This window comes from Bacillus sp. JJ1609, assembly GCF_036967045.1.
Taxonomy (GTDB): Bacteria; Bacillota; Bacilli; order Bacillales; family Cytobacillaceae; genus Mesobacillus.
The window spans coordinates 1-57,015 of the sequence record NZ_JBALSS010000016.1; the positions used below are offsets into that span (position 1 = coordinate 1).

Sequence of the window (57,015 nt, forward strand, 5' to 3'; positions counted from 1 at the left end):
ACAATGGAGGTGCAGTTCAATATTGGCGAGTTTAATTAAAGGTATTTTCTGAAACCTTAATAAACTATAGACCGCGTTGCTGAGCCACTAGATATTTTTCCTAACTTAATTTAATAAGACAAAATAAGACCAGCTTAACACGTAATAACGGGTATTTACGCCGCTTTCCTAGTTACTCTTTTAGGCTGGAAATCAAAAATAAGGAAAATGCTGCTTAATATAACGATAAGACCTGCGATCATCCCTAAACTAATTTGTTCATTCAGGAATAGTACACCCCATAGCATACCGAAAAACGGAATCAAAAATGTCACACTTAAGGTTTTCGTCGGACCTACACTTTCGATCAGGTAGAAATACAGTAAGTATGCAATGGCGGTGCAAAGAAGAGCAAGACCCACAACTGAAAATGCTGCGATTGGGGTAATGATTGCAGTTGATTCTGGCAAATGGAATAAGGTGAATGGAATGAGTAGCAAGCTTGCACCCAATTGTTGACCAAAAGCAACTGACAAAGGAGGGACTCCTCCAAAATTCTTCTTAGCATACACACCTGCAATGCCATAGGATACTGTGGAAAGAACAGATAGGATGATCGCAATTAGCACTTCTATTGTTAAGGGGATCGGGCTCCACCCTACGAGAATAATGACCCCACTCGTACCTGTTAAAATCCCCAGCCATTTTCTCATAGTTAACTTTTCCTTCATCCATACCCAAACGACAAGCGCTGTAAATAGTGGTGTCATGGAATTGATAATTGCCGACATGGATGCATTTAAATGAAGGGCAGCGATAGCAATCAAGGTAAATGGCAATGCTGCATTCAATGCACCAATAATTAGATATTGTTTCCAAAGTCGTTTAAATTGTGTTGATTGCCCGATCATAAATATGTAAAACAACAACGCTATTGCTGCAATTGTTACACGGCCTTGAATCGTGAAAATTGGGCCAATTACTGGTGAAGCGATCCGAATAAATAGGAATGAGGCTCCCCACAAGGCAGCAAGCGCAAACATCGCTCCAATATCTTTTGCTTTCATCGATTTACTCCTCTTGTTTTTCTAACGTCAGTAAGCTATATATCAGAAACTTTGCAAAAAGAAATATGAATTCTCTTACATTAGTTTTACCATATATCTGCTCAAAGTTTAATTCGAAATCTTGCTCTTCCATTCTGTTGGTTGTTATTTGTATGTTCTGTCATTTCTTATATGAACTATTAAAAAAAATTTAAAATTGGACTAGCATTCACGTGAAAAATAAGTGACACAGCCATGAACTGATGATAATATATAAATCCCTAATAGGAAATAAATGTATAAAAATAGATTGATAGGAGAAAACGAAATGAGAATAGAACCAAAAGAGTTTCATGTTCGTGAATTGCACTATTATATCAGGTCTGCAGAGGAGAAAGATGCGAAAGTATTGTCCGAAGTCCGTTTGCAAATTGATGGAGAAACGGAAAATATGGATCGGGAACGCGGCGAAGCATACATAGATGAAGCTGGATTTATCCAAATCATAAAAAACGATACCGAAAGTGAACATAATCTATTTTTAGTTGCTGAAGTGAATGGGAGAATTGCTGGTTTTTCAAGATGTGCAGGCAACAATTTGAAAAGAAGCTCTCATCGAGTGGAATTTGGGATCGGAGTTCTTAAAGAATTTTGGGGATATGGGATTGGAAAAAAACTTTTAGAAGAGTCGATTAAATGGGCAGACTCAAATGGAATTAAGAAAATTTGCTTACATGTTCTCGAAACGAATGAGAAAGCGTGCGAGCTATATAAAAGATACGGATTTGAAGTAGAAGGGGTGTTGAAAAAAGACAAGCTGCTTTCCGATGGCAACTACTATGACACGATTGTTATGGGCAGGCTTAACTTATAAGTGCTGCCAAAATCAGCTGACCTTAACAAATAACTGACGACATTAAATTTATCATATATTAAAAACGCTTTTAGTGCTCTATAATAATAATTAACGTGTCTATATAGTAATCTCTTATGGAAGTGCTAATATGATAAATACAAAACTCACGAAAAAACGTTATTTTTTAAAAAGAAAAGCAGATCATACACTTCAATTGGAGAGTATGAGCTGGTTGGCTGAGCATTATAAAATAATCATGAATTTTGCCAAGGAATGCAGTAAAACGGTAAATGAAGAAGCTCTGTTGAAAAAGGCCTATGAAATGGTCTCAGAAGTCATTCCAACCGACTCTTTTTATTTGGCTGTTCCTAATGAAGCGGAAAATAACATAGATTTCTTAATATTAATGGAAGATGGTCAACCCTTGCCAAAGTTTTCAATAGAATATGGGGAAAACAATACGACTCGAGTAATCAAGAGCCGCAAAATCATTCATCATCGTATTCAAGAAGATGATGATATGAAGACAATGGTCGGAAGAGTGGACACGATCTCGCATTTGTTTGTTCCGATCATAATCGATGATCATGTAAAAGCTGTCATATCAGCTCAAAGTTTCAAAGAGTTTGCCTATCGAAAAGAACATGAGGAACTTTTGCAGCTGATCGGAGCCCAGGTGATGACTTCGATCGAAACGGCAAGACTTTATGAAGAAATACATACCCTTTCTAATACGGATGAATTAACCGGGTTGAAAAACCAAAGAGCGTTCAATTCTCATATCACGAAACGACTAGAAGTGAATAGTTCCTTTTCGTTAATTATGCTGGACTTGGACAACTTGAAGGGCATTAACGATTTGTATGGTCATGAAACTGGGGATCTATATCTGAAAACCTTTGCAGAGGGATTAAAGAGCATTTGCTGCACGGATATAGAAGGGTTTCGATATGCCGGTGATGAATTTATGTTAATCGTGGATACCCAAGACACTGCTGTTACAACTGATATTTACTCTAGATTAAATGATTATTTAACTTTAAACCCCATTTTTGCCTCTGGCAATAAAATTTCTATTACCTATAGTTCCGGTCTCTCGATTTATCCGGATCACGGTTCAAGTATTGAAAAGCTGAAGAAGACCGCGGATCAGGCACTCTATTCGGCTAAGCAAAATGGGAAAAATCAGAATGTGATTTTCAGTAATGCATTAAATTAAAAGGAAATTTTTTAATAACTGGTAAAAGGGTTGCTCTGGCAGCCCTTTTTAAATTGAGCAGAAAATTTAAAGTAAGAAATAAACTCGCCATAAGGATCAAATCACTCTTCTTTATGAATTCTTTTTTTTGAATCTCGGTTGAATCCTTCAATTAAGTTAGGCGCTTCAAGAATCTTACTTTGTTTTTCATCCGTTCTTGTATCCCAAATGCTGTATTTAATTTTGTTTTGACTTTCATTTTTTTCACTCGTCAATGTATTCACCTCCACTTTTATATAGTTTCATTTGAACAGGAGAACTATACAGAACGGATTTATACTCGATTTCTCCATTTTATTAAGGTAGTAGTTTTTACCTTAATAAAAAGAACATCAATGTTCATGATATAGGGGTAGTCAAAAATAAAAGGAGAGATACTCATGCCGCAAATTGATGTGAATCAACTAAATCAAGCAAAAGCAAATGTAACACTAACCCAGGATTTATTAACAAAAGCGATCGAAAAAGCAAATGCCGATCCGATACTTGCTCAGGAAGCAATTAAACAGGCATCGAACGAAATTTCGTCAGCACTAAGTGCCGTAAATCTAGCACAAAAAGCTTCTCAAGCTCAGCCAACAGAATGACGAAGTAAAGGTAAATAAATCCCCTTGGCAATACCCAGGGGATTTATTATTTGTTTTTTAAGGATTTAGACTGGCGTTTCTTTTTCTATCTAACAGACGAATCCATTCAATGAACACCTTGACTAACAAAAAAGTAAAAGAGAGAACAGAAAAGGTATAAAAGCCGTTCCAGCCTTTTCGATATCTCACTAATCTGGTTTTCTTTTCAAGCCAATTTTCAATGAGTGTCATTGGACCGCTAAAAAGGAAAACACTTAAAATTGCTTTTAAGGGCTTCATTTTAAAGGTGAATTGATTGTACATGACACACGATAAAGGAAACAAAATATATAGAAATACAATATTTGAGTCAAATAAATGCGGGAAATACCGGAGCGGATACTGCAAATATTTTTTCTTTATTACTGGTCCATCTAATAACGTTGAAATTAACGTTTTAAATAAATAAATGAGAAACCAGTCTTTTAATGCACCTTTTTTTCTCAATAAAAAAAATACGCTTCCGATTATTCCGAAGGTGGTTATTAAATTTAATAATGTCTTATCCTTCACGTTCTCACTCCTCATAAATAACATGTTCCTTTTCGGAAAAATTATGAGGATAATATGAAACGTTAGAATGTTTAATAACATTTTGTAGTAACAGGGGAGTTTAGAAGGTACAAAAAAGGAAAGATTAAGCAAACAATATTGCCTAATCTATCTTTTAATCTTAAGTTGGCCTTTATATAGAAATTCCATTTTTGCTGCTATATTTCCCATAACAATCATTTATTCTGGCCGGTATAAATATGAACAGCATCTCTCAGGAATTTCGCTGCGCCAGGATGCTTTTTATCGTAGTACTTTGCAAATCGCTCGTCATCTACATACATTTGTGCGACACCTGCATGTGCTTCTTTTGAGTAGTTTCCCCAATAAATAGTCAGCCATTTGCGGTGCAAATCGGCTGTTTTTTGGCCAAGTTCGCCTGCCGGATCACCAGTCAGGAATGCTTTGTTTAGGGTTTCCAGAACATCTTCCCCAAGCTTTTCCGCTTCTGCAAATTGAGACTTTGACATATTTTTCAGCTGTTGGTTGGATTTTTCGACTTGTTCTTCCCCATATTTAGCCCTTATTTCATCCCCATATTTCTTTTCATTTTCTTCAATCATATTTTCTTTAAAAGCTTCAAACTTGTCATCGTTACTCATATGAATTCTCCCTTCTCTATAAGCTAATGTTTTCTCAACATTGGCAATCAATTGATCCAATTGTTCTCTTTTTGTCAGAAGTTTTTCGCGATGTTCTTCAAGTGCTTTTGTTTCATTGAAGGACGGAGAGGTAATAATCTTCTTAATGCTTTCTAAATCAACATCAAGCTCTCGGTAAAAAAGGATTTGCTGCAGTCGATCAACCTCTGCCTCTCCGTAAATGCGGTATCCGGACGAATTGATTCTTGCCGGCTTAAGAATCCCAATTTCGTCGTAATATCGCAATGTCCTGCTTGTGATTCCTGCCATCTTTGCTAGATTCTGAATCGTGTATTCCATGCTGTCACCTCCTGACACCCTTTACTTTACACCTTGACGCTGCGTCAATGTAAATAGGTGTTTTGAAAAATATTTATAATATGGAAAGAATATCGTCAAGAGCGGAACAGTCGTGTGTTAGGACTCTTCGATTACGGTCATTAAAAAAAGCAATGGAAGTCCATTGCTTTCTAAGTTGATATTCTTATTAATTACTGCTCAATCCTCTTCTAAAAGCCTGCAAATGATTTTTTGAAGCATCGCCGAGCTGCGTGAAGACCAACTTTACGTCCTGCGGAAGGGCAGGGGTGGCAGCAAGCTTATTGTACATGGCAATGTTGTCGATTTCGCCATCGACTCCCTGCTGGAAGGCTTCTTTTAAAGTAGCCGGAGCTGAAACGTATTGTTTGGCTGTATCCGCCGGTATTTTCACATTGTATTTTTGGAATAAACTGAGCAAAGCTGTGATATGCCGCTGTTCCGCTGCCTTAATATTGCTAAATGGTCTGATGGAACCGAATTTGCTGATTATGGCGTCATATCTTGCCTGGGCAAGGTATTCATCCTGGATCGCATAAACAAGAGCCTCTTCCATTGTTATGGAAGTATCCTGAAGTGCTCCCTTGGCACCAAAATCAGCTGGAACTGTAGTTTGAGCTTGTACGTTTCCGGATAAAAGCGAAAATAGGATCAAGCTCGTTAAAAATAGGCCAATCGAATATTTCTGTATCATTCTATTCACTCCTTTAATGGTAAAATGCTCTAGTTCAATTTTTTCCAAACCATCTAGATAATGCGAAGAAATAAGATATGGGTTCATTTTTAAAAGATTATTCGCTATAATGGACATATCTTTTAATTAGGAGACGATAGCATGCTTTCAAATATAGGATTTCCAGGATTAATCCTCATACTCGTCATCGCGCTGATCATCTTTGGGCCAAACAAGCTACCTGAAATTGGACGTGCAGTAGGGAAGTCAATGAGAGAGTTCAAGAAGGCTACCGAAGGAATCACGGATGATATCAAGAAGGAAATCAATGAAGATATTAACAAGGATACGAAGCATTAAATTTTAAGCTGCCAATGATATTGGCAGTTTTTTTGTGCAATGAATGGTTATTGGGTAAATTCTTCAACCATTTATAAAATTAGTCGAACTTGTATTAAAATCGGTCCAACTGGTATTATATTGATTCCAACCGGTATTAAAATCGGTTCAACTGGTATTAAGTCGATTCTAACTGGTATTAAAATAAGTCCAACCAATGATATGATAAATATATTTAATCAAACTTAGGTAAAACGCTGCGAACGGGGATATTAATTCCTTTTTTAAAAGGGTGGCTATCATTAGAAATAAAAAAAGGACCCAAATAGGCCCAAGAACAATTATTTGCGGTATTTTATTCGATAAATACTTGAAGCAAGAACATTAGCTAGAAAAAATAGTCCGTTCCCTTGGACATTTTCATGTAAAACTAATTGGCCAGCATCCAATTTGTCATACATGTCGCTTGCTTCTTGCCATTCGATCTTAATTTGTTCTCCTCGGCCTTAATGGCTTTGATAAATCGATATTGAATTGGCAAAATCAAAATGGATAGTAAAATATCATCAGTATTCCTGAATAGATATAGAGTGTCATTTTTGCGTCAGCCATCTGAAAAAACTGTAAATTATTTTACGAAGAAGGTTGGAAAAAGTTTCCTTTACCTAGGTTTGTTAAAATAAATATGAATGGATGATAGCAGCATGATTATTCCATTCAAAATATAAATACCTGTAAAAATGACTGCCAATATGCCAGCACCCCAACCACCTTCATCCCAGATCCCAACGAAAAAAAGCGTGCCGAAAAAGATAATAGGGGTTAGCAGGAGGAATATGATTCCTCCCCAGATCCGTTTTTTTACATTTCTCAATGAAAGTTTTACCGTGTAGTAATTGATTAAGCCAAATAGAATAATCTCCAAGATAAACGTCAATGCCATTCCTAAACCATCGGACATTTTTCTATCTCCTCTCGTTAAGCTTTTTTTCTATAAAATTTGATCCCGAAAGCAAGCAGAAACGATGCAAGCGTGCAGAGCCCAATTCCAACTGACATCATTCCGACGCCGATGCCCATCCACGGATCAACCATTCCTGCCACAATAAAGCTGGCAATGATTGAAAGAACAGCTATTGCCAGGCTAATGAATGATGGTAAAAATACTTTCTTAGGCTGAATATACAATGTTAACAGGAAGAGTATGATGGTATACAGCAAACCAATTGTCCAGCTGTTTATGGTATAATCGACTGCCTGCATCATTATATTGCTAGCATTCGAGGCAGGTAGTTCCAGCGGAATCTCAGAAATTTCTTTAGAATCCAGATTGACAGTCATCAGCTTGAAATGATTCGGGTCGTTCGGCCAATTTGTATGCTCTAGGAACAGGATTTTGTCATTCGAATGAAAAAACACAGGAGAAACAACCGCTTTTTTCAGGTTAGTCAATCTAGTATTCTCACCATTTTCCAAGTTCTTAAGAAACAACTCATACTCATAGAGGGAAGAGTTTGTAGATTCCTTTGAGACTGCTGTATAGGCGACTACGTTTCTCTTAGGGGAAAGCGTGAGATAGAATGGCTCTGACGGCATCATCTTCGTAAACTCAGAAAAGGAAATTTCTTCTTTTTCGATGTTGTACATATAAAGGTCCGTATAATCCTTAAAGAGAAGTTCTTTGCCATCAGGAGAAAGGGCTATGCTCTCCATCGATAGTCGTTTATCATCCGTTAGCTGTTTTAGGTTCTTACCGTCATTATTGACTGAAAATAAATCAAATCCTACGTCTGTACTGGATTCCCAATCTTTAAAGTCCTTAGCGGGCATACCGGAAAAAAAGATTTGACTTCCATCCTTTGAAAAAATGGCTTCAGAAACATGCAGCTCATCATTAGATAGTTTCTTTGGATTAACGCCATCCTGGTTGGCGATAAATAGTGATTGAATCTTATCGGCATTTCTTGATAAATATAGAAGCTTGCTGCCATCTGGTGAAAACTCAGGATCAAGGTGCTGCTCAGTTGTTGGATGGGTAACTTTTTTGGGGTTCTTACCGTCAGACTCAGCAATATAGATCGCTTCGCGGCCGTCTTGGTAATAGGAAAAAGCCAGACGCTGATCATCATCGGATATAGCAAGACCGCTACCGAGCCCAGTGTAATACTTATAGCTGTCCCGGTCACTTAATAAAAGATAGCTTATACTCGCAACAAGCATCAGAGTTGTAACCGTGATACTAATCAAAAGTTGCTTCTTATTTTTCATGTAAAAACCTCCTCCAAGATTACGGAAATCCACCTGTTTATTTACCTAATAACTAATATAGTGTAAAATTACACCTATTAAAAGGGTTTTTTAGGAAAAAAAGAAAAAATTTTCTGGACAAGCTAAAGTTGGTTAATAAATGAAACCTTTTTACAGCTAAAACGTTAATAACCCTATAAGGAATTAAGAGGAGATGAGGCGGATGAACGAGATGAAATGTGTAAAATGCGATGGAACCGAATTTACTGAGGGAACGGACTTTATGGCAATTAGACCTCTGGATAAAAAATTTTCAACAGGGTCTAATAAGATTTATACATTTTGTTTAAACTGTGGGGAAGTTCGTTCGATCCGAATAGAAAATCCGGAAAAATTCAGGAAATAAATAAGTTTACATAATGATTATTATAGTTAATAAGGGTGGTAACCGATGAACAATGAACGCATTTTAGCTATATACATTGCCACAAGCTTGGATGGATACATCGCCAGAGAGGATGACACTTTGGATTGGCTTTTCAAGGTTGAAGGTGAAGGGGATAATGGCTATTCAAACTTTTATGAAACAGTCGATACGATTTTAATTGGAAAACGGACATATGATTGGGTGATGGAACATGAAAATGGTGATTTTCCCTACAAGAACAAAGAATGTTACGTATTCTCGAGGACATCGCATGAAGATACTGAGTTCGTAAAATTTATCAGCGGAAATGTCGTTGATTTTACGAATAAGCTGAAAAGGGAAGAAGGAAAACGAATCTGGCTTGTCGGTGGAGGCGAGCTGATTCATTCGTTTTTAAAGGAAAAACTAGTTGATGAACTGATTATGACAGTAGCTCCAGTTTCAATCGGAAAAGGCATTCCTTTATTTAAAGAGCTTGATTTTGACCTGGAATTGTCCCTGAAAGGGATGAAGCAATTTAACCAATTTGCGGAGCTGCATTATGAGGTAAAAAAATAAATGTGAATTTCTCCATGAAGAAAAGGCAGGGCAGCTATGGATCAGCAATTTGAATTAAAAATCGTTAATCAGCATTGGATTGGCTCGCCAAGAAAGGATTTATGTTCACATGGTGAAATTCACTTGAAGGTTAATGATACCATCATCACTCATTCTGGAATCGAAGAGGTATGGGGACTAAGTGAGTCTGCTTTGTCTTTGTTAAGGACAATTGAAAAAGAATATATTTCAGATCCAATGAATGGAGAGGGACTGATTTTGCACGGCTGTGGTTTATTGTTGATGGTAAGCTGCCCAATATCAATACACTGGACCGTCAAACACATTGGGGATCAAGTGGAATTATCTGATTTTGTAAAGGTGGAAACGACCAATCCGGAAACGGGATCTATATATTATCCAGGACTCATAGTTACATTAAATCATGCTGACTATAAGAATAAAATTCTTTATTTTGCCAGACAAGCTAAGAACTTTTTTGAGGAATCTGATACAAAAATAATTGTTGATGACTATGATAAAGAGATGTATCAAGAATTTTGGGATGAATTCAATCGCAGATTAATGGAGCCGTAACCATAGGACTATATGCATAAAAGCCCTTCAAAATTGGAAGGGCTTTTTCATATCAATTAATTCACGTTAACCGTTTTCTCTGTATGATCGTGGATATTACCTTTCTCTACGTGAATTTTTACGTTGTATGTTCCAGATGAAGGGAAAGTATTGGTTAATGAATAAGCTCCATTGGCATCTTCGACAGCTGGGATAAAGTCATGCTTGCTTTGGTTTTCACCCCAAATTTCAAATCTTACTGATGCACCGGTAATCTGCTCGCTGCCTTGTTTCAGGTGAACAGTTAGTTCCGTTTTCTGATTGCTCTTGATTGGTTCGTGCACATGGAAATCAAAATCAACCTCGCTGTTATGGTGATCACCATGTTCATGCTCTGACCCTTCGGATGGATGATCATCAGGCGAATGTTCCGTACCTTCTGCTTTTTGTTCACCTTCGACAGCTTCAACGGTAATCTCTTTTTTTGGCATGCTGTGCATACGTCTGGCCGTTGTATGAGCTACTATATAATAGTTCCCGCCCTCGGTGAAAGTCTTTTTTATAGAGTAAATACCATCCTTTTGGTGCTTGGCTTCGACCATTTCATGGTCATCCATGCCGGCTTTCCAAATTTCAAACTTTACCTCATCCGCATCAGTGACCTTTTCTTTACCTTGAACGACGGACGCTTCGATTGTGGTTTCCTCTTGAACTTTAATTTTTTCTGGGGTTGTAATGGTCACTTCTATAAGTTCTGGTGCCTGTTCCTGCTGTTTTGTTTCTTCATTCGAACATGCTGACAAGAACAGCAATGTGATTAACAATATCATCATCTTCTTCATTAGCGTTAGCTCCATTCATTGTAAATTGCATTTTTATCTATCTTAAGATGGAAATGTGATAAATGTATGAAATAGCAGGAAATAAACTATAACATGATGGAAATTTAAAGGAAACTAGATCAGAGAAAGTGACGTCTTTTATAGATACAAAAATTATTTTTAATGAGGTAGCTACGTGAAGAGGATCTTTTTTTTAGTTTTAGTGACTGGATGCATAAGTGCAATACTTGCTTTACACTTTGAGGTCATGCAGGATTTGACGTGACGATTAAAAATGAAACAGAAGTGGATGTTGAAGGTTTATACCTGACTTACGATAATATTTATTCTGACATACAAATTCCTCCGGTTGGGGCAGGAGATAAAATCACCATAAATGTTCATCCAACAGAAGAATTCGGCGAGAATTCTATGATTCTTTATTACGAAGATATTAATGGGAAGATTCATAAAGAAACCGTCTTTGGATATTTTGAACAAGGATATTTTGGTGAGGTGATCATTACCTTTGAGGAAATCGATGAGGAAGGTTTAATCACCATGGAAATAGTAGAAAAAGTGTTTGAATGAATAGCAAATGCACAACACATGATTAGTCATAACAAAATAATGGTTTTGGAGATGGGATGAATGGAACACAATGTGTTGATTGGTGATATGTTGCAGGAGGACTGGGAACAAGTCAGAGCTATTTACCTCGAGGGGATTGCGACTGGACAAGCAACCTTTCAAAAGGAGGCCCCTTCATGGGAAGAGTGGGATCGTGGCCATGTTTCTGAATGTCGTATTGTTGCCAGATACAGCGGTAAAGTAGTTGGCTGGGCAGCTTTGACAGCTGTCTCAAGTCGCTGTGTCTACGCTGGTGTGGCTGAAGTCAGTGTTTATGTCAGTCAACGCATGATTGGTAAAGGGGTAGGCAGTAATCTTCTAGACAATTTAATCCGAAGAAGTGAAGAACAAGGCTTTTGGACGCTGCAGTCTTCAATTTTCCCTAAGAATGCTGCCAGCATTAAAATACATATAAAAAACGGATTCAGGGAGCTTGGAAGGCGGGAACGAATCGGTAAAATGGACGGAGTATGGCGTGATACAGTTTTATTGGAAAGACGAAGCGATAAGGTCGGGGTTAATTAATAATATACAGATCCTTAGAGTGATCAGTTCTCCCAAAAAGGGTAAGGAACCATTCCTTTGCCTCTTTGATTAAGGCTCTTTTCGTAAACTTTGTTGCTTTCTCAACGAAAGTAAAACCTGGCACCTGAGTTTTTACGAGTTTTAATGTAAATTTAGTTCAGAAGTTTCCTCGAAAAGAGCCCCGATACCTTTAAAAAGGCGGATACAAGTACTTGTTCGAAAAGCAACAATCAATGCGAAAACAGCCTTGATAAAAGATATTACATGCCCTGCCAATACGATCGTCTAACTGGACAATTTATTTTTAGAATGAATGCATTTACGATAGCATATATTTAATATGTATATATTCTTTAAGTAATTGGTAAAAGAGGAGCGTTTGTATGAATAATACAGATTCAAACTCAAAACAAAATGACCAGCAAACACTACCTGCCAGCCTTAGGCTTGCACTAACCGCATCCATTCTTACTACAATTGCAGACGGTCTTGCTGTCCTATCCGCATTATCAGCTATTGATGAATTAAAAATTGCGGAAGAAAAAGAGAAGCAAGATGCCAAAGATTTAGATGAAAAGTTTCAAAAAATACAGCTGCAAATAAATAAATTAACAAAAGAATTATCAAAAATGAAATCTCAGAGTTATAGATAAAAGAAATTATCGACCGCTGTATTCACATCGTACCCTAAAGCTATGATTGGTGCCTTAAAAATTAGGCTGTATTATGAATTTTAAATCTTTATTGACTGGAACGGCAGGCACTCGAATGCTCTAAAAAATGCTATTGGCTTATATTAAAGAATATATTCACCTAGTATATCGTAACACTATTTCAAATGAGGAACTTAGTTATCTTGCAGTTCATATTCATAGGCTAATTCCCTATAGTCAGCTCAGTTGCTGTTAGTAGGTGGTATGGCTCTTTACTTGGTTCAGTTTGTTTATAATGGGGGGATGGTCGCTGGCCTTTGCTGCTGACCTCAATATCCTTCCCTTTTATCAGCTATGGGTTAGTCCCAACACTTTTAAATACTTTTATCATGGGAGTTGTGCTTAGCGTGTATAGAAGGAAGGATTTAACAACCAGCCGAGCTGCTTGTTGAGCAATAATTAATATATGAGTTCCCAAGGGTGCATTAATCCAGGTAGGATTAGATCACTTTTTTTAAGTCCATATTAAACATACGACAAGGTTTGTACAGTTTGGATATGAAATTTTGAAAATGAATAACAAGGTAAAATTTCCTGACAACAAAGGTGTCAAAATAAATTGAAAATTTTAAGGTGAAAAAGTATTGACAAACAAAATGGATATATGATAAATTTATCTTGAAATAAAGATAATCAATTTCGAGATAACTATTAGGACTTTATTTTTTTTATCCAATTATCTCGAATTCGAGATGAAATTTACTAATATTCTGGGGGAATTGTAAAATGGCAAAATGGACAGTAGACCAAGCGCACTCAGCAGTAGGCTTTGAAGTGAAACACATGATGGTATCAAAAGTAAAAGGTCAATTCGATTCTTATACAGCTGACGTTGAAGCAGCAGATCTAACAGATTTAACAACAGCATCAATCGCATTCAAAATTGACGTAGCAAGTGTTAACACGCGTAATGAGGATCGCGATAATCATTTAAAATCAGCTGACTTCTTTGATGCAGAAAATAATCAATCAATTGATTTTAAATCTACCAGCATTACCAAAGATGGGGAAGACTATAAAGTAGCTGGCGATTTAACAATCAAGGATGTAACAAAACCAGTTACATTTAATGTTGAATTTGGCGGCAAAGGTACGAACCCATGGGGAGTAGAAGTTTACGGTTTCGAAGCTGAAGCAAAAATCAACAGAGAAGAATTTGGTCTTACATGGAATGCAGCACTAGAAACAGGCGGCGTGCTAGTAGGAAAAGACATCAAAATTAAAGTTGAATTAGAAGTAAATCCAGCAGCTTAAATCCTTTAGCGTACTGGACGGTTTCAAAAAAGAAAAAAAGATACATGAAGAACTAATCGGGGCATATCCGGTTAGTTTTTTTTTTGTGGTTCTAGTAGAGTTTCTGATCTTAAACCAATTCTTTTCCAATTTTTGCTGTTTTAGGTAGTCAAGTAAAGTTACAGGTTACTTGTTTTTCCAATTATTGTTCATTTAAATAGCTAAGAGGCGTTATTGGTGACCCGTTTTTCCAATTATTATATTTTTAGATATCCAAGAGGCATATTGGTGACTTATTTTTCCAATTTTTAGTATTTTCAGGTTGCCAAGAGGCCTAATTGGTGACCTGTTTTTAAAATTTCTGTTCTTTTAGGTAACCAAGAAGCGTTATTGGTGGACGAAGTGATACTTTTGTAGAATGCACATATACCTTTAAGTAATAAGCGTTACATGAAGGGAGTTTTATGGTCATGCAGCGGATAAAATTTATGATTACCCATTTCCTAAAAGAGCCTTTATGGTTTAGAATACTAATTTTGACAACTTTGGTTATGTCAATTGTTTTTAGCAGTTCATTTTTTGCGAATACTGCTTATTTTCAAACCTGTTCCAAATTAGCAGCAGCAATCTTCTTTTGTGCTTATGGTTTTAAATTTAGGAGGAATTTAAAAACAGCTGTAATCTTTTTTGCTTGTTCCATTATCTGTATTTACCTATCCCTCATGACTTTATATTAGTACTATCTAGTCATTTAAATAAAATTAGATTAGCTTTAAAAAAGATGAAAATTTAAGTTTATAATATTACGAGAGCGTTGATCCAGGAAGGATTAACGCTCTTTTTATAGAATTATTTATTGTGCTGCTGGAGCAGGTTGGTACTCGAAGAAGTTGCTGATACTTCATCGAATACAAAAGTCCAGCTTTGTTCTTAATGTTAAGTGAAAAAGAGGGGAAGGACGGAGCTTGGATTATCAAGCTCCTTATTTTATTGCACTATAAGGGCGTTAATTTAGGTGTTTAACCAAATATAGAAAAAATGTAAATAATATTTGTATAAAGTGAAATAAATGGTGCACGGATTCGACTAATTTATGAGTTTGAAAAATCGGAGGGAAAATGGAGTTGACCAGCTGATGATGAGCAACAAAATTTCGGAATGGTTTTACTTGTACAACAAAGACATATACCATTTTTTAGTTTATTACATCGGGTCAACTGATGTAGAAGATCTGGTGCAGGAAGTTTTTATCCGAGCCATTAAAGGCTTTGATACTTATCAGAAAAAATCAAGTCCTAAAACCTGGCTTTTTTCGATTGCGCGCAATGTGGGAATAGATGAAATTAGAAAAAGAAAGCGTTCAAGGGTGAAGCAAATGATTTGGTTCTGGGATGAGCAAACGAATAAGGAAACACCGGAGAAAATTCTCCAACTAAATGAAGATAACAAGTTGCTTTATCAAGCTATCCAATCTTTAAAAGCAAATTATCGAGATGTAATCATCCTTAGAGGGATTAAAGAACTCTCTGTATCTGAGACAGCATCCATTTTAAATTGGAATGAAAATAAGGTTCGAACAACTTATCATCGCGCGTTAAAATCATTGCAGAAAGGAAGGGAGGAATTTCTCTATGAAAAAGAATGAGGGATTTTATGATTTAGAGAGAGAAATTCGATCATTACCAGAACCTGATTATGATAAAAAGTTTATTAGCGATACCCAGGATTTCATTCATGAGAACCTGCTGCAATATGCAAGGTCATATGAAAAGAAGAAAAGAAGATCTGCAATAATGAAAAAGATTTCAGTAGGTTTAGCGAGTGTTGCTGCCCTAGTGTTATTCGCTATTCTTTCTCTTCCGATAAATGAAGACCCTCCATTAAGTTTTGATTCAAATGATCAAGGGCAACAAAGTAATACAAAGGATGAAAACAAAGTCGACGATGATAAAGATCCAGTTAACCAGAACGAAACTGATGATAAATTAACAGATACCATTCTTTATGAGAATACAGAATATGGATTTACCTTTGCGCTGCCAAAAAGTTGGCAAGATTACCAGATTGTATCGGATTCCTGGGAAGGTATCTCTAATGATCAACAACAAAATAATATAATTGAAAATGGTCCAATCTTTTCAATTAGACATCCACAATGGACGGAGGATAAACCTAGACAAGATATTCCGATAATGGTATTCACTCTTAATCAATGGTCCTCCCTTGAAAAAGAGGAATTCCATATTGGTGCAGCACCTATTGGTCCAAGAATACTGGGACAAAATAATCAATATGTTTTCGCGCTTCCAGCTAGATATAACTTTGCGTTTCTAGAGGGATATGAAGAAGTAGAAAAAATTTTAGAGAATGATCCACTTCAGCCGAAAAATGTAGAATAAGACCATCCAAGATTGGTGAAGGAACACCAGAACAATTAAAACCCAGTCCAACGAAATGTCATCAGAATTTGGAGTTTACAATTACTAACTCACATTAAATGATCCTCTTATACACAGATTGGATGCTATTAATAACAATTGCATTTTAAAGTTTATATAGAAACATATTTGGGGCGTTGATCCAATGGATTAGCGCTTTTTTGTTGAAGTTCTCAAACAGGGTTGTAGTAGAACTGAGAGAATGATTTTTTAAGTGTTACATGATTTACACAGAATTTGGAAAGATAATGAATAAGGAGGTGTAAAATGTCTAATCCTTTCGAAGCGATTTGGAACATGCTTAAAATATCAATTGATACAACCAACGAACCTAAATCCCCGTTACATATCATTGAAGCTGGTGACTGTTGGACATATTTAACCTTGATGGTAGAGTTCATTCGTTATGAGGAAGCCGGATTAAACACGACGACCGATGATGAGGTCAGAGAAATGTTAAACGATGTCATTCAATTATGTGAATCACAAGTACAAAAGTTAAATGAATTTATGAAAAAAGAAGGAATTCCTCTACCGGATGCAACATCAGCAAAACCAAACTCAGATCCAAATGATATTCCTTTAGGCGTAAAGTTAACCGATGATGAACTTGCAAATGGTGTTGCTTTTAAGTTAGTTACATGTTTGCAGGCGTGTTCAAAAGGACAAGCGGATGCTATCAGAGATGACATCGGGATCATGTGGTTACAATTCTATCTTGAATGGGCAATGTTTGGATCAACATTAAAAACGCTCATGCGTAAAAGAGGATGGCTTAAGGTTCCACCATATTATTATTCTCCTGGTTCCCCAAAATAACAAAAACCAACTCACAACTTGGAGTTGGTTTTTGTTATGTTGTTAACTAACGGAATTTTTTTTGTTATATCCTCGTTCCCAAAATGGTTGCAGCTGTTCTAGCCACTTATCCTCAATTTCTTGGAGAGCTTTCTTTAAGTTAAATAATGGTGTGTCTTTCTATTACTTCAATATTGAAAGAGTCTTTTCCGAAGTGACTCCGTTCTTCTTGGAGGTCTTTATTAAGATGCGTGCCGGTTTCCAGCTGGAATTTAGGAAGGAATATTCCTTGTGGTTGCCGAATAATCAAAAACGTAGAATTTAATTTTATAGGAGGGATATGATTGTCAATTTCAAAAAATGTAGCAAGCTACATTGTTCGCACAGGAGAAATAGATGATGCAGAAGCCATATTTAACATACAGAAATCTGTTGTTTCAGAAGGCGAGTACCTTATTTCACTGTCCGATGAGTTTAGTAAAACGCCATCTCAGTATAGAGAATGGGTACAGAGTATTTTGGAGAATGAAAGAGAAACATTAATGGTTGCTGAAAAAGATGGCGAAGTTGTCGGATGGATTGTTTTTGAAGTTACCCAGAATAGAAGGCGATTATCGCATACTGGTACTTTCGGAATGATGATAAGTAATAGACACAGAGATAAGGGTATTGGAAGCATGCTGCTAGGGGCATTATTAGACTGGGCAGAGAAGAATCCTTTCATTGAAAAGGTAAGTTTAGGAGTTTTCTCAACAAATCAAAGAGCAATATCTTTGTACAAAAAAATGGGGTTCATAGAAGAAGGACGTAAAGTGAAGGAATTTAAGATGAATGATCATGAATATGTGGATGATATTTTGATGTACAAATTAGTTAAGTGATTTTTTAAATGGTATTAACCGGTAAAAAACAGCGGCAATCAAAAGGAGATGCCGCTGTTATTGAAAATTTTATAACCTTCTTTCCTGTTCTTAAGCTTTCAAAATTCCATCAATTTTTTCAAGTGTTTCATCGGCCAATTTTACACCTGAAGCTTTAACATTTTCAGCAAGCTGTTCAGGTCGGCTTGCGCCAACGAGGGCACTTGATACGTTTGGCTGCCTTAGAATCCAGGCGAGTGCAAGTTGGGATAATGTAAGGTCCTCTTCATTTGCAATACCCTTCAATTGTTCCACCTTATCAAGATTTTGTTCTGTAAGGATATGTGACATATTCATATTCTGTTGGGCAGCACGGCTTCCTTCAGGTGCAAGCTGGCCTTTTTGATATTTTCCTGTCAGCACACCCTGAGCAAGAGGGGAAAAGACAACCTGGCCGATTCCGTACTTTTCGCTGACAGGGATGATTTCTTGTTCGATTTTTCGGTGAAGCATGCTGTAATTCGGTTGGTTCACAACAATCCGGTCCATCAGTTTTTTATCTGCAAGGTGTACAGCCTCTGAGATTTGTTCAGCCGTCCATTCGCTGACGCCCAAGTAGAGGACCTTCCCTTGTCTCACAAGATCATCCAAGGCTCGGAGCGTTTCTTCCAATGGTGTGTCGTTATGAAACCGGTGGCAATAATAAATATCAATATACTCCATCCCAAGTCTCTTCAGACTTGCATCACATTGCTCCATTATATGTTTGCGGGATAATCCTTGATCGTTGGGTCCATCACCCATCTTTCCAAAAACCTTCGTAGCCAGAACATAGGAGCTTCTAGGGTATTTGTGTAATGCCTTTCCAACGACTTTCTCTGCTTCTCCACGTATGTATACATTTGCAGTATCGAAAAAGTTAATTCCTGACTCGTAGGCTAAATCAATGGATGAAACCGCATTTTGCTCTTCGACATATCCTCCATAAGTAAGCCAGCTTCCAAGACTAATTTCACTTACTTTTAAACCCGAGTTCCCTAACCGGCGATATTGCATATAAATCCCTCCATATTTTTCGAATTGATTCAATAATCAAACTATACAACAGGTTAATGGCGATGGTCTATAATTTTATTCGATAACCGAAATAATGTAAGGTTTTGGTAACCTTTTAAGTTAGCTTCTTTGGTTATAATGATGAAAAAATCAATATTGCCGGTTCGGCAGCAAAAAAAGAAATGCTCAAAAGCATAAAAAGCTTTGAGCATTTCTAACATTTCATCATTCGATGTATAATCCTGCCCTATCTTACTTTTTTTAGCCCAAGGCGACATCAAGAATCATCATAATGGCAAATCCGAACATAAGACTTAATGAAGCCAAATCGCTATTTCCATTTTCCTGTGAGCCAGGAATAACTTCTTCCGCAACAACGAAAATCATTGCCCCTGCAGCGAAGCTGAGTGCATAGGGAAGAAGAGGCTCAATAAAAATAACTGACGCCGCCCCGATGACCGCGGCTATCGGTTCAACCATACCGGAGAACTGGCCGTATAAAAAGCTTTTCTTCCTGGACATTCCAGTTGAGCGTAAAGGAAAGGATACAGCTACACCTTCAGGGAAGTTTTGAATTCCGATGCCGATTGCGAGGGCAATGGCACCCATTAATGTAGCGGATGGGAAGCCTGCTGCTACCGCACCGAATGCAACACCGACCGCCAAACCCTCTGGTATATTATGAAGGGTGATCGCCAACACCATTAACGTACTTCTTCTTTTCTTTTCAGGATGGATTCCTTCTGCTTTTTCCAATGATAAATTCGGATGCAAATGGGGCATCAATTTATCTACAACCATTAAAAATAATCCACCAAGAAGAAAACCTGTAGCGGCAGGAAACCAGTTTGGCAGACTGCCGCCTCCGCCCATCTCAATGGCAGGTGCCAGCAGCGACCAAAAGCTTGCGGCAATCATTACACCAGCTGCGAGCCCCATCATACTATCAAGGAATTTCTGGTTCGGGTTCTTCGTTGTGAATACCAGGGCTGCACCGAGCGCTGTCATTCCCCATGTGAACAAGGTTCCAATCAGTGCCTGGACTACAGGATTCAACTCCATAAAAAATTCGAGCATAATGTCACTCCTTTATAGACCTGTTATTGTTACCAGACGAATTCAGGTTCTTTTTTAATGTATTATATTGCATCTGGGTGGGTGAATGCATTTTTATATATATATCCATCTTTTTGAGGTATAAAATGTATTCTAACATTAATTTGGTTTCCGCATAGCTAAACAAGAATGAATTTAGGACACCTTTAAGCGTCATGCTATCGTCCATTGATGCTGTTGAAATGACAATAGATGCAGAAAAGGATGATATGGTCCATAAGCTGTTGTTTAACATGAAAGATGAAGTGAAGAGAATGACAAGTATGGTCAGCGATTTATTAGTTTTGGCCCGTTCTGACTCCGGAAAAATAGAACGTCATAATTATGTGTTTGATTTTACAGCTTCAGCAAAAAAGGTGATCGATTCCGTTATGCCATTAGCGGATGAGAAAAAAATTGTACTGCACTTTGAGGCACCTGAGAGCATGATCGGACAAGGAGATCAGCAAAGACTGACGCAATTATTATATATTTTATTGGATAATGCGTTAATATACACCCCAAACGGAGGAGAGGTCGGATTAACTCTTTTTAGGAATCCAAAAGAGTTAACGATCGAAGTCCTTGATACAGGGATTGGGATTCGGCATGAAGAGCATCATTTGATTTTTGAACGATTCTACCGTGCAGATGAAGCCAGATCACGCCAGCTAGGCAGCTACGGATTAGGACTTTCAATCGCTAAATGGATTGTTGATATTCACAATGGAACAATTGACGTTCAAAGTGAATTTGGTAAGGGCAGCACGTTCATCGTGAAAATTCCATTCTTTATAAAAAACTATGATAAAGCATAAACCGTCCATCGGTTTATGCTTTTTTATTTTATTGGCAGCGTTAAACTCTCTGTAGAGTTCGCTCCCAGGCACTTGGTTCTGTAGGAGGATTGATAAAAACTTCATGGACTTGGATACCTAAAAGTGGAAAATTTGGTTAATCAGGACCCCTATTAGTACTCTAAGTTATCGATAATAGAAAAAATGGAAAAAAAAGACTTCTTGGTTACCTAAAAAAACAGTAATTGGAAAAAGGAGTCACCAATAAGCCTTGTTGGTTATCAATAATTGAAAAACCTGGAAAAACAGAGTGCCAATAAGGGTTCTTGGTTTTCGAAAATAGGAAAATATGTAAAAAGAAGAAGCCAATAAAGCCTCTTAGCATCCTGAATGTACAAAAAATGGAAATATAGATCACCAATAGAACCCATGGGATACCTAGAAAAACAAATATAGGATAAACAGGTCATCAATACGGTCTCATGGTCATCTGCGATAAAAAAATGTTATAACATTTTCCTTTTCACTATATTTTCACCATACACGATTATAGTAAAGCGCATAAAGAATCCATTTCGTAAAGGAGAGTTACTGGAATGAACAAAAAAGTAAAATGGTCGGTGATTTCTGTCAGTACGGCAACAGCCTTAACATTCGGCGGATTAGTAGTTGATCATCAAAACAAAAACCTTATGAGCAGCACATCCGAAATTAATACTTTTCGGGATCAGCCTTCTTCTTTTAGCGAAGATGATTGGGATGACGATGATTTCTTTTCTGAGGATGAAGAAAGCGATGAAGATTCTTCATGGGGACAGGATCGGTATCAGCCTGCTCCAAGAAGGGGTTATGAACACACGGAAGTTCAGGGACTTCTAAAGAATGAAGACAGAATTTAAGGCTATGAATAGTACGGTCCTTCTGGAGGGTATAGAGCCTATTTTTCAAATGGAAGTAAAGCGCTGGTTGTATGAATTCGAGCAGAAAGTAAGCAGGTTCATTGAAAATAATCCACTATCTTTCATAAACAAAAGTCCACTGGATGTACCCGTATATTTGGACGAGACATTGGCGGACCTTCTTGAAAGATCCCTAAAGCTCTCCAGGAAGGCTGGCTATTATGTTCATCCCTTTGTGGGAGAAGCTATGAAGTCAATAGGTTATACAAGTTCTTTTCATGATAACTATCAGCCTGTTTTTAAGGAAGGGAATCATGGGGAAAAAATTTTCCTAAAAGAACCGATTGATAGACTTTCAAAAAGGTGGCTTATTAAAAAGCAAGATTTTTCTTTTGACTTTGGCGGATTTGGGAAGGGATATATTGTTGATCAAACTAAAAAGCAACTTTTGTTAAGAAAGGGCCACCGATTCTTGGTGAATGCAGGCGGCGACCTGGCAGTGGCTGGTACGCACCAAGTAGGAATCGAACATCCAATTCTTATAGGAAAAGACATGATGAGGCTTACGATAACAGATTGCGCGCTGGCGACGTCCGGTAAAAATCATCGCAGATGGATGAAGGATGAAGCTGAATTTCATCACATTCTAAATGGCCGAACTGGAAAACCTGCGTCTAATGGAGTGCTGCAGGCGAGTGTTATAGCTAAAACGACTATGGAAGCTGAAACAGCTGCGAAGATCCTGTGCATTCTGCCATTTGATCAAGCCAAAGCATTGCTTTATAAAAATTTCCGGAATATTGCTTATATCGTATATTTCGATGATGATCAACTCGTCCTCGGTGGAGATGACAGGTTATATGAAAGCTTGAAGGTATCTATATGAATTGGATTTGGATTGCGATTCGAGTAGCGGGTCTGACAGGTTATTTTTTACTGACATTAACATTATTAGTGGGAATATACAGCCATGTTCCAAGGAAAAAAAGCTTTGTGCTGATTTTTCACCAGATCATTGGTCAGGTAGGACTATTATTCATTGGCATTCATGCTTATTTACTGATATTCGATCACTATGAGCCATTCTCAATAAGATCCATTCTAATTCCATTTTCGGCTCCAAATGAACCTCTTTTAAATGGATTGGGAACGATCGCGACTTACTTATTGATCATTGTTGTTGTCACATCTGACTTTATGAAACAAATAGGCCGTTCTTTATGGAAAAAAACGCATTACCTCGTATTTCCACTTTGGTTCCTTTCATCCATTCATGGACTGTTCTTAGGGTCAGATTCCCAAACAATCTGGGGAGAAGTCCTTTATGCAAGCACGACCATAACAGTTATTCTATCGACCCTTTTTCTTGTTTTTAAAAAAAGCAAACCAGAACAGGGAAGGGTGAGGTCAGTCAGTTGAGGTGTAAAATCAGGAGTCGAGTCGAGGGTCATCCGAATCAAAATTTGGTGACCCTTTTTCTGTTACGGGGGGGTGCTTGCAATGCGCAATAATCTTCGTGCGGTAACGGAAAGGATGCAGCTTTTCAAAGTTTATTGAATTCGCACCGGGGTATAGGCTAATGGGAGTTCGTTCTGCACTTAAGGGGAACATTGCTTGAAAGTGAATTTTTTTAAGGAATGAGTGATACATCTTGAATAATACCGAGGAAAAAGTGAAAAAAGTAGGCTTTCCATTTTTGCTCATGGGAGCTGGAATTGTCATTTCCATTTTATTTATATACTTGTTTTCAGAGGTTGCAGAAGAAATGCTGGAACAAGAAGTAAAAGCGTTTGATGACGCAATCATTACCTTTTTTAGAAACATATCAACCGATACCCTTGATCAAGTGTTGACCTTTGTGACCGAGCTTGGGTCGTTATGGTTCTTATCTTTGATGACAATTGTTACTCTTGTTACCCTCTGGATTAAAAAAAGAGATAAGTGGGGCATGCTCTTTTTTGTGATTGGCATCGGTGGCGGAGGTCTGCTGACTAAGGTTTTAAAAGTATATTATGCGAGAAGCCGGCCTTCGATTAATCCTGACATCGATGCGGTCGGTTATAGTTTCCCAAGCGGCCATTCAATGGGCTCGCTTATCTTTTATGGCTTCATTGCCTATTTTATCGTGCGTTCAGAGATTTCCAAACCATTAAAATGGACTGTAGCTGTAATATCGGGCATATTAATTATCTTAATTGGAACTTCGCGCATTTATCTAGACGCCCATTATCCAAGTGATGTCATAGCAGGGCATTTAGCTGGAGCAATATGGCTGATTCTCTGTATCCTGAGCTTAGAATGGATTGCATGGCAGAATGTCAGCAATACAAGGCCGCTCAAAGTTGTCAGGGAATTCATGGAACAACGATTTTGAGTATTACCCCCAATCGATCACGCACTTAATGCAGTGCGTTTCTTTTTGGGTAAAATAAAATTCCAAAATAAAGCGGGAAAACAATGGTTATTCATATGGTTCTTAAATAGGATGATTAACAAAAGATTCATTAGTAAAAATTTGAGTTGTTACATGTTTCGTTGTATGATGTAACTTGTGGTTTAAGATAGATTAAAAATAAATGTTGAAATTTATCTGCCAATCAGTCAGTTTTTGTTCATAATTTGTTCATAATTAGGATGTATAATTTGCTTGGGGTTAAAGTAAAGCTGAAAATATGTTATAATATATTTTATCGCGTTTTCCTAAGCTTATTATTGGGTGAGAGGAGATTAGTATGGAAAAAATGAAACTACTAAAAAAATATGAAAATAGTAATATAGCTTTTTTTGCCGTTGCGGTTATATTATTTTGGATCAAAACATATGCAGCCTATCAAATGGAATTCAAATTAGGCATCGATAATAATTTGCAAAAGTTTCTGTTAGCGATTAATCCGCTTAGTTCTGCATTATTCTTTATAGGATTGGGTTTGCTTTCTGTAAAGAATGCTAAAAAGTGGATGATTGCAATCAGCTCTCTAATGTCATTTCTTTTATATGCCAATATCGTTTATTATCGATTTTTCAATGACTTCATAACCGTCCCGGTCCTTATGCAGGCAAAATCAAATGCTGGTCAGCTGGGCGATAGCGCGAATTCCTTAATGTCCATAATGGATGTTTTTTATTTTACGGATTCGATCATCCTTATTGTTCTGGCATTAACGGTATTTAAAAAAGCGGTATTGAAAAGCCGCAAATCCTATCGAGTTGTCCTTGCATTAGCGGTTGCAGTTTTCCTGTTTAACCTTGCATTAGCAGAAAAGGACCGCCCGGAATTACTGTCCCGTTCTTTTGACCGTAATTACTTGGTTAAATATTTGGGAGCATACAATTTTACTGTCTATGATGTCATTCAAAATGCCAAGGCTTCCAGCCAGAGGGCATTGGCAAGTGATAGCGATATTACAAATATCGAGAACTATAGAACGGCTAATTATGCAAAACCAAACCCAGAGTATTTTGGAAAAGCAAAGGGAATGAACGTGATCTATGTATCACTCGAATCATTCCAGAACTTCATGATTGATTATAAAATGCCGGATGGGCAAGAGGTAACACCATTTTTGAACTCATTAGCACACGATGGCAACACCTTCTACTTTGATAATTTTTATCATCAAACTGGACAAGGTAAAACATCTGATGCTGAGTTCCTGATGGAAAACTCAATCTATCCATTGGGCCAAGGCGCAGTTTTTGTTAACAAAGCACAAAACACATATCAGGCAACTCCTGCTGTTTTGGGACAGCACGGCTATACTTCTGCCGTATTCCATGGAAACTATAAGACGTTCTGGAATCGAAACGTGATGTACAAAGCGTTAGGCTACGATCAGTTTTTTGATGCCGAATATTACAATATGACTGAAGAAGACACAAAGAATTACGGCCTGAAGGATAAACCGTTCTTCAAGGAATCGATGCCGATGCTTGAAGGCTTAAAGCAGCCTTTCTATACGAAATTTATTAGCTTGTCCAACCATTTCCCATTCGAAATGGATCCGCAGGATACCGAATTCCCTGCTGGTGACTTTGGCGATCCAGTGGTAAATCAATATTTCCAGTCTGCTAATTATATGGATGAAGCGATAAAACAGTTTTTTGATGATTTAAAAGCTGATGGTTTATATGACAATACCATTGTTGTCCTTTATGGAGATCATTATGGTATTTCCGAAAACCACAATAAAGCGATGGCTGAAGTTCTTGGTGTTCCAGAAATTACACCAACGATTAATGCGCAGCTTCAGGAAGTTCCATTATTCATTCACGTACCAGGTGTAAAAGGTGGAGTACAGCACCAGTATGGCGGACAAGTAGATGTGCGTCCTACGGTTCTTCATTTACTTGGAATTGATACAAAAGATTACCTTGAGTTCGGTTCAGATTTATTATCAAAAGATCACCGCAACTGGGCATTGTTCAGGAATGGGGATTACGTTTCACCTAACATTACTCAAATAGGTGAAAAATTCTACAATCCTGCAACGGGTGAGTTATTGCCAAATCAAAATGATTATAAATCAATCATGAATAAGGTAACTACAGAACTTCAAATGTCCGACGAAGTGGTCACAAAAGATTTATTGCGTTTTTATACACCAACAGGATATAAACCAATAAATCCCAATGATTATCAATATTTAGGTCCTGAGGGAAGCTCGAAAGGATCTGAAGGAGAATCAACTGAAGAATAAATGGAAAAAAGAGAGAGGGATTAAGTATCCTTCTCTCTTTTTTGATTTCAGCTGTAAAATGTAAAAGCAGCCATTTTAAAGGCTGCTTCTCTATGATTTAGCTAGTTATCAATGATTCATCCTTATTAACCCATTTCATAATACTGTCAAAATTATTTTTTGCATCCTCATAACCTAAATTGTACAGTTCTGTCAGTTTGGCGGGATTGCGTTCGGCACGGCCAACCTTCAAGCTCCTGGAAGGCCTTATGACCAAAACCTCTTCTTTGGCTTCTAGTTCTTCAATATAGTCCAATGTCTCATTGTATATTCTATAGCGAGTTGCAAGTGCTGTAGTTAACCCTGTGTACTCCTTATAAGCATATTTAGGCAGCCAGGAGAAGGAGGATTTCTTCTTTCGGTAACCTTTTGGCTTAGTAAGAACGATGACATTTTTCTTCACTTGATCATGTATGGCTTTCCTGATTGGAATCGGGTCAGCAATCCCTCCGTCCATCAGCGTCCTCCCTTGGAATTCAATTGCTTGAGCCATAAATGGAAGGGTGCTCGAGGCCCTGATCAGCTTGAGAACATCCTCAGGGTAGTCATTCTTTTCAAAGTAAACGGGTTCTCCCGTGATGCAATCCGTGGTTCCAATGAGGAACTTGTCTGTTGAGCTATTAAAGGCGGTAAAGTCAAAGGGAACAAGTTCATTAGGAAGCTTGTCAAAAATAAAATCCATTCCGAACAATTCCTTTTTTAGGAACAGGTTACGATAGGAAATGTATTCAGGATGTCTCACATAATCAATGGTGACTTGTCGATTACGTCCATGCTGCCTTGATACATAGGACGACCCCTGGCATGCACCTGCAGACACGCCAATAACATAAGGGAAAAATAATTCATTTTCTAAAAAATAATCCAAAACACCGGCAGTATATACACCTCGCATGCCTCCGCCTTCAAGAACTAGACCACTGTTATACATGTTCAATCCCCCTTTAACTTCTTTGTATACGAATAGATTGAATAAGGAATAGTCTATCACAGAGGCTTTGAAAAAAGGGAGTGGATTGCTCAAATAAAAACCAAAAATTTCTCAACATCAATAAAGAAAAAAGCTCAGTGAGATCAACAAACTAAACGGGATTGTTTTTCCTGCAAGTACTGACTGTGATGACCAGTCGAGTATCTTTTTTCCTAATTAGATGAACCTTAATCTTCAGACTCACAAATCCTTTTTGTTTTCTCATTTCAAACAAACCTCCCATTTTGCTATCAACATTCGAACCTTTTTCAAAATATCTTAACCATTTTCTTTTTACTCACCAGCCTAATTGAGTGTCTAATCAAGCAAATGCCACATAGTTTACCTCCTCCTGCACATTCTATTAAGAAAGAATGGTAAACAGGAGGATAGAGCATGAACCTTGATGATGTCATTATTGCCCGGGAGAAAATGAAGGGCATTGTCCACGAAACTCCGCTTGATTATTCCAAAACGTTTAGTACACTCTCTCACAATGAAATATATTTGAAGCTTGAAAACCTTCAAAAGACAGGCTCTTTTAAAGTGAGAGGTTCTTATAATAAGATGATTTCTTTGTCAGAGGAGGACCTCAAAAAGGGAGTGGTAGCGGCTTCAGCTGGTAATCATGCTCAAGGGGTTGCCTATTCCAGTCAAATGCTTGGTATTCCATGTACCATTGTGATGCCAAAAGGAGCACCCCTTAGCAAAGTTCTGGCCACAAGGCAATATGGTGCGGAGGTCATATTGGAAGGTTCTGTTTTTGAAGAAGCTCTTGCCTATGCTTTGGAGCTGAAAGATCGACGAGGAGCCACGTTTATTCATGCATTTGATGATGAGGCGGTCATTGCAGGGCAAGGTACTGTGGGTCTGGAAATCATCGATCAGCTTCCAGAGGTGGAGGCGATTATTTGCCCGGTTGGTGGAGGCGGTCTTATTGCTGGGGTCGCTATGGCTGTCAAACAGAAAAATCCTGCTATTTCTGTGTATGGTGTTCAAACACTTGCCTGTCCGAGCATGAAGCAGTCCTTGTTAGAAAAGAAACCTGTTATGGTTGAAGCAGCGCCTACGATGGCAGATGGCATTGCTGTCCAGAAACCAGGCCAGCAGACCTTTGAAATCATTAAAGAATATGTGGACGATATCTTTTGTGTAGATGAAATGGAGATTGCCCGGACGATGCTGATGGTTTTAGAAAGAAATAAGCTGCTAGTCGAGGGATCAGGTGCCAGTCCGCTTGCTGCGCTGCTTTATGAAAAAGTTAATCTCAGAGACAAGAAAATTGCCGTTGTGCTGAGTGGCGGTAATGTCGATGTGAATTTCATCTCGCGGATCATTGAACGTGGACTGGTGGAATCCGGAAGATTTGCTCACTCTACGATTACGTTAAAAGATAAGCCAGGTGAGCTTGAAAAAGTTCTTAGCTTAGTAACGGATATGGATGCAAACATTCAATATGTCAATCTCCACCACGTAGGTAAACATATTTATCCCGGGTACGCCCAGCTCGAAATTTCAGTAGAAACCAAAAATCATGATCACATCGAGCAGCTGTATAAGGTATTGAAAGAGAAAGCATATCATTTCAATATGGAGGGGTAGCGGAATAATCATAAAGGGTATAACTCTGAAAAAATTTTATCTTATTAAGATAAAATGGTTGTATTTCTCTTAATACTCATATATCATCTACTAATATAACACGCGATATATTGTGTTATTTTTAAAAGAGGAATACTACATATTGAATATACCGGTAAATCTGGTGCCTGAATAAGGCTTAATAGGGAATCTGGTGAAAGTCCAGAACTGTTCCCGCAACTGTAAGTGATGACGAAATAAGTGATGACCACTGTCTAAAAAATAGATGGGAAGGACTTAAAGTAGGATGAAGCACAAGTCAGGAGACCTGCCATGTTTATACGTGTTATCTTCTTCGGGAATTGGGAAGGTAAAACGAGGATCAACTAGCAGACTCTCCATATCTATTTGTCTATTAGTAGATCAACGTTTACAAAACCCATCCTTCGAGATGGGTTTTTTTATTCCCATTTTTCTCCTGGAGCAGTGTTTCAATTGAAAAGGAGCAGGAAAATGGAAGCAATATCATCGGACGTTTCAAGAACGATTCAAACACACTTAGTTTTACCGCCTGATACGAACCATATGGGTACCATTTTTGGAGGAACTGTCCTAGCGTATGTGGATGAAATTGCCGCGATTGCTGCGATGAAGCATAGCAGAAAGGTGGTTGTGACGGCTTCAATTGATTCTGTGAACTTTTTATCCTCAGCGAAGGTCGGAGATATATTAATGCTTGAAGCCTTTGTCATCTCTACAGGCCGAACATCGATGGAGGTTTTTGTAAAAGTGGAAAGTGAAAATCTAGAAAAAGCAGAAAAAACGTTAACGACCACGTCGATTTTAACGATGGTTGCAAAAGATTCCAATGGGATCCCTGTACCTGTTCCGGGCGTAATTCCACAAACAGAAGAGGAACGTACCTTGCTAAAAACGGCGGAATTAAGAAAGCAGCGACGGATGGAAATGAGGAACTCATAAGCTTGGGAGGGTATACAAATGATTGCCACAATGAAAAAAGAAAACACAATACATTTAATAAGTGAAGCTGTACGAATACATCCTGAAATAGATTTTACTGACTTTATAGTAAAGGTCCTCAAAAATTTGGAAGTTAAAGATATGTCTCAAGATCAACTTGAGAACATGTTCATTTTAACTGCGGTAGAAAGAATTAGCAGTTATGAACCAGATTGGACTTTTGTCGCGGCTCATTTTTATTTAAAAAGACTTTATAGACTTAGTGCACAGTCAAGAAAGACTAGTGGAGACCGTGGCTATGGTTCTTTTTATGAATTGATAAACAAGCTTGTTGCCATGGGTATTTATGATACTCAGCTACTGAAATCTTATTCTAGGGATGAAATTGACTGCTTAGAAAAAATGATTAATCCTGAGAAGGACCGATTATTTACATACATAGGCCTTTTGACAATGGCGGAAAGGTACCTGGCCAGGTCCCATAAGGGTGAATTTCTCGAATTGCCACAAGAGCGATTCATGATTATCGCGATGACCTTATTAGCGAATGAGGAAAAGTCTAAACGAATCGCGCTGATTGAGGAAGTGTACTGGGCACTTTCCAACCTTTATATGACAGTGGCGACTCCAACGCTTTCAAATGCTGGGAAAAGATATGGACAATTGTCTAGCTGCTTCATCGATACGGTCGAGGATGATTTAAGGAGCATTTATGACTCGAATACCGATGTATCGACGCTAAGCAAAAATGGCGGGGGAATCGGGATTTATCTTGGGAAAATCAGAAGCCGCGGGAGCGATATAAAAGGGTTTAAGGGGATAAGCTCGGGTGTGATTCCGTGGATGAAGCAGCTGAATAATACCGCAGTCTCTGTTGACCAGTTAGGACAGAGACAGGGAGCAATCGCCGTTTATCTAGATGTCTGGCATAAAGATATTTTTCCATTCCTTGACGCAAAATTAAACAATGGCGACGAACGGCAAAGAACACATGACTTGTTCACGGGTGTTTGTATTCCTGATTTATTCATGGAGCAGGTGGAGAAGCGTGGAGACTGGTACTTGTTTGATCCGCATGAAGTAAGGCGAGTGATGGGATATTCGCTAGAGGATTTTTACGATGAAGAAAAGGGCGAGGGATCTTTTCGAGAAAAATATTGGGAGTGTGTGTACGAGCCAGAATTATCTCGTGAGGTGGTGCCTGCGATTGAAATCTTCAAGGCGATGATGGTGTCGCAGCTTGAAACTGGCACACCTTACATGTTTTACCGAGATACAGTTAACCGCCTGAATGCCAATCAACATAAAGGGATGGTTTACTGCAGCAATCTTTGTACTGAAATTGCCCAAAATATGAGCCCTACCATACTTGAAGAGGAAAAAGTCGAGGATGGAAAGATCATTATTTATAAAAAGCCAGGTGATTTCGTCGTTTGCAATTTATCATCAATCTCACTGGCCAAAAGCGTGATGGAGGATGTTCTGGAAAGGCTGATTAAAATTCAGGTAAGGATGCTCGACAATGTGATCGATATCAACGAGATTCCTGTTTTACAAGCTCAAATTACCAATAAGAATTATCGCGGAATTGGGCTTGGTACATTTGGATGGCACCATTTGCTCGCTTTAAAAGGGATCAAATGGGAAAGTGAAGAGGCGGTTTTGTATTGTGATTCCCTGTATGAGGAAATTGCTTACTTCACTATCAAGGCAAGCCATGAACTGGCCAGGGAAAAGGGAAGCTACCCATACTTCGAGGGGTCAGACTGGTCTACGGGCAGGTATTTTGAAAAGAGGGATTATAGCTCTGAAAAGTGGCGGGAGCTAATGGCTGAGATAAAACAAGATGGTATTCGGAATGGTTATTTAATGGCTGTTGCTCCGAACTCTTCTACATCGATTCTCGCTGGTTCAACGGCAAGCATTGATCCAATCTTCAGACTTGAGTATTCCGAGGAGAAAAAGGATTATAAAATACCAGTCACAGCACCGGATCTATCACCAAAGACGACCTGGTTTTACAAATCTGCCTACAATATTGACCAGCATTGGAGCATCAGGCAGAATGCTAAACGCCAGCGCCATATTGACCAGGCTATTTCTTTTAATTTGTATGTGAGGAATGATATTAAAGCAAAGGCCCTCCTCGACCTTCATCTAGATGCATGGAAATTCGGGTTGAAAACAACCTACTATATTCGCTCAACTTCAAGTAGTGAAATGGCTGAATGTGAAAGCTGCCATAGCTAATGAGGGAGGATGATTGACATGATAAAAAAACGTTCGATTATAGATGTAGAGGCTCCTAACGCCTCGACAGGAATTATCAATGGCAGGAGTTCAAATATCCTGAACTGGGATGATGTCCGTTTTCCATGGGCCTATCCAAAGTATAAAAGAATGCTAGGGAACTTCTGGACACCCTTTGAGATCAACATGTCAAAGGATATTAAACAGTTTCCAGGACTTTCAAAAGATGAACAGGATGCATTCCTAAAAATCATTGGGCTTTTAGCTTTGCTGGACAGTATCCAAACGGACTATGCTGGAAAAGTCGCTGATTATTTAACCGATTCTAGCCTGAATGCGCTGATGATCATTTTGGCGCAGCAGGAGGTCGTCCATAACCACTCATACAGTTATGTTTTATCAAGCATAGTACCCAAAGCAAAGCAGGAAGAGGTGTTTGACTATTGGCGAACAGAGCCGATTTTACGAGAAAGAAATGATTTTATAACTGACGGCTATAAAGGATTTGCAGAAGAACCAACAGTAGAGAATCTATTACATTCAATCGTGTATGACGTCATTTTGGAAGGACTCTTCTTTTATTCGGGATTTGCCTTCTTCTACAACCTGGCCCGCAATCAAAAAATGGTCGGAACCAGCACGATGATCAATTATATCAATCGTGACGAACAGCTTCATGTTGGATTGTTTGAAAAGATTTTCAAGGAGATTTTAACAGAGAATCCTGAATACGATACCCAGCAGCTAAGAGAATTCGGAACTGCTACCTTTTATAAAGCAGCTGAATTGGAAATCGAATGGGCAAGTCACATCATCGGCAACAAAATCGATGGCCTGCTCATGCCAGACCTAGAAGCATATATCAAATTCATGGCCAATAAAAGAGCAGAGCAATTAGGTTTCCAAGCACCATTCGAAGGATACCGGACCAATCCATTAAGATGGATTATCGCGTACCAGGAAGTCGACCTTGGCAAAACAGACTTCTTCGAGCAAAAATCAAGACAATATACGAAAACATCAGATGTTAATGGGTTTGATGAGCTTTAGGGAAATCATAACGTAAATTAAAGGGAGAGTTACCAAGATATTTGGTGAACTCTCCCTTTTACATATGAGGATTTACTATTTTTATGGCTATGTTAAATAATAGTGTTGATTTTTGTAAGAAAAAAAGGCCTTTTTTAAGGTCCATTTTTGGTTTATAAAAAGTATATGAATCCAGCAATCCCTAGAGAAATTAATCCAACCAAACCAGAAATCATTGCTATTTTTGTTCTGAAATTCCTATGGTCTTCTGTTTCTGAATGAAAATTGGCTCTTTGTTGTTGTCCATCCGTCCAAGCCCCAATAAAAATACCGGAAATAATAATGCCAATGACACCAACAATAAAAAACAACTTCAACATTTACGTTCCCCCTCTGATTTCAATAATTTATTTACGTTTTGAACATATATTTGTTTCATAAAATTTTACAGATTCTGCTCTGTTAATCTTAGGCTCTTGTATGTGACATCTGTTAAGAACAGACAGCTATCAATGATCATTTTACTTAATCGTAGTATTTCACTCGTGTCCCTTTTTACTTTTAGAGAACGAAGGTTCGTTTTATTTGAATCTCCACAGTGTGATCTAACATAGCCTTTTTTAAAAAGCATACTATCTATTTTTATAGATATATCTGTATAATTATTATGTTGTTATATAGATAAATAAACTAATATTCTAGCAGGTTTTCAATTTAAGGGGGTTACATTGAGATGACAACGATCAGTGAAAAGTTATATAAGCAGGCTGTAGAAGACCGCCGCTATCTTCATCAATATCCGGAGCTGTCTGGACAAGAATATGAAACAAGTACCTATATCCGAAACAGGCTTGAAGCATTAAAAATAGAAATCCTTAATTTTCAGCCCCCAAGTGTCATCGGCTTTGTAAAAGGACGGGTAGGAGAAAAAACGATTGCTTTGCGTGCAGATATCGATGCACTGCCAATGCGTGAGGAAGGGGACAAACCATATATCTCTAAGAATCCAGGGGTTGCTCATACTTGCGGCCATGATGGACATACGGCAGTGCTTCTCGCCGTAGCAGAATGGATCGTAAATAATAGAGATGAAGTGGATCATAATATTGTTCTCATTTTTCAATCCTCTGAGGAGATAACACCAAGCGGTGCGGATCAATTAATTAAAGAAGGTGTACTTGAAGGCGTTGATTCCATCTTTGGCCTTCACTTATGGCAAGGTATGAAAAAAGGAAACCTTGGTTTGGCACCTGGTCCGATGATGGCTTCCTGTGATGATTTTGAAATTACAATAGAGGGCTATGGGGGACATGGAGCTTCGCCGCATGAAACAGTGGATCCTATTTACGTCGCTTCACATGTTATGCAGGCATTGCATGGAATTGTCAGCCGAAAGTTGAATCCAATTACACCAGGTGTCATTACAATCGGGAAAATGGAGGCCGGTTCCACCTACAATATTATTCCTGGCAATGCATCGCTTCATGGAACCGTTCGCGGACTGACAGTTGAAGCAGTAGAGACAATGAGGATACAGATTCAAAAGCTTACTGAAGGAATTAGCACTGCCTTTGGAGCAGAGGGAAAGGTTGAGTTTATTTTGGGAACTCCTCCGCTCGTAAACGATGTAAAAGAAAGCAGATTTGTAGAAGAGGTCATTAAAAGTGCCTTTGGAAATGAATGTTTTGAATCAGTCCCTCCTGTAATGGGAGCAGAGGATTTTTCGCATTATTTGCTTCATAAACCGGGGGCATTCGTATTCGTAGGTATGGGCGGGGAAAAGAGCCAGTACCCACATCATCATCCGAAGTTTGATATCGATGAAGAGGCCTTGCCGATCGCGATTAAGTTATTTATCGAGATTATTAAGGCTTAGGTAGTGCGTATCCCTACCGGCAGATTATAAAAAAATCACTTTCTGTTATGGAATAATGTGAATAACAAACTATTGCACCTTCCTCTGTTGGATGATGCTTTCTTTTTTATTTTCTAGGCTGTGTTAAAGGTCAATGTTGATATTAGCACCTGTTGACTGGAGCGGAAATCAACAGTCTAGTTTAACACAGCCATTTTCTAATATATATTTGCTGATTCAATTTCTAATTTTGTTAAAGAGTTCAGCATTAAATCATAATGGTTTTAAAAGATAATTAGGTTACATAAAGTTTATAATGAACCAGTTAAAGGTAAATGGATATAACCAATGAATGCGTTCTATTGATAAACTCTTTTTGTTAGATAATAACGCTTCAGTGTGATAAAAAAAAGCGCAGGGAAAAGTAGCTTACAAAAATAATTAAAGCTAGGTTCTCAAGGATTTCCTGTGATTTAATTGGCAATTCTATTAGTAGCGAAATCTTTACGTAACTTTTTAATTTAGAAAGGAGAGAGGCGGATGGACTCAATTTGGCTGGAGTATGCCTGGGCATTGCTAATCTTAATTGGATTAGAAGGGCTGTTATCGGCTGACAATGCTCTCGTACTAGCTGTTATCGCTAAGCATTTACCTGAAGACCAGAAAAAAAGAGCGATCACATACGGAATAATTATGGCATTTGTCTTTCGTTTTGCTGCGCTTTTTGCCATTTCATTCATTGCAAATGTTTGGCAGATTCAGGCAATAGGAGCAGCTTATCTTCTTTATCTTGGCTTAAAGCATGTCATTAAAGCCCGATTCAGTGAAAATGAGAATGTTCATAAGGATGATGAAGAGGAAGCAGCCGAGAGAAGTTTCTGGCCAACAGTTGGGAAGATTGCTTTAGCAGACCTGGCTTTTGCGATTGATTCGATTCTCGCAGCAGTCGCTCTTGCACTAGGTCTTCCAGATTCACCACTAAAAGACTTCGGAGGCATGGATGGTGGACAATTTATTGTAGTTGTTCTTGGAGGGATTGCTGGGCTTATCTTGATTAAATTTGCCGCAACCTGGTTTGTGCAGCTGCTTGAGAAACGTCCTGCGTTGGAGACAACAGCATACGCCATTGTTGCATGGGTTGGTGTGAAACTTGCTGTCATTACTCTTGCACACGAGGATATCGGTGTATTGGATCATGATTTTCCTCATAGTACAGTTTGGACTTTGATTTTTTATGGAGTATTGATTGCGATCGCTCTAATCGGCTGGTTTGCACCAGGCAGTAAATCCTTGGAGAACGAAATTACATGAAAAATTTCTATCTGCATTAAAGATAAAATGGGACGGTGATGTGCTTCCTTTTCAAATTGGAAGCACATCACCGTCCCTATGTCTTTTTAAATTACTTATTGATGATCTGCTCGCTTAGCAGTATTTGCTGCATATCCCAGGATAGCTCCAGCTAGAGCACTTGCGATCATCATGACAATGGCTGGGTGAATCGCTGTGTAAAATGGACGAAGTATGTCGATAAAGAATCCCCAAATTCCAAAACCGATCATGCCAGCAACAATGAAGACCTGTATGTTCTTATAAGCATAGCCAAGCAAGCCGCCGCCGAAGAACCCCATAATCAAGCCCACGAAAGGCAAACCTAAATCAAGAACGCCTAATACAACAAACATTGGGATCGTAAAGCCGAAGAAAAAGCCTATTGCACCTAATAAGGATGAAAGAATCGTTAATTTTATATCACGTGCCGGTATGCTTAGGACAGCACTTCCAATCAAACCGAAAAAAATGAAAGCAAGAATCATGTAATCCCCGGCCAAACCGGCAATTAACCCTCCGACACCAAAACCAATCGCTCCATAAAGTTTATAGGACACGATTATCATCTCCCTTATGAATATACCTTTAATTTATTTACAAGAAATGAAACTATTTTTTTATTATATGAAGGAAATTACTGCGTTGTTGTTAGCTTTAAGCCCATTTTAGAAAAGGAATTATTTTTGTGCTTTTGGAAAGAATTACGCACAAGATTGCAAATTAAATGCGCTTGTATAATCCGCATATTAACATGATTCATTCGATGGGCTACAGTATTGGTAGCCGAATTTTTTTAAAAGGTGTAAAATTTGGTATTATTGATGGAAGAAAATGATAAGGTAGGTCAATAGAGGAAAAAGAAATTCCAAAGGATACTCTACGTCATGGAGTCAGCATGTCACATTAAAAAAATGATAAACGGAAGTGGTACAACAAGATGAACAAACAAGAAAGTGCGTATAGATGGGTAGTGTTTGGTACGGTCTTATTCGCATACTTTTTAATGGTGAGCCAAAGAACAGCTCCAGGACTTATTACCGATCAATTAATGAAGGATTTTCAAGTTTCAGCGGCAACTATAGGTCTTATGAGCAGTATTCAATTTTTAGCCTATGCCGGATTACAGATTCCCGTTGGTTTGTTATCTGACAGATATGGTCCCAATCGCTTTCTTATTATCGGCACACTTCTTAATGGGGTCGGAAGCCTGCTCTACAGTCTTGCTCCTAATGAGTATCTTTTGATTTTCTCCCGATTTATCGTTGGAACCGGAGATTCTATGATATTTGTCAACTTGGTAATAATTTTAAGCCAATGGTTTAAGGCAAAGGAATTTGTAGGATTGTTAGGTGTGGTATCGATGGTAGCGAGCCTGGGTTCATTATCAGCTACCGTTCCTTTTTCCTTGTGGATATCAAACGCTGGCTGGAGAATACCGTTTCTCAGCATTGCATTAATTTTAGTGGTATCATCCTATCTTCTTTATATCGTTCTAGTATCGAAACCGAAACAAATATTCATAGACGCCTCTAAACCAAAGAAGAGTTCAATTAAGGTACGAGAAAGTGTCTGGAAGATTCTGCGCAGGATGCTTTCAACTCGTCAGGCCTGGGCAACATTCCTTTGCCATTTTGGGGTGGTCGGCACTTATGTCGGTTTTATCGGTTCGTGGGGAGTTCCATATGGAATTCATGTATTTGGATTGTCCCGCTCAGTGGCAAGCCAGCTTATCATGTATGGACTTATTGGAGCCATCATCGGCGGACCTTTAATTAGCTGGATCTCAAGCCGGCTCGATTCGATAAAAAATATATATTTCATTATTCATCTTATTGTCTTTTTTAGTTGGGTTGTGTTGTTTTTATCCGGTGTGAAACCTCCATTTATTCTGGTAGTCGTTTTATTGTTCATCATTGGTTTTGGAAATGGAGCCAGCTCATTAACCTTTGCAGTTGTTCGAAAATCCTTTCGAATAGAAGAAGTCGGAGTGATATCTGGCTTTGCCAATATGGGAGGTTTTCTCAGCGCGGTTTTATTGCCAATTATTTTTGGGAAAGTGCTGGATTTATTTCCTCAGAATTCTATTAACATTGGTTATCATTATGGGTTTATCATTCCCGTGCTGTTTTCATTAATGGGATTGTTAGGAGTTAGTTTGATAAAAGAAGAGAAACAGAGGGACGGTTCTTATGTTCCTGATGGAACATAAGAACCGTCCCCATGTTCATGGAAAGATCATCTTTTCTGCCAGTTCCGGAAAATCAATAAATGGATTGCGGTTTCCCTGTATATAGTAAATCGCCTGGTTGCGGTGTTTTTCATATAGCGTAGGGGGGAATTCTTGATTCCAGCGCTTCAGCAGTTCAAGATCCACTTGCATCCTGAATTCCTCTTTGATCATTTTTGGATAACGAAGGAAAAAGTAAAGCATGGCACGGGCGCTTGCTCCTTTTCCGTGTTCTGGCTCAAAGAGGAGACCTGAGCTCACACCGCAATTGTTTTTTAGTTGTTCATCAGGTGACTCGGGAGTGTAAAAATCGAAATCCGCATAGGGAAAGTTTGAACGTTTGATATTGCATTTCGGGTGGCAGACAAACAGATGATGCAGGTCGCCCTTCATCGGTTCTGTTCCCTCGAACCACGACTGAGGAACAATATGCTCGGTATTCATCTTGAAGGTTTCCTCAAAGATTTTAAGTGCCTTGATGGATTGAAAACCATGCTGCTGAAATTTCCTGGACCGTTTTCTGAATTCATCATACTTTTTTCTAAGTGTTTCTTGGTCCTCTTTAATCAATGTTTCTGGATCCTTTTTCTCGCTGGAATATATACTTTTTGCAGAACCATCTGGATACAAATCAACCCAGGTATACAAATATAAGTCCTTACTCAGGAAGTAGGGAATCTGGTTTTTGTGAGTTTGGGAAACGACAGTGTGAAATTTATAAAAAAGAGCCAGCTCCGAAAAATCCAACTCTTCAGCCCCGCGGTAATACTTCTTTATATCCGCCTCATCCTGCTGCTGATCGTAATAAAGCTGCTTGTCATTTTTAATTTTTCTTCTGTTTTCACGCAAGATTGTTAGCAGCTGTTTTAGATCAATGGGATCATGTGGACTATTCCACTGTTTATTCAGCCTCTGCTGCTTTTTAAAATTAGACATAGCTTACTCCTTATCCGTATCATCTTACATATAGTGTACTCCCACAAAGGCCTGAGCTTCAAACAAAAGAGTATCCATTTTTTACGTGGAAATTAGCGGATGATGAGATAAGCATATGTGGATTGGAAATATTTAAATTAACATTTTCGCTGTTTTAGGACATATGTCCTTCCCGAATTGCCTGTATTTATTCTTTAATTGATTTATACAATCAGGTATTGAGGAGAGAGACAATGAGAGGCATTATTTTTGCTTTATTAGGAGGGGCGTTTATTACCCTTCAAGGTGTAGCGAATTCGAAAATCAGCCAGGATATAGGAACATGGCAGACGGCAACGATCACTCAGTTCACAGGATTCCTGGTGGCTTTTATCATACTGATGTTTGCACGTGAGCGAAAATGGCAAGGGCTAAAGAAAGTGAAGCCCTTATATTTAATTGGCGGTACATTTGGAGCCATTGTTGTATTTGGAAATGTCACTGCGATTCATTTTATCGGAGTGACGCTTACCGTTTCAGCCATGTTGATTTCCCAACTGGGAATGACGGTATTGATTGACCGAAACGGATGGTTCGGCGTCATGAAGCAAAAAATGAAGGTGCCGCAGCTAATTGGTATTGCCATGATGATAGCAGGTGTTGTGGTCCTCGGTTTATAACCGTTGGTATTTTATGTAGTGATCATTGTAAAAAGGGAATAGAGGGATATTTTTAATGAAGGAAATAAAAGATCCAGGACGGCTGATGGAATATTTACAAACCTACGGAATAGAAGCTGTCTTTAATGAAGAAATCATCCCGTATTTATCGCTATATTCTTTTGAACAAGGAGAGTTGATCTTTTCCCAGGGAGAAGCAACACAATACCTTTATGTCCTTGTTAAGGGGAAAGTGAAGATTTTTACGACTTCGGAAGAGGGAAAAACACTCATACTTTCATTCAAAACCCCGTTGGAGGTAATCGGGGATATTGAATACGTAAGGGGAATTGACACGATCAATACAGTAGAGGCCGTTTCCCCTGTCATAATGGTAGGTGTTCGTCAGGGTGTGCTGAGAAGATTTTTAAAGGATCATTCCCCGTTCCTGCAATTTTTGCTAGATATCATAACAAAGAAGTTTTATGTTAAATCAAATTCGATGCGCCTCAATTTGATGTACCCGGTAGAGGCACGTTTAGCCAGCTATCTGGTCTCGATCGCCTATGATGAAAATGAATTGTTGGTTAATGGACAGTTGAGTACATCCCATCTCCCGGACATTGCCAATTTAATAGGAACAAGCTACAGACATTTAAATAGGGTGATCCAGCAGTTTTGTGAGGAAGGATTGGTTGAGCGCAGCAAGGGGGCCATCCTGATAAAAAATCTTCAGGGGCTGAAGTCCCTAGCTAATGACAATCCGTATGAGTAAGACGATTTGGAGGAAATGATATGTTTCTTGGAATAGTATGTGCGATCATCGCAGGGACGCTTGTAGGCCTGCAGAACATTTTCAACAGTAAGGTCAATGAAAAAGCAGGCTCTTGGGCGACAACCGTATTGGTTCTAGGGTTGGGGTTCCTGGCATCTTTCATCCTCGGCCTCTTCTTTGAGGGCGGGCAAATGTTCAATTTGCAAAATATGAAACTATGGTATTGGTTTAGCGGATTATTAGGAATTGGAGTCATAACAGGAATTGTTCAGGGCATCAGATACCTGGGCCCTACATTCGCGATCTCGATTGTGTTAACATCACAGCTAGGGTTCGCGGTATTATGGGACTCTTTAGGCTTGATGGGCCTGGAGAAAGTACCTTTTACAATAAAACAATTAGCCGGTGTATTATTAATATTAGGCGGAGTGATTGTATTTAAGTGGAGTGAAATCAGGAAGAATGACGAGGCACCTGATCTCACCCAAGACGGTCAAAAAGCAGAAGCGTCGTAGAAAAATACAGATACATGGGGACGGTTCTCATGTTCCAATTTGGAACACGAGAACCGTCCCTTTGTTTTCCCTTTTTTTACTATTAATCTTCTAAATCTTGATTTTGTTTTTCTCGTAATCGATAAATATAGAACACGGGAATGAATCCACAGATGAATAAGATTGCACCGATTAAAAGGCCGTCTATTGGAGTTGAGTCAGGTGCAAGGGAAGTGAGATAACCAACTGTCAATACGATGAACGATAATACAGCAATGCTTACAAAAAAAGATTTTTGAGGCTGTTTTACCTCTTTTTCATTTTCCACGTTTACGCTCATTGATAAGTACGCATAAACAACTGACGTTAAAATAAAGACGTACCAGAGTGGATTCTAACGCATTCCCTCCAATCCGCCCTGGAAGAAGTCGTAGCCTAGTATAGATAAAATGCCAATCGTTTGGATGATGTAAGTGATCTTGATGTGTTCCAGGTTACGTAGAATAAGTCTTTCATCTTTAATTTTCTTCATTCAAAATCCTCCTTTTCTATCCAAAAGAGCTCATTCAAAGATTCATTAACGACATAGCAGATTTGCAGGCAAAGCTTTAAAGATGGGTTATATTTTCCTTTTTCAATAAGACTAATCGTTTGTCTAGTAATACCAACTAAGTCAGCCAATTCCTGCTGCGTGAGATTAGCTGTGATTCGTGCCATTTTGACTTTATTTTTCATTTTATTTCCTCCAATGCCAATGTAACATATATATTCCTTTATGTAAAATATATATTGCAAAGTGGAACGCGAGAACCGTCCCCATGTACCAAAAAAAGAAGCAAGAGGGGGGACTCTTGCTTCTAATAGGTGCGATAGGTGTATGGGTCGTCGGGTTGGTCAATTTCATCCCAATTTTCCACTTTTAGTACTGGGATATTGGCTTTGAATGGCTGGTAGTACTTGGTTGTTAATTTCCCTTTTACATGGAGCCACTGATCATCCTGGATGTTTGGTTCTTCTGGGAACTCGACAAGCATGCCGAAGGCTCCTGAGTCTGCGATGCAGTGGATGACACCAAACCGAAGGACGAAGATTTGCTTTTTACTGATTGATTCTCCCTTAAAGGCGAAGCCATCAAATTCGATTGTTTTATCCGTGAACTCCCCGGGGAATTGATAGATGGTTTCCATACCCTTTAGAAAATCTTTATCTTTCAAGGCTATAGTATCTTTGTCTATATAATTCTTGAGCTCTTGGTTCATGAGCTCATCATAGCCTTCTTTCCCATAATAAACACTTGTATCGGGTTTTAAATACTGAGTCTGGGCAAATTGATCATTCGTTTCCAATGCTTTAAATGAAAAACCTTTGGATTTGACAATGTTTGAGTCCAAAGTCGCAATCGGAAAAAAGAAACCTGAAATCAAAGGAAAGATAAAAATAGCGTAAATGACAATCCGTTTATACCAAGGCATATTGTCCTCATGGTCAAGGTCATGATCATGGTCACAGCAGCCCTCTGATGAGCAATCTGTTGAATCAGAACCCTTCAAATAATAATAAGCCTGGACCACTGTCAACACACCGAGAATCCACATAGCCGTATAGGATAAATAAGAATATTTCATATTAATATATTTTGTGAGATTCCCAGATGCATGCAGATGGAAAAAGATATACGTAAACAGCATCAAAATAAGAGTCCTAATCATACCATCACCCCAATCAGCAAGGATCCTGCCAGTACTAAAATGGCGATATACAAAATCAATTTTCCGACGAAACGTTTCTTGAACACGGCAAGCATCATCAATGTATTTTTGATATCTACCATTGGCCCGAACACCAGGAACGCCACTAATGACCCGGTAGAAAACGTGCTCGAAAACGATGAGGCAATAAATGCATCAGCTTCTGAACAAAGGGAAAGGACGAACGCCAAGCCCATCATTACTAGTGAAGAAGATGCCTCATTCTGGCCGATTTGCAATAAAGTAGAAGTCTTAATAAAGGTTTGCATTGCGGCTGCAACGAATGCACCCACAATCAGATATTTTCCAACTGAGAAAAACTCCTCCACAGCATGGCGAAGGGTATCAATCAATTTCTCCCATATTGTTTGTTTATTGTGGCTGCTGTGATGATGTTGGCTACCAGCCACCTTTTCCAATAGCTGATTATCTTTATACTGATAGGAAAGAATGATCCCAACGATGAACGAAACGATCAGTGCAAGCCCACCGCGATAAATCATCATCTCCCAGTTATTGCCGAATGCGACATAGGTTGAAAAAAGAACGATTGGATTAATAACTGGTCCTGTCAGCATAAAAGCGATTCCAGCGTGTAAAGGGACACCCTTTTGGAGAAGCCTGCGGACGATTGGCACGATACCGCATTCACAGGCAGGGAACAATGCACCTAGCAAGGTCGCATAGATCACAGCAAGAAACCGGTTCTTTGGTATGACTTTTGCCAGCATTTCTTCTGTGACAAAAATCTGGATGACTCCAGCTATCAGAACACCGATTAAGACGAATGGAATTGCTTCTATTAAAATACTAATGAATATAGTATTCAGCTGCAGAAATGATTGAGAAAGCATAATGTACCTCCGTAATTTTGAATCAAAAGCATAGTATAACACATGAATGGAGCGTTATAACTGCCAAATTAGTAATGAGAAAGTGAACTTATTCCTTGCATGGGCAAGGTATGTTGTTTGTTCCAATTTTTAAATAAATATATTCGATTGCTAAAAGAATTGAAAATCTTTATTGGTATATAGATTTGCTAAAAAACTACATAATCATGTTATAATCTATTAAAAAGAATGTAAGCGTATAGATTATAGACATAGGAGCTGGAAACAGTGAATCCAATCGAGAGATTTTCACAATATTTGTTAGAGAACGCGGAATCGATTAGCAAAGAAATTGTTGCATATAATTTAGAAAAGCTAGAAATGAAGCTGCCTGATGAAATCATAGAGCAGTCCGTAAAAACAAATATTGAATTTTTAGCGTTCCTTGGGAACACGTTGAATCTTCCTAACGATGAGGTAGCCGGAAAATTCATTGAATGGCATAAAAAGCAGCAGGCAAATCAAAGAGATTATCAATTCAGCTATGAAGAAATCGCCAATATGTTAAAACCATATGCAGAGACTCGTCTTCAATTGATTAATATGCTGACCAAAGTATCAATGAATGAAGGGCTTTGTACGGAGGAAGTCGTTTATGTCAATAGCCGGATCAGCTTTTTGTTAGATTTGAGTATTACGGAATCAATGTTGGAGCGTGAAAGATTAGCTCATGAAATGAATAGAAAGAACCAAAAGATCATTACCGAGCTATCTTCACCAGTCGTTCCTCTGCAAAATGGAATGGCGATCTTGCCGTTAATCGGAGAATTCGACTTTGAGCGCAGTGATCATATAATGAATCATGTCATTCCAAGGATCAGCGAACTGAAAATCAGGTATCTGATCATTGATTTCTCTGGAATCGCGAATATTGATGCGGAGGTTGCTTCAAGGATTTTCAACGTAAATAAAGTGCTTGGCTTGATTGGAATCGAAACGATGCTGACAGGCATTCGACCAGATCTGGCGATTAACGTAATCAATGCGGGAATTGACTTCTCAAAATTGAATACTTATGGATCAGTGCAGCAGGCGATTCTTGCGCATGCATAATTTGAAAATGGACGACATATCAGTGGCAGTTTAAAACTGCCGCTTTTTTGTGTATAAAAGAATGGGAGACATTAGTGCCTTCTCCATTCATTTGTATGTTTTGGATTGATATGCTCTTAAGTAAATTAGCAATCAAGTCCAAGTAACTGGTAAAGCACATAACTTTTAGTTATGTGCATATTTCTTTTTGTCATTATCTAATTATTAAGAAAACTGATAATCTTATATAATGAGAATATAATAGATTGCTTACCATTTTTGTTAAGCTGATGCAGGATTAAGACTAGTTATCATCTTTAAACCATATGAGTAAAGGGTTGGTATGAATGATTAAGCTGATGCAGCTTAAATATTTTATCGAGGTAGTTGAAGCGGGAAGTGTCACAATGGGATCCCGGAATCTGTTTATATCCCAGCCTGGTTTATCCAAGCAGCTTGCTCAGCTGGAAAAAGAGATGAATTGTGAGCTCTTTCTTCGTAAAGCTTCAGGTATCGAGCTGACTGAGGCAGGGAAGCATTTATACGCTAAAGGGATTCGTCTTATTAGGGAGGCTGAAGATCTGAAAGCGGAGATGTCGTTATTTTCTGATCGGACCAATATCGTCATCGGATCGCTCCCCAGCATCGGCAGTTATTTGATTCCATCCCTGGTTAGCCGGCTCGGCAGCAGGTTTAACATCGAATTAATTATCAGGAACACTACCGAAGAATTGATTAAACTGGCAGAAGAGAACGGAGCGGATTTGGTGTTTGTTCAGGATGCGAAGGCAAGCAGGCACTTGGCAGCCGACCGGCTTTTTTGGGAGCCATATGACGCAATTCTCCCTGTCATGGCAATGGAAGAGAATCATTCGCTTGGAATGGAGAAATTGGTAAAACAGGAATTAATCCTTCATAAGCCTCCATGTGATATTCGTACCTTTTTTGAAGCTTACTGTAAAAGCCGTAAAATTGGTTATTCGATAAAAATTAACCTGCAAACCAATGAATCTATTGTTCATTTTGTATCAAACGGTTTGGGTGCGTCGGTTCTTCCAAGAATGATGGCTAAAAATATAAACAATCCAGCAATTAAGATTTGTAAGATAGACGAAAACGGATTTGGACGGACAATCGATCTATTATATAAGCCTTCCCTGAAGAAAGTTGCCAAAACAATCAGAGATTGTGCCGAAGAAATCACAGAGGCGGGTGCGAACACTGTTCATTTTAGCCAGTCAGAATAATATTTTTTAGCATTTAATTAGATATAAAGGAGGAGAAAGGACAATGAATTTGAAGGAATTATTATTCCATGATTTTTTGTATACCTTTAATCGGGAGGATTGGTACACGCCTCTTTCTAATGCGCTAGAAGGTGTTACTTTTACCGACGCTGCCTGGAGGCCAGAGGGAGGAAAAGTGAACTGTATAGCTGAAACCCTCGGCCACATTTTATATTTTCAGGAGCGTCTTCTTAGAGTATTGACTGAAAGCCTAGATCAGTTTCAGCAAGCCTCTGAAAACGATGATACCTTCAGAATCTCACCTGATTGGAATGAGGGAGAGTGGAATCGCCTTTTAAGTAAGGTACAAGATATAAATCTTGAGCTGGCATCCCTTATCGATAACCTGACAGATGAAGACATGCAGAAAAAGTACAAAAATAGAACTGCGGCAGAAATGATTTCAGGAGTGACACGCCATAATGCCCATCATATCGGTCAAATCGTTATGCTGCGTAAACTTCAAGGAAGCTGGCCTGCTTCAAGAAAGTTCACTTTTTAATACTCATCCTATGGTAGGTAACGAATCAAAATGGGCTTTGAGATATTAATTATCTTTAAAAGTGAACGGGGATAGGACTTTATACAAAAAAACATCTAGATATACAGTAATAACAGGGGTGCGTCAATTTGGCGGACCTCATTAATTATGGCGTCATATCCTGTTTTGTACCCATAACCTTTCGTTATATCCCTATTATTTTCCTGTATTATTCAATACCTCGATCGGCTGATATGCTGAAGATGAAAGACGAACCGGGGGGATGAAGGTGAATGGGAAAACTTTATTTATGAATCGGAATTTTTCAATTTTATTTTTTGCCGCTCTGTTTGGCGTATTGGGGGAAGGGATATTTGGGCTGACAGCGATCGTCATCGCAATGGAGGAAACCGATTCGATATTGGGTATTGGGAAAATGCTCGTTCTGACTCTGCTTCCCTCAATGTTTTTAGCACCGTTTATTGGGGTGATGATCGATAAATATTCTAAGCGATCCATCATGGTCATTTGCTATCTTCTTCGATTTGTAGTCATGGCGGTTATACCCATCAGCTATTATTTCGGGCTATTTACGAGTAACATATTCTATCTTTCTATAATATGCAGTTATATCGTCTGGTATATTTTAGAGCCGACAAAAGAAAGTATCTTGAAAGAAATTCTCCCCGACAAACTGTTTCACCAAGGAATATCCATTGTCCAGGGTGCCTGGCAAGTGGGATTGCTGTCATCGGCCATCGCAGCGGGGGTATTGATTGATCATTTTGGGGTGCACGGAGCTGAGCTTGCAGCGGCCTCGACTTACTTGGCTGGCGCTTTTCTATTTTACTTCATGAGCGATAGCAGCAAGTTGGATCACGAAGTTGTCCCGGAAAATGTAAAAGCATATGCTCATGAATTCATGATCGGATGGCACTATCTAATAGCTAACAGGTCTGCGTTTTATTTCGTGCTGACAACGAGTATGACATTGCCTTTTTTCTACGGAATCAATTCCTTGATTGCCCCATTTAACTATCAGTCCCTTGAAGGTACAGGAATAACCCTTGGGTTCATCGACAGTGGTGCCGGTATTGGCAGTCTTGCTTCCGCCTGGTTTTGTTCCTTTCTTGTCGGTAAAAGAAATTCCGCTAAGCTGTTGTTTGCTTCTATTATTCTGCTAGCGGTTTCAACACTGTTATTCAGTTTTGCAAAAGTAGTCTCGATTGCGTTCATTTTATATCTAATCATTGGTTTTTTCATTGGAAACATGAAGGTGATCTCAAGAATATATGTGTTTGAAAATGTAGGGCAAGAGTATATTGGGCGGATCATGACAACCATCTCCTTTTTCAGCCTGATCTTTTCGATGGTGATGTCCTTGATTGTATCATTCCTTGCTGAACGAAGTTTGTTATATGGCTACTTGATGGTTGCAGGAAGTCTGCTTATTCCTTTACTGCTTTTGCTTAAAGAGCAAAAGCAATCAACGTGGAGGGAATCTGCATGTGAAAAGGCTACAATCATCTCATAAATACAAAATATTAATCTCTAAAAAATGATAGGAGTGAAGGACAATGTGGCTTATTCATAATCAAATAGAAGAAAAAGAGTTTCATTTTTCTGGAATAGGTAAGGAAGGTTTAAAGCTTCATTTTGTCCGCAGAGGATCTGGAAAACCGGTCATACTCCTTCATGGGTGGCCAGGTTTCTGGTATGACTGGAGAGCGGTCCTTCCTCGGCTTTCCGAAAACGCGGATGTTATTGCGCCTGACCTCAGAGGATTTGGGGACTCCGAAAAACCAGAGGGAGATCCAGTACTCCTCAATGCACCGGAGGTCCATGCAGCAGACCTTATCACCCTAATGGATTCGCTTGGTATTCAAAAAGCAGTGTTTGCCGCACATGATATTGGCGCGACCATTGCCCAAACATTGGCAACGGTCTATCCCGACAGAGTGGAGTCGCTAGTGCTGCTCAATCCTCCCTATCCTGGCATTGGCACGAGAAGGTTCGCCCCGGAATTACAGGGGCAGTTTTGGTATCAGCATTTTCATAACCTGGAGCTGGCAGAAAAACTAGTTGGTTACAATAAGGAAACAGTCGGTATGTACATTGAGCATTTTTATCGCCATTGGATTGGAAATAACGAGAGTTTAAGCAATGCTGAGCTCCAATACATTATCGATAAATATAGTATTCCAGGAGCATTCAAGTCGAGCATTGCTTATTATCGCGCAAGAGCCAATGCAAAAACAAAACAGGCAGTAAGCAGCGCTGCCGTCAGGAAAATCAGGCAGCCAACCTCGATTTTATGGGGGAAGAAAGATCCGGTCATTTTAGCTGAATGGTCCGATCGACTTGATGATTATTTTACGAGGGCATCCTTGAACATATTGGAGGGAGTAGGCCATTTCGTACCATTTGAGGCTCCCAATCAAGTTATTGATGCGATTATTAAGCAAATTAATCTGAAAGACAGTACCTCATCAGTTGTTGATATAAAGACAGGAGAGAGGTAATTTCTTTGAAAACTATTAGATAATTTTTTAGCAGGTAAGCTGTCAATGAGGGGCTGATAGATTTCGAGTGTTTCATTAAAGTGTGCAGGAAAATTCATAAGGCTTAAAGATAAGTTTGAACTTTATTAACGCAGGCTAGTTACTGTGCCCTTTTTCAAAGAAGAGAATGGTAATAACCTAAAGTTATTCACTCATTCCATTACTATATTACCTTTTAGGCATTCAAGTTTGTAAATATGGATATAAGTGAGAAAAGTTATTAAAACAAAGGAGAGAGCGATATGCAAATAAAAAAACTATCCTGGGCAGGGATATTAGTGCAGTCAGGTGATACAGCGGTAATGATAGATCCTCTTGGAAAGGTGCCGCCAAACCAGGATAGGCCACTGGCTGCTCGTCTTGGAAAAGCACACGAGTCGTTTGTTCCTATTGAAAGTCCTCCAATTCCAGCTGCAGTAGCGATTACGCACGTCCATCCTGATCATTTTGACCCTGAATCCATTCAGGGAGCATTTGGGAGAGATATTCCCGTCCTAGTGCCTGACGAGTCGACAACAATTGTAAATAACTCTGGGCTCACGAATTTGATTGGCGCCTCACCGGGAGATTCATGGGAATTTGGTGAATTAAAAATAACAGCCGTTTATTCTGCAGACGGCTATGGAACACCTCAGGTCGCCTGGATGATCGAAGGAGATGGCCAAAAAATAATCCATTGCGGCGACACGCTCTGGCATGGTGAGTGGTGGAAAATCGCGGGTAAGTACGGCCCCTTCAATTTGGCCTGTTTGCCAATCAACGGTGCTGTATTGAATGTCTTGGGCTTACTTGAACAAAGCACGCTCCCAGCATGCATGACTCCCGAAGAAGCAGTTGAAGCGGCCAAAATATTGGGTGCAACATTGTTGCCAATCCATTATGGTATGTTCCACAATCCTCCTTATTACTCGGAAGCGGATAACGCCCTAAAACGAGTTGAAGAAAGAGCGAATTTGCGAGGAGTCGAACTGTACGCGCTAAAGCCTGGCGAGTGGCTAGATCTTTCTAGTAAAACTAAGAATACTAGGGGTATTCGGGAGGAGGTAGGAAATGCGAATCCAACGTCTGCAATGGGCAGGGGTCCTGATCGAGTTGAACAATAAAACTATTTTAATTGATCCAGTATATAAAAGTCCGAACACATCTTTTTTCGGCTTGCCAAAAACACCGTTCTCTCCCATGGTGCATCTAAGGAAGCCGGATTTCATACTAATCACCCATTTGCATTCCGATCACTTTGATCCCGACTGGATTTCAGGGAAAGCCGGAAAAGATATTACACTGCTCGTCCCTGCAGGAACTGAAGATGTTGTGAGAGAATATGGGTTAACGAACGTAATTGGTCTCACAGAAGGGGAAAGGTTCCAGGCAGGCGATATAGATATAATTACTGCCCCGGCGGTCGATGGCATGGGAGACAGGCAAGTATCCTGGATCATAAAGAGTACAGGCCAAACCATTATCCATTGCGGGGACACACTTTGGCATGGGCATTGGCAATCTTATGGGGAACAATACGGACCGTTTAACGCAGCATTCCTTCCGGTAAATGGGGCTGTCGTAAACGAACCTGGTTCAATCACCAGCGGTCAGCCTATTTGCCTTACTCCTGAGCAGGCAATAGCTGCAGCAAAGGTTTTGCGAGCAGGCGTCCTAATTCCAATTCATTACGGTTCTTTTCATTATCCTCCTATCTATAACGAAACTCCGGATATGATGGAACGCATTATCAGTCAAAGCAAGAAGGAAAAAGTGAATGTGAGAATTTTGAATGAGCATGAGAGTTACGTAGTGGATGAACAGGGACAGCAGTGTGAAATCTAACGATCAGCCTTAAAGTTTGTTCTCGTTCAAAACCCTGTGTGGTGGTGTTATCATGATTGTCTTTTTTTACTTGGTCATGTGCTTCATTTTTGGCACGACTTTTTTATTCATTAAGATGGGGCTAGGAACAGGCTGGTCCCCATTCTTGTTCTCAAGCCTTCGGTTTATATTGGCTGGATGGATCATCATCGGATTTTTGCAGCTTTTTTCTAAAAAGGTAGCCCTCACGCCATCAATTCATTCACAGATAGCCAGACTATCCTTTTTTATGACGACAGTACCGTTTGCTGCACTTTACTGGTCTGAGCAATATATCTCCTCGGGAGAAGCAGCAGTGATTGTCGCTACTTCTCCACTTTTCATCCTTGTTATCAACCATTTTACAAAACAGGAACGGATTAATTCCCTTAGATTTATCGGTTCATTGATCAGCCTCGGTGGAATAGGACTGCTCTTTTTTAATGAAATCAGCATCGATAGCAACTCAGAATCTGCCATTGCCAAATTCGTTCTGCTCCTTGCCGAATGGGCCTTCGCATATGGAAGCATACAATCTAAAAAGGTTCTCATTGAACTGAAGAATCCATTTATCCTAAATGGGTACCAGATGCTCTACGGAGGCTCTTTTTTAATGGTTATCAGCCAAATTTTCAATGAAGATTACAGCCTGCCCGCAGAATTTAATGGCTGGCTGATACTTATCTATTTTATTTTGTTCGCCTCAATACTATCGTCTGGAATCTTTTATTGGCTTATAAAACATACGAGTGTCTATTTTTCCACAACATGGACCTATGTATCTCCGCTAATCGCCTTGTTATTGGGCTCGGTTTTTTTAAAAGAAGATATAGGCCATTTTGGTTTGCTAGGAGCGGTCCTTATTCTTGGAGGAATCCTTTTAACTAATACAGAATTATTTAAGAGGAAACAGGATTTTAAAGAGGGAAGAAAGCTGGATGGTTAAGAGGAATTTTATAGTTTATTATTTTTTTATCAGATAATACTGCGGGTTGCTCCGAAACCTCCAGCCCAAGAACGATTTAATGATAGAGGAGTGAATTTAAAATATGAATATCCAATTGATTAGACATGCTACTCTGAAAATCAAATTCAATAACCTTACTATTCTCGTAGACCCTATGTTTAGCCCAAAGGGAGGTCTTGCTCCAGTTGCCGATGCGGCCAATGAAGATTGTAACCCTTTAGTCAGTCTTCCTGTAAAAGTTGAAGAAATCATTGAAGATGTAGATGCCATTATTGTCACGCATTTGCATAGAGATCATTTAGATGATGCTGCGATCCAAACCTTACCAAAGGAATTAGCGGTTTTTTGCCAGACGGAAGATGAATTGAAGCTGCTCGAATACGGATTTTCCAATGTAGTGAAGGTACAATCTAAATGGGAATGGAGCGGAATCAAGCTATCAAGAACTGGGGGCCGCCATGGTACTGGTGAGCTGGCAAAAGCGATGGGCCCGGTATCGGGGTTTGTTTTAGAGGCAGATTCTGAAGAGACATTTTATGTAGCAGGGGATACTGTGTGGTGCGATGAGGTAGAAGATGCAATTAACACCTATAAACCTAAAGTAATCATCTTAAATGGCGGGGAAGCACAGTTCTTGACAGGAGACCCAATCACAATGGGCTCAATAGACATTGAGAAAGTCAGCAGGAATGCAGCTGAATCTACTATTATAGTTGTCCATATGGAGTCCTGGAACCATTGCTTATTGAAACGAAGCACGTTAAAGGAGTTAGTTGAGGCAAATGAAATAAGGAATGTCATTGTCCCTGATGATGGGGAGAAGATCAACTTTTTATTTGGTTGATAAAATGGCGTATTAGTAGTTATCCATTCATTCCTTGAAGCTTTTTCCACACTTCAGCAATCAGGAGGAATAAATAAAATGATCGCCACCCAATACAAAATTACATTGCCAAGTGATTATGATATGGGAATAATCAGAGAACGGGTAAGAAATAATGGTCATAAAACAGACGGATTTGATGACCTGAAATTCAAGCTCTATCTCATAACCGAAAAGGGAATCAATAATAATATGCAAAATAGTTATTGCCCTTTATATCTTTGGAAAGGCAGCAATGGACTAAACAAGTTTTTATTTAACGGATACTACGACAATATACTCAACTCCTTTGGATGGCAAAAAGTAAATATTGGTGTCCCGCTCATTGATACAACAACCTCTAGCATCAAAGAGAATAAATATCTCTTTCAAATCAAGGGAGAAATAAAACCTCAGGAAAGTCTAAATAATTTAAAAGATAAAATTGCTGAAAGTATTCCAACAATCGCTAATACTGAATATATCGTGATTTACAACCCGGACAAATGGAAGTACGAAGCATTCTACTTTATAAACGATATAGACCAAGTAAAAGAAATAAATGGAGTAATTTATCAAATACTTCATGTATCACAATAAAAAAAACAGGGACGGTTCTGATGTACGATTTGGAACATCAAACCGTCCCCATGTTCATAGGGGTGTTCCTTGATGACAAAAAATAGAATGAATCCTAAGGTTGATGAATTTTTAAGTAAAGCTAATAAATGGAAAGAAGAATATGAAAAGTTGAGAAAGATTGTTCTCGACAGTGAGCTGACTGAAGAATTTAAGTGGATGCATCCCTGTTACACGTTTGAGAATAAAAACATTGTTTTAATCCATGGATTTAAAGATTATTGTGCGCTTCTTTTTCACAAAGGTGCCTTATTAAAGGATTCCCATAGGATTTTGATTCAACAGACGGAGAATGTACAGGCGGCGCGCCAGATTCGGTTCACCAATGTACAAGAAATAGTTGAAATGGAAACTGTCTTAAAGGCCTATATTTATGAAGCCATTGAAGTTGAAAAAGCAGGTTTGGAAGTAGATTTTAAAAAGACTACAGAATACATAGTTCCTGAAGAACTTCAAGTTAAATTCGATGAAATCCCTGACTTGAAAACTGCTTTTGAAGCATTGACGCCGGGACGGCAAAGGGCATACCTTCTTTATTTTTCTCAACCCAAACAATCGAAAACACGAGAGTCAAGGGTTGAAAAATATTTACAGCAAATTCTCAATGGAAAGGGATTAAATGACTAAAACGAAGGGACGGTTCTGGTGTTCCTTTTGGAACATCAGAACCGTCCCCATGTTCATGTTCAATCGCCATCTAGCATTCTGAACACTCCGCCGAGGACGCTTCCTTCTCCTTTGTTTTGGCCTCCTGCTTGAGGAGCGGCTGCAAATACACGGCTTGCCAAGCGGCTGAACGGCAGGGACTGGATCCAGACAGTTCCTGGTCCTCTTAGGGTTGCAAAGAATAGACCTTCGCCGCCAAATAATGCTGTTTTGATTCCTTTGACCATTTCGATGTTGTAATCGACATTGCTCGTCATCGCGACAAGACAGCCTGTATCGACCTTAAGAACTTGGCCTGGTAAAAGTTCTTTCTTATGTATAGTTCCGCCGGCGTGAACAAAAGCCATACCATCTCCTTCAAGCTTCTGCATAATGAAGCCTTCTCCGCCAAAAAATCCTGCGCCGATCTTCCTTTGAAATTCGATGCCAACAGAGACACCTTTTGCAGCAGCAAGGAACGCATCTTTCTGGCAAATGATTTTACCACCAAGTTGATTTAAATCCATAGGGACAATTTTCCCAGGGTATGGTGATGCAAAGCTGACATGTCTCTTGCCGTGGCCAGTGTTGGTAAAGGTCGTCATGAATAAGCTTTCACCTGTCAGCATGCGCTTCCCGGCACCAAATAATTTCCCCATCATGCCTCCGCTGCCACCTGAGCCATCACCAAAGATCGTTTCCATTTGGATCTGGTCATCCATCATCATCAGGCTTCCCGCTTCGGATACAACGGTTTCATTTGGATCCAGCTCGATTTCCACGAACTGCATGTCATCCCCATAAATCTTGTAATCAATTTCATGGTTTTTCATAGGCTATAGCCTCCTAAAATATGTTCGAATACAATTTTATTTTACATCTTTGGCTGGTATGTGACTATTTAAGATTCGAATTTTACTAGTTAAATATTTTAACCAGTCACTTTCAAAATCCTTTTCTATATAGGTGAAAAGGAAATGTGAAAACAAGGAACAAGCCGGCGAACGGGGGATCACAGCGATGGTTCTGATGTTTTTGGAACACGAGAACCGTCCCCATGTTCTCCCCATGTTCTCCAAAATTAGGCTTTTGTATCAGTAGCAATACCCACCTAGAGTACATAAATTGTTGGGGAGTGTTCTTAATTTTTAAGGTATTCACCTAATATACAGAATTTTACGCGGAAAACTCGACTTTTTTTGTTTCTTGTTTCGAGAGCCATTGGTAAATTGTTTGGGAGGTTATGTAGATGATGAATGATTTTCACAGTGAACTTCAAAGGCTTAATGTGGGTGATTTCCAGGCAACGCAGCCGGTTACTTGGGATCAAAACCAGTATAATGCTGGTGATGAGCGAATTTTCGGCATAGGTGGTCTTGGAGGATGTGGAGGATGTGGAGGATGTGGAGGATGTTTTGGCTTCGGTTTCCCTTTCTTTAGCTGCTTTTTCTGTTTTGGCTGCTTCCGTTGTGGTGGATTTCACCGCTGTGGTCGATGTGGCGGCTGTGGCGGTTGCGGACGCTGCCATCGTTAAGAGGATGAATGAGTAATAAAAATTAGTATTCTAATATAAATAGCCCCTGCAGACAGTCTACGCAGGGGCTATTATTTCTTCGTAACATATGACATAAGGGACAAATGGGGATACATACGATGTTATTGACAGTCTTAAAACAGATAAGGTCAGCAGGGCAAAGGAGGAGCGGCATGGAAAAATTGGACCCTTCTATGCGTTTAAAAGTAAAGAGGGACACGTTTTATCTCCCTGATCCAAATAGCGGCGTGTATTTTCGGAATAACCAATGTTCATTCCGGATTGAAGGAAGTGGTATCGACCAATGGGTTGAGAAGCTGCTGCCGATGTTCAATGGGGAGTACACACTTAAGTATTTGACGGACGGATTGCCAGGACCATATAGTGACCGGGTATTGGAAATTGCTGGGGTTTTGTATCGAAATGGATTTGTTAAGGATATGAGCAAGGATTTTCCACACCAACTGCCTGAACACGTGGTAAAAAAATTTGCATCACAAATTGAATTTGTGGACAGTTTAGCAGATTCAGGAGCTTCTAGGTTTGAAACCTATCGTCAGGCCAATGTACTGGCAGTGGGATCTGGTCCTTTTTTGACTTCATTGGTTTCTTCGCTGATTGAATCTGGATTGGCGAAGCTGCAGGTGCTTATTACCGATGAGGCAGCTACGAATAGAGGGCGGCTGATGGAACTCGTTGACCATGCCCGAAAAACAGATCATGAGGTGGAGTTAGAGGAGGTTATATTTAATGAAGATGGATGGCGGGAAACTTTAAAACC

The 57,015-nt window shown here is 39.0% G+C and carries 64 protein-coding genes, 4 pseudogenes and 1 riboswitch (1 of these 69 only partly in view); of the genes and pseudogenes, 48 read left to right on the top strand and 20 right to left on the bottom strand.

All coding sequences use genetic code 11. The features are described from left to right. Positions 1–155 precede the first annotated feature (155 nt). Positions 156–1,046, bottom strand: coding sequence for a DMT family transporter (locus tag V7654_RS13475; protein ID WP_335430910.1), 891 nt, complete (start codon positions 1,044–1,046; stop codon positions 156–158). 307 nt (positions 1,047–1,353) lie between these two features. Here V7654_RS13475 and V7654_RS13480 point away from each other — a divergent pair, with 307 nt between their 5' ends. Both V7654_RS13480 and V7654_RS13485 read left to right on the top strand, forming a co-directional pair. Next, a complete protein-coding gene (locus V7654_RS13480; protein ID WP_335430912.1) occupies positions 1,354–1,899 on the top strand; it encodes a GNAT family N-acetyltransferase in 546 nt (181 codons plus the stop codon). A gap of 205 nt (positions 1,900–2,104) precedes the next feature. Then, on the top strand, positions 2,105–3,100 hold the full coding sequence (locus tag V7654_RS13485) for a sensor domain-containing diguanylate cyclase (protein WP_335430913.1): 996 nt from the start codon (positions 2,105–2,107) through the stop codon (positions 3,098–3,100). Positions 3,101–3,201: 101 nt separating this feature from the next. Here V7654_RS13485 and V7654_RS13490 read toward each other — a convergent pair whose 3' ends face one another. Next, a complete protein-coding gene (locus V7654_RS13490; RefSeq protein ID WP_335430915.1) occupies positions 3,202–3,354 on the bottom strand; it encodes a hypothetical protein in 153 nt (50 codons plus the stop codon). Between the two features lie 165 nt (positions 3,355–3,519). Here V7654_RS13490 and V7654_RS13495 point away from each other — a divergent pair, with 165 nt between their 5' ends. Further along, positions 3,520–3,726 (top strand): hypothetical protein, encoded by a 207-nt coding sequence (locus V7654_RS13495; RefSeq protein ID WP_335430916.1) that lies wholly within the window; start codon positions 3,520–3,522, stop codon positions 3,724–3,726. Positions 3,727–3,783: 57 nt separating this feature from the next. Here V7654_RS13495 and V7654_RS13500 read toward each other — a convergent pair whose 3' ends face one another. The 3 genes from V7654_RS13500 to V7654_RS13510 all read right to left on the bottom strand — a co-directional run bounded on the left by V7654_RS13500 (position 3,784) and on the right by V7654_RS13510 (position 5,970). Further along, entirely contained in the window at positions 3,784–4,278 is a 495-nt protein-coding gene (locus tag V7654_RS13500; protein ID WP_335430918.1) for a CBO0543 family protein, read from the bottom strand. A 215-nt stretch (positions 4,279–4,493) separates the two neighbouring features. Then, positions 4,494–5,258: a MerR family transcriptional regulator gene (locus tag V7654_RS13505; protein ID WP_335430919.1), complete on the bottom strand. Its 765-nt coding sequence runs from the start codon at positions 5,256–5,258 to the stop codon at positions 4,494–4,496. Between the two features lie 187 nt (positions 5,259–5,445). Further along, positions 5,446–5,970, bottom strand: coding sequence for a DUF2202 domain-containing protein (locus V7654_RS13510; RefSeq protein WP_335430921.1), 525 nt, complete (start codon positions 5,968–5,970; stop codon positions 5,446–5,448). Positions 5,971–6,111: 141 nt separating this feature from the next. On the opposite strand from V7654_RS13510, the gene tatA reads away from it, so the two are divergent. After that, positions 6,112–6,309, top strand: coding sequence for a twin-arginine translocase TatA/TatE family subunit (tatA, locus tag V7654_RS13515; RefSeq protein ID WP_335430922.1), 198 nt, complete (start codon positions 6,112–6,114; stop codon positions 6,307–6,309). Between the two features lie 39 nt (positions 6,310–6,348). After that, the gene (locus V7654_RS13520; RefSeq protein ID WP_335430923.1) at positions 6,349–6,537 is read left to right on the top strand and encodes a hypothetical protein; all 189 of its coding nucleotides are present in this window, start codon (positions 6,349–6,351) and stop codon (positions 6,535–6,537) included. A 92-nt stretch (positions 6,538–6,629) separates the two neighbouring features. On the opposite strand, the gene V7654_RS23935 is transcribed toward V7654_RS13520, so the two are convergent. The 3 genes from V7654_RS23935 to V7654_RS13530 form a co-directional block, all read right to left on the bottom strand. Then, positions 6,630–6,749: a DUF3949 domain-containing protein gene (locus V7654_RS23935; RefSeq protein WP_438825301.1), complete on the bottom strand. Its 120-nt coding sequence runs from the start codon at positions 6,747–6,749 to the stop codon at positions 6,630–6,632. Positions 6,750–6,949: 200 nt separating this feature from the next. Continuing rightward, positions 6,950–7,249 (bottom strand): hypothetical protein, encoded by a 300-nt coding sequence (locus V7654_RS13525; RefSeq protein ID WP_335430925.1) that lies wholly within the window; start codon positions 7,247–7,249, stop codon positions 6,950–6,952. Between the two features lie 17 nt (positions 7,250–7,266). Further along, the gene (locus V7654_RS13530) at positions 7,267–8,556 is read right to left on the bottom strand and encodes a TolB family protein (RefSeq protein WP_335430926.1); all 1,290 of its coding nucleotides are present in this window, start codon (positions 8,554–8,556) and stop codon (positions 7,267–7,269) included. Positions 8,557–8,758: 202 nt separating this feature from the next. Between V7654_RS13530 and V7654_RS13535 the strand changes: the two genes are divergently transcribed. The 3 genes from V7654_RS13535 to V7654_RS13545 are packed head-to-tail and all read left to right on the top strand — an operon-like array spanning position 8,759 to position 10,096. Then, positions 8,759–8,941: a hypothetical protein gene (locus V7654_RS13535; RefSeq protein ID WP_335430927.1), complete on the top strand. Its 183-nt coding sequence runs from the start codon at positions 8,759–8,761 to the stop codon at positions 8,939–8,941. 45 nt (positions 8,942–8,986) lie between these two features. Continuing rightward, positions 8,987–9,520 (top strand): dihydrofolate reductase family protein, encoded by a 534-nt coding sequence (locus V7654_RS13540; RefSeq protein WP_335430928.1) that lies wholly within the window; start codon positions 8,987–8,989, stop codon positions 9,518–9,520. A 36-nt stretch (positions 9,521–9,556) separates the two neighbouring features. Next, entirely contained in the window at positions 9,557–10,096 is a 540-nt protein-coding gene (locus V7654_RS13545; protein WP_335430930.1) for a hypothetical protein, read from the top strand. A 56-nt stretch (positions 10,097–10,152) separates the two neighbouring features. Here the strand turns inward: V7654_RS13545 and V7654_RS13550 are convergent, their stop codons facing one another. Continuing rightward, positions 10,153–10,917: a FixH family protein gene (locus V7654_RS13550; protein ID WP_335430932.1), complete on the bottom strand. Its 765-nt coding sequence runs from the start codon at positions 10,915–10,917 to the stop codon at positions 10,153–10,155. A 261-nt stretch (positions 10,918–11,178) separates the two neighbouring features. Between V7654_RS13550 and V7654_RS13555 the strand changes: the two genes are divergently transcribed. From V7654_RS13555 to V7654_RS13600, 10 genes and pseudogenes are all read left to right on the top strand, one after another. Continuing rightward, positions 11,179–11,487, top strand: coding sequence for a hypothetical protein (locus tag V7654_RS13555; protein WP_335430934.1), 309 nt, complete (start codon positions 11,179–11,181; stop codon positions 11,485–11,487). A gap of 60 nt (positions 11,488–11,547) precedes the next feature. Beyond that, complete coding sequence (locus tag V7654_RS13560) at positions 11,548–12,051, top strand: GNAT family N-acetyltransferase (protein ID WP_335430936.1); 504 nt, start codon at positions 11,548–11,550, stop codon at positions 12,049–12,051. Positions 12,052–12,434: 383 nt separating this feature from the next. After that, positions 12,435–12,704: a hypothetical protein gene (locus V7654_RS13565; RefSeq protein WP_335430938.1), complete on the top strand. Its 270-nt coding sequence runs from the start codon at positions 12,435–12,437 to the stop codon at positions 12,702–12,704. Between the two features lie 142 nt (positions 12,705–12,846). Further along, a pseudogene (locus V7654_RS13570) lies at positions 12,847–12,960 on the top strand (transcription antiterminator BglG); the annotation flags it as partial. Beyond that, positions 12,948–13,156, top strand: a pseudogene (locus V7654_RS13575) (FtsW/RodA/SpoVE family cell cycle protein); the annotation flags it as partial. The pseudogenes V7654_RS13570 and V7654_RS13575, both read left to right, overlap by 13 nt. Before the next feature lie 334 nt (positions 13,157–13,490). After that, a complete protein-coding gene (locus V7654_RS13580; RefSeq protein ID WP_335430939.1) occupies positions 13,491–14,018 on the top strand; it encodes a YceI family protein in 528 nt (175 codons plus the stop codon). 1,072 nt (positions 14,019–15,090) lie between these two features. Next, a complete protein-coding gene (locus tag V7654_RS13585) occupies positions 15,091–15,642 on the top strand; it encodes an RNA polymerase sigma factor (protein WP_335430941.1) in 552 nt (183 codons plus the stop codon). Next, positions 15,629–16,396, top strand: a complete 768-nt coding sequence (locus tag V7654_RS13590) for a hypothetical protein (RefSeq protein WP_335430942.1) — start codon at positions 15,629–15,631, stop codon at positions 16,394–16,396. Before V7654_RS13585 ends, V7654_RS13590 begins: the two co-directional genes overlap by 14 nt. Positions 16,397–16,702: 306 nt before the next feature. Next, a complete protein-coding gene (locus V7654_RS13595; protein WP_335430943.1) occupies positions 16,703–17,254 on the top strand; it encodes a DUF3231 family protein in 552 nt (183 codons plus the stop codon). 323 nt (positions 17,255–17,577) lie between these two features. Further along, complete coding sequence (locus V7654_RS13600; RefSeq protein WP_335430944.1) at positions 17,578–18,114, top strand: GNAT family N-acetyltransferase; 537 nt, start codon at positions 17,578–17,580, stop codon at positions 18,112–18,114. Positions 18,115–18,204: 90 nt separating this feature from the next. Here the strand turns inward: V7654_RS13600 and V7654_RS13605 are convergent, their stop codons facing one another. Together V7654_RS13605 and V7654_RS13610 are read right to left on the bottom strand one after the other, a co-directional pair. Continuing rightward, positions 18,205–19,149, bottom strand: coding sequence for an aldo/keto reductase family protein (locus tag V7654_RS13605; protein WP_335430945.1), 945 nt, complete (start codon positions 19,147–19,149; stop codon positions 18,205–18,207). Between the two features lie 261 nt (positions 19,150–19,410). Beyond that, positions 19,411–20,226, bottom strand: coding sequence for a ZIP family metal transporter (locus V7654_RS13610; RefSeq protein WP_335430946.1), 816 nt, complete (start codon positions 20,224–20,226; stop codon positions 19,411–19,413). 182 nt (positions 20,227–20,408) lie between these two features. Between V7654_RS13610 and V7654_RS13615 the strand changes: the two are divergent. The 7 genes and pseudogenes from V7654_RS13615 to V7654_RS13645 all read left to right on the top strand — a co-directional run. After that, a pseudogene (locus V7654_RS13615) lies at positions 20,409–20,558 on the top strand (sensor histidine kinase); the annotation flags it as partial. A 33-nt stretch (positions 20,559–20,591) separates the two neighbouring features. After that, a complete protein-coding gene (locus V7654_RS13620; RefSeq protein WP_438825305.1) occupies positions 20,592–21,062 on the top strand; it encodes a sensor histidine kinase in 471 nt (156 codons plus the stop codon). A gap of 575 nt (positions 21,063–21,637) precedes the next feature. Beyond that, positions 21,638–21,940 carry a hypothetical protein gene (locus V7654_RS13625; RefSeq protein WP_335430947.1) on the top strand — a complete coding sequence of 101 codons (303 nt, stop codon included), beginning with the start codon at positions 21,638–21,640 and terminating at the stop codon, positions 21,938–21,940. Beyond that, positions 21,924–22,826, top strand: a complete 903-nt coding sequence (locus V7654_RS13630; RefSeq protein ID WP_335430949.1) for an FAD:protein FMN transferase — start codon at positions 21,924–21,926, stop codon at positions 22,824–22,826. Before V7654_RS13625 ends, V7654_RS13630 begins: the two co-directional genes overlap by 17 nt. After that, positions 22,823–23,359, top strand: coding sequence for a ferric reductase-like transmembrane domain-containing protein (locus V7654_RS13635; protein ID WP_335430950.1), 537 nt, complete (start codon positions 22,823–22,825; stop codon positions 23,357–23,359). Before V7654_RS13630 ends, V7654_RS13635 begins: the two co-directional genes overlap by 4 nt. 232 nt (positions 23,360–23,591) lie before the next feature. Beyond that, positions 23,592–24,314, top strand: a complete 723-nt coding sequence (locus tag V7654_RS13640) for a phosphatase PAP2 family protein (protein ID WP_335430951.1) — start codon at positions 23,592–23,594, stop codon at positions 24,312–24,314. Between the two features lie 358 nt (positions 24,315–24,672). Then, positions 24,673–26,637: an LTA synthase family protein gene (locus V7654_RS13645; RefSeq protein ID WP_335430952.1), complete on the top strand. Its 1,965-nt coding sequence runs from the start codon at positions 24,673–24,675 to the stop codon at positions 26,635–26,637. 97 nt (positions 26,638–26,734) lie between these two features. Here V7654_RS13645 and V7654_RS13650 read toward each other — a convergent pair whose 3' ends face one another. Then, positions 26,735–27,607, bottom strand: a complete 873-nt coding sequence (locus tag V7654_RS13650) for a patatin-like phospholipase family protein (protein WP_335430953.1) — start codon at positions 27,605–27,607, stop codon at positions 26,735–26,737. A 435-nt stretch (positions 27,608–28,042) separates the two neighbouring features. Here V7654_RS13650 and ilvA point away from each other — a divergent pair, with 435 nt between their 5' ends. The 4 genes from ilvA (at position 28,043) to V7654_RS13670 (ending at position 33,508) form a co-directional block, all read left to right on the top strand. Further along, complete coding sequence (gene ilvA, locus V7654_RS13655; protein WP_335430955.1) at positions 28,043–29,248, top strand: threonine ammonia-lyase; 1,206 nt, start codon at positions 28,043–28,045, stop codon at positions 29,246–29,248. A gap of 144 nt (positions 29,249–29,392) precedes the next feature. Further along, positions 29,393–29,577, top strand: a riboswitch (cobalamin riboswitch). A 163-nt stretch (positions 29,578–29,740) separates the two neighbouring features. Further along, a complete protein-coding gene (locus tag V7654_RS13660) occupies positions 29,741–30,208 on the top strand; it encodes an acyl-CoA thioesterase (RefSeq protein ID WP_335430956.1) in 468 nt (155 codons plus the stop codon). Positions 30,209–30,226: 18 nt separating this feature from the next. Then, positions 30,227–32,458, top strand: coding sequence for a ribonucleoside-diphosphate reductase subunit alpha (locus V7654_RS13665; RefSeq protein WP_438825302.1), 2,232 nt, complete (start codon positions 30,227–30,229; stop codon positions 32,456–32,458). An 18-nt stretch (positions 32,459–32,476) separates the two neighbouring features. Then, complete coding sequence (locus tag V7654_RS13670; RefSeq protein ID WP_438825303.1) at positions 32,477–33,508, top strand: ribonucleotide-diphosphate reductase subunit beta; 1,032 nt, start codon at positions 32,477–32,479, stop codon at positions 33,506–33,508. A gap of 152 nt (positions 33,509–33,660) precedes the next feature. On the opposite strand, the gene V7654_RS13675 is transcribed toward V7654_RS13670, so the two are convergent. Then, positions 33,661–33,867 (bottom strand): DUF5316 family protein, encoded by a 207-nt coding sequence (locus tag V7654_RS13675; RefSeq protein ID WP_335430959.1) that lies wholly within the window; start codon positions 33,865–33,867, stop codon positions 33,661–33,663. A gap of 347 nt (positions 33,868–34,214) precedes the next feature. Here V7654_RS13675 and V7654_RS13680 point away from each other — a divergent pair, with 347 nt between their 5' ends. Further along, on the top strand, positions 34,215–35,363 hold the full coding sequence (locus V7654_RS13680; RefSeq protein WP_335431021.1) for a M20 metallopeptidase family protein: 1,149 nt from the start codon (positions 34,215–34,217) through the stop codon (positions 35,361–35,363). A 519-nt stretch (positions 35,364–35,882) separates the two neighbouring features. After that, positions 35,883–36,653 (top strand): TerC family protein, encoded by a 771-nt coding sequence (locus V7654_RS13685; protein ID WP_335430960.1) that lies wholly within the window; start codon positions 35,883–35,885, stop codon positions 36,651–36,653. Between the two features lie 95 nt (positions 36,654–36,748). On the opposite strand, the gene V7654_RS13690 is transcribed toward V7654_RS13685, so the two are convergent. After that, a complete protein-coding gene (locus V7654_RS13690) occupies positions 36,749–37,231 on the bottom strand; it encodes a hypothetical protein (RefSeq protein WP_335430961.1) in 483 nt (160 codons plus the stop codon). A 380-nt stretch (positions 37,232–37,611) separates the two neighbouring features. Between V7654_RS13690 and V7654_RS13695 the strand changes: the two genes are divergently transcribed. Next, positions 37,612–38,883, top strand: a complete 1,272-nt coding sequence (locus V7654_RS13695; protein WP_335430962.1) for an MFS transporter — start codon at positions 37,612–37,614, stop codon at positions 38,881–38,883. 15 nt (positions 38,884–38,898) lie between these two features. Here V7654_RS13695 and V7654_RS13700 read toward each other — a convergent pair whose 3' ends face one another. Then, positions 38,899–39,837, bottom strand: coding sequence for an endonuclease I family protein (locus tag V7654_RS13700; protein ID WP_335430963.1), 939 nt, complete (start codon positions 39,835–39,837; stop codon positions 38,899–38,901). A 233-nt stretch (positions 39,838–40,070) separates the two neighbouring features. On the opposite strand from V7654_RS13700, the gene V7654_RS13705 reads away from it, so the two are divergent. Genes V7654_RS13705 through V7654_RS13715 form a run of 3 tightly spaced genes read left to right on the top strand, consistent with a single transcriptional unit; the run spans position 40,071 to position 41,765 of the window. Then, positions 40,071–40,496 (top strand): DMT family transporter, encoded by a 426-nt coding sequence (locus tag V7654_RS13705; protein ID WP_335430964.1) that lies wholly within the window; start codon positions 40,071–40,073, stop codon positions 40,494–40,496. Between the two features lie 55 nt (positions 40,497–40,551). Beyond that, complete coding sequence (locus V7654_RS13710) at positions 40,552–41,250, top strand: Crp/Fnr family transcriptional regulator (protein ID WP_335430965.1); 699 nt, start codon at positions 40,552–40,554, stop codon at positions 41,248–41,250. A 20-nt stretch (positions 41,251–41,270) separates the two neighbouring features. Beyond that, positions 41,271–41,765: a DMT family transporter gene (locus V7654_RS13715; protein WP_335430967.1), complete on the top strand. Its 495-nt coding sequence runs from the start codon at positions 41,271–41,273 to the stop codon at positions 41,763–41,765. A gap of 82 nt (positions 41,766–41,847) precedes the next feature. On the opposite strand, the pseudogene V7654_RS13720 reads toward V7654_RS13715, so the two are convergent. The 4 genes and pseudogenes from V7654_RS13720 to V7654_RS13735 form a co-directional block, all read right to left on the bottom strand. Continuing rightward, positions 41,848–42,276: pseudogene (locus V7654_RS13720) on the bottom strand (hypothetical protein). Continuing rightward, positions 42,273–42,479: a helix-turn-helix transcriptional regulator gene (locus tag V7654_RS13725; protein WP_335430969.1), complete on the bottom strand. Its 207-nt coding sequence runs from the start codon at positions 42,477–42,479 to the stop codon at positions 42,273–42,275. Before V7654_RS13725 ends, V7654_RS13720 begins: the two are co-directional and overlap by 4 nt. Before the next feature lie 122 nt (positions 42,480–42,601). After that, entirely contained in the window at positions 42,602–43,453 is an 852-nt protein-coding gene (locus V7654_RS13730) for a TIGR03943 family putative permease subunit (RefSeq protein WP_335430971.1), read from the bottom strand. After that, a complete protein-coding gene (locus tag V7654_RS13735; protein WP_335430973.1) occupies positions 43,450–44,346 on the bottom strand; it encodes a permease in 897 nt (298 codons plus the stop codon). Before V7654_RS13735 ends, V7654_RS13730 begins: the two co-directional genes overlap by 4 nt. Positions 44,347–44,613: 267 nt before the next feature. On the opposite strand from V7654_RS13735, the gene V7654_RS13740 reads away from it, so the two are divergent. The 11 genes from V7654_RS13740 (at position 44,614) to V7654_RS13790 (ending at position 54,682) form a co-directional block, all read left to right on the top strand. After that, the gene (locus V7654_RS13740) at positions 44,614–45,438 is read left to right on the top strand and encodes an STAS domain-containing protein (protein ID WP_335430975.1); all 825 of its coding nucleotides are present in this window, start codon (positions 44,614–44,616) and stop codon (positions 45,436–45,438) included. Positions 45,439–45,764: 326 nt separating this feature from the next. Beyond that, a complete protein-coding gene (locus tag V7654_RS13745; protein ID WP_335430977.1) occupies positions 45,765–46,664 on the top strand; it encodes a LysR family transcriptional regulator in 900 nt (299 codons plus the stop codon). Between the two features lie 43 nt (positions 46,665–46,707). Then, the gene (locus tag V7654_RS13750; RefSeq protein ID WP_335430979.1) at positions 46,708–47,205 is read left to right on the top strand and encodes a DinB family protein; all 498 of its coding nucleotides are present in this window, start codon (positions 46,708–46,710) and stop codon (positions 47,203–47,205) included. Positions 47,206–47,473: 268 nt separating this feature from the next. Next, positions 47,474–48,718: an MFS transporter gene (locus V7654_RS13755; protein WP_335430980.1), complete on the top strand. Its 1,245-nt coding sequence runs from the start codon at positions 47,474–47,476 to the stop codon at positions 48,716–48,718. Between the two features lie 43 nt (positions 48,719–48,761). Then, positions 48,762–49,706, top strand: coding sequence for an alpha/beta fold hydrolase (locus V7654_RS13760; RefSeq protein ID WP_335430981.1), 945 nt, complete (start codon positions 48,762–48,764; stop codon positions 49,704–49,706). A gap of 281 nt (positions 49,707–49,987) precedes the next feature. Beyond that, positions 49,988–50,848, top strand: a complete 861-nt coding sequence (locus V7654_RS13765; protein ID WP_335430982.1) for an MBL fold metallo-hydrolase — start codon at positions 49,988–49,990, stop codon at positions 50,846–50,848. Beyond that, on the top strand, positions 50,796–51,569 hold the full coding sequence (locus tag V7654_RS13770) for an MBL fold metallo-hydrolase (protein WP_335430983.1): 774 nt from the start codon (positions 50,796–50,798) through the stop codon (positions 51,567–51,569). The genes V7654_RS13765 and V7654_RS13770 overlap by 53 nt, the downstream gene beginning before the upstream one ends. 52 nt (positions 51,570–51,621) lie before the next feature. Next, positions 51,622–52,533 (top strand): DMT family transporter, encoded by a 912-nt coding sequence (locus tag V7654_RS13775; RefSeq protein WP_335430984.1) that lies wholly within the window; start codon positions 51,622–51,624, stop codon positions 52,531–52,533. 103 nt (positions 52,534–52,636) lie between these two features. Next, entirely contained in the window at positions 52,637–53,398 is a 762-nt protein-coding gene (locus tag V7654_RS13780; protein WP_335430985.1) for an MBL fold metallo-hydrolase, read from the top strand. Between the two features lie 78 nt (positions 53,399–53,476). Next, the gene (locus V7654_RS13785; protein ID WP_335430986.1) at positions 53,477–54,016 is read left to right on the top strand and encodes a DUF4865 family protein; all 540 of its coding nucleotides are present in this window, start codon (positions 53,477–53,479) and stop codon (positions 54,014–54,016) included. 72 nt (positions 54,017–54,088) lie between these two features. After that, entirely contained in the window at positions 54,089–54,682 is a 594-nt protein-coding gene (locus V7654_RS13790; protein WP_335430987.1) for a YdeI/OmpD-associated family protein, read from the top strand. 59 nt (positions 54,683–54,741) lie between these two features. Here the strand turns inward: V7654_RS13790 and V7654_RS13795 are convergent, their stop codons facing one another. Further along, complete coding sequence (locus V7654_RS13795; RefSeq protein WP_335430988.1) at positions 54,742–55,533, bottom strand: TIGR00266 family protein; 792 nt, start codon at positions 55,531–55,533, stop codon at positions 54,742–54,744. Positions 55,534–55,952: 419 nt separating this feature from the next. Between V7654_RS13795 and V7654_RS13800 the strand changes: the two genes are divergently transcribed. Further along, positions 55,953–56,234 (top strand): heterocycloanthracin/sonorensin family bacteriocin, encoded by a 282-nt coding sequence (locus V7654_RS13800; protein WP_335431022.1) that lies wholly within the window; start codon positions 55,953–55,955, stop codon positions 56,232–56,234. Positions 56,235–56,407: 173 nt separating this feature from the next. Beyond that, positions 56,408–57,015 carry the 5' end (the start) of a putative thiazole-containing bacteriocin maturation protein gene (locus V7654_RS13805; RefSeq protein WP_335430989.1) on the top strand. The gene runs 1,312 nt beyond the window's last position, so only the first 608 of its 1,920 coding nucleotides appear in the window; its start codon is at positions 56,408–56,410; the stop codon falls past the right edge of the window.

Bases quoted from the DNA above. Each gene is read 5' to 3' on its own strand.
- V7654_RS13605 (WP_335430945.1), bottom strand. From the start codon at position 19,149: ATGCAATATCGCCGGTTAGGGAACTCGGGTTTAAAAGTAAGTGAAATT.
- V7654_RS13665 (WP_438825302.1), top strand. From the start codon at position 30,227: ATGATTGCCACAATGAAAAAAGAAAACACAATACATTTAATAAGTGAA.
- V7654_RS13635 (WP_335430950.1), top strand. From the start codon at position 22,823: ATGAATTGGATTTGGATTGCGATTCGAGTAGCGGGTCTGACAGGTTAT.
- V7654_RS13550 (WP_335430932.1), bottom strand. From the start codon at position 10,917: ATGAAGAAGATGATGATATTGTTAATCACATTGCTGTTCTTGTCAGCA.
- V7654_RS13495 (WP_335430916.1), top strand. From the start codon at position 3,520: ATGCCGCAAATTGATGTGAATCAACTAAATCAAGCAAAAGCAAATGTA.
- V7654_RS13795 (WP_335430988.1), bottom strand. From the start codon at position 55,533: ATGAAAAACCATGAAATTGATTACAAGATTTATGGGGATGACATGCAG.
- V7654_RS13560 (WP_335430936.1), top strand. From the start codon at position 11,548: ATGGAACACAATGTGTTGATTGGTGATATGTTGCAGGAGGACTGGGAA.
- V7654_RS13535 (WP_335430927.1), top strand. From the start codon at position 8,759: ATGAACGAGATGAAATGTGTAAAATGCGATGGAACCGAATTTACTGAG.
- V7654_RS13715 (WP_335430967.1), top strand. From the start codon at position 41,271: ATGTTTCTTGGAATAGTATGTGCGATCATCGCAGGGACGCTTGTAGGC.
- V7654_RS13645 (WP_335430952.1), top strand. From the start codon at position 24,673: ATGGAAAAAATGAAACTACTAAAAAAATATGAAAATAGTAATATAGCT.
- V7654_RS13510 (WP_335430921.1), bottom strand. From the start codon at position 5,970: ATGATACAGAAATATTCGATTGGCCTATTTTTAACGAGCTTGATCCTA.
- V7654_RS13775 (WP_335430984.1), top strand. From the start codon at position 51,622: ATGATTGTCTTTTTTTACTTGGTCATGTGCTTCATTTTTGGCACGACT.
- V7654_RS13670 (WP_438825303.1), top strand. From the start codon at position 32,477: ATGATAAAAAAACGTTCGATTATAGATGTAGAGGCTCCTAACGCCTCG.
- V7654_RS13745 (WP_335430977.1), top strand. From the start codon at position 45,765: ATGATTAAGCTGATGCAGCTTAAATATTTTATCGAGGTAGTTGAAGCG.
- V7654_RS13705 (WP_335430964.1), top strand. From the start codon at position 40,071: ATGAGAGGCATTATTTTTGCTTTATTAGGAGGGGCGTTTATTACCCTT.
- V7654_RS13660 (WP_335430956.1), top strand. From the start codon at position 29,741: ATGGAAGCAATATCATCGGACGTTTCAAGAACGATTCAAACACACTTA.
- V7654_RS13750 (WP_335430979.1), top strand. From the start codon at position 46,708: ATGAATTTGAAGGAATTATTATTCCATGATTTTTTGTATACCTTTAAT.
- V7654_RS13790 (WP_335430987.1), top strand. From the start codon at position 54,089: ATGACAAAAAATAGAATGAATCCTAAGGTTGATGAATTTTTAAGTAAA.
- V7654_RS13770 (WP_335430983.1), top strand. From the start codon at position 50,796: ATGCGAATCCAACGTCTGCAATGGGCAGGGGTCCTGATCGAGTTGAAC.
- V7654_RS13585 (WP_335430941.1), top strand. From the start codon at position 15,091: ATGAGTTTGAAAAATCGGAGGGAAAATGGAGTTGACCAGCTGATGATG.
- V7654_RS13685 (WP_335430960.1), top strand. From the start codon at position 35,883: ATGGACTCAATTTGGCTGGAGTATGCCTGGGCATTGCTAATCTTAATT.
- V7654_RS13485 (WP_335430913.1), top strand. From the start codon at position 2,105: ATGAGCTGGTTGGCTGAGCATTATAAAATAATCATGAATTTTGCCAAG.
- V7654_RS13520 (WP_335430923.1), top strand. From the start codon at position 6,349: ATGAATGGTTATTGGGTAAATTCTTCAACCATTTATAAAATTAGTCGA.
- V7654_RS13630 (WP_335430949.1), top strand. From the start codon at position 21,924: ATGAAGACAGAATTTAAGGCTATGAATAGTACGGTCCTTCTGGAGGGT.
- V7654_RS13625 (WP_335430947.1), top strand. From the start codon at position 21,638: ATGAACAAAAAAGTAAAATGGTCGGTGATTTCTGTCAGTACGGCAACA.
- V7654_RS13545 (WP_335430930.1), top strand. From the start codon at position 9,557: ATGGATCAGCAATTTGAATTAAAAATCGTTAATCAGCATTGGATTGGC.
- V7654_RS13505 (WP_335430919.1), bottom strand. From the start codon at position 5,258: ATGGAATACACGATTCAGAATCTAGCAAAGATGGCAGGAATCACAAGC.
- V7654_RS13650 (WP_335430953.1), bottom strand. From the start codon at position 27,607: ATGTATAACAGTGGTCTAGTTCTTGAAGGCGGAGGCATGCGAGGTGTA.
- V7654_RS13610 (WP_335430946.1), bottom strand. From the start codon at position 20,226: ATGCTCGAATTTTTTATGGAGTTGAATCCTGTAGTCCAGGCACTGATT.
- V7654_RS13780 (WP_335430985.1), top strand. From the start codon at position 52,637: ATGAATATCCAATTGATTAGACATGCTACTCTGAAAATCAAATTCAAT.
- ilvA (WP_335430955.1), top strand. From the start codon at position 28,043: ATGAACCTTGATGATGTCATTATTGCCCGGGAGAAAATGAAGGGCATT.
- V7654_RS13730 (WP_335430971.1), bottom strand. From the start codon at position 43,453: ATGATTAGGACTCTTATTTTGATGCTGTTTACGTATATCTTTTTCCAT.
- V7654_RS13760 (WP_335430981.1), top strand. From the start codon at position 48,762: ATGTGGCTTATTCATAATCAAATAGAAGAAAAAGAGTTTCATTTTTCT.
- V7654_RS13540 (WP_335430928.1), top strand. From the start codon at position 8,987: ATGAACAATGAACGCATTTTAGCTATATACATTGCCACAAGCTTGGAT.
- V7654_RS13480 (WP_335430912.1), top strand. From the start codon at position 1,354: ATGAGAATAGAACCAAAAGAGTTTCATGTTCGTGAATTGCACTATTAT.
- V7654_RS13525 (WP_335430925.1), bottom strand. From the start codon at position 7,249: ATGTCCGATGGTTTAGGAATGGCATTGACGTTTATCTTGGAGATTATT.
- V7654_RS13710 (WP_335430965.1), top strand. From the start codon at position 40,552: ATGAAGGAAATAAAAGATCCAGGACGGCTGATGGAATATTTACAAACC.
- V7654_RS13785 (WP_335430986.1), top strand. From the start codon at position 53,477: ATGATCGCCACCCAATACAAAATTACATTGCCAAGTGATTATGATATG.
- V7654_RS13695 (WP_335430962.1), top strand. From the start codon at position 37,612: ATGAACAAACAAGAAAGTGCGTATAGATGGGTAGTGTTTGGTACGGTC.
- V7654_RS13565 (WP_335430938.1), top strand. From the start codon at position 12,435: ATGAATAATACAGATTCAAACTCAAAACAAAATGACCAGCAAACACTA.
- tatA (WP_335430922.1), top strand. From the start codon at position 6,112: ATGCTTTCAAATATAGGATTTCCAGGATTAATCCTCATACTCGTCATC.
- V7654_RS13735 (WP_335430973.1), bottom strand. From the start codon at position 44,346: ATGCTTTCTCAATCATTTCTGCAGCTGAATACTATATTCATTAGTATT.
- V7654_RS13765 (WP_335430982.1), top strand. From the start codon at position 49,988: ATGCAAATAAAAAAACTATCCTGGGCAGGGATATTAGTGCAGTCAGGT.
- V7654_RS13725 (WP_335430969.1), bottom strand. From the start codon at position 42,479: ATGAAAAATAAAGTCAAAATGGCACGAATCACAGCTAATCTCACGCAG.
- V7654_RS13700 (WP_335430963.1), bottom strand. From the start codon at position 39,837: ATGTCTAATTTTAAAAAGCAGCAGAGGCTGAATAAACAGTGGAATAGT.
- V7654_RS13580 (WP_335430939.1), top strand. From the start codon at position 13,491: ATGGCAAAATGGACAGTAGACCAAGCGCACTCAGCAGTAGGCTTTGAA.
- V7654_RS13530 (WP_335430926.1), bottom strand. From the start codon at position 8,556: ATGAAAAATAAGAAGCAACTTTTGATTAGTATCACGGTTACAACTCTG.
- V7654_RS13675 (WP_335430959.1), bottom strand. From the start codon at position 33,867: ATGTTGAAGTTGTTTTTTATTGTTGGTGTCATTGGCATTATTATTTCC.
- V7654_RS23935 (WP_438825301.1), bottom strand. From the start codon at position 6,749: ATGTATGACAAATTGGATGCTGGCCAATTAGTTTTACATGAAAATGTC.
- V7654_RS13595 (WP_335430943.1), top strand. From the start codon at position 16,703: ATGTCTAATCCTTTCGAAGCGATTTGGAACATGCTTAAAATATCAATT.
- V7654_RS13590 (WP_335430942.1), top strand. From the start codon at position 15,629: ATGAAAAAGAATGAGGGATTTTATGATTTAGAGAGAGAAATTCGATCA.
- V7654_RS13800 (WP_335431022.1), top strand. From the start codon at position 55,953: ATGAATGATTTTCACAGTGAACTTCAAAGGCTTAATGTGGGTGATTTC.
- V7654_RS13475 (WP_335430910.1), bottom strand. From the start codon at position 1,046: ATGAAAGCAAAAGATATTGGAGCGATGTTTGCGCTTGCTGCCTTGTGG.